47 protein-coding genes and 4 pseudogenes (2 of these 51 cut by a window edge) are annotated in these 57,529 nt (G+C 72.1%); 27 read left to right on the forward strand and 24 right to left on the reverse strand.

Features of this window, described 5'->3' with window-relative positions; all coding sequences use genetic code 11:
* The 6 genes and pseudogenes from ureA to ACIQM3_RS31945 form a co-directional block, all read left to right on the forward strand.
* A pseudogene (gene ureA, locus ACIQM3_RS31920) lies at positions 1-24 on the forward strand (urease subunit gamma) (its annotated part extends 327 nt beyond the left edge of the window); the annotation flags it as partial.
* 72 nt (positions 25-96) lie between these two features.
* Positions 97-420, forward strand: coding sequence for an urease subunit beta (locus ACIQM3_RS31925; protein ID WP_401630638.1), 324 nt, complete (start codon positions 97-99; stop codon positions 418-420).
* Positions 417-2,477, forward strand: coding sequence for an urease subunit alpha (ureC, locus tag ACIQM3_RS31930; RefSeq protein WP_401630499.1), 2,061 nt, complete (start codon positions 417-419; stop codon positions 2,475-2,477). Before ACIQM3_RS31925 ends, ureC begins: the two co-directional genes overlap by 4 nt.
* A gap of 100 nt (positions 2,478-2,577) precedes the next feature.
* A complete protein-coding gene (locus ACIQM3_RS31935; protein WP_401630501.1) occupies positions 2,578-3,252 on the forward strand; it encodes an urease accessory protein UreF in 675 nt (224 codons plus the stop codon).
* Positions 3,253-3,277: 25 nt separating this feature from the next.
* A complete protein-coding gene (gene ureG / locus ACIQM3_RS31940) occupies positions 3,278-3,973 on the forward strand; it encodes an urease accessory protein UreG (RefSeq protein WP_401630503.1) in 696 nt (231 codons plus the stop codon).
* 101 nt (positions 3,974-4,074) lie between these two features.
* Positions 4,075-4,875 carry an urease accessory protein UreD gene (locus tag ACIQM3_RS31945; protein WP_401630505.1) on the forward strand — a complete coding sequence of 267 codons (801 nt, stop codon included), beginning with the start codon at positions 4,075-4,077 and terminating at the stop codon, positions 4,873-4,875.
* Here the strand turns inward: ACIQM3_RS31945 and ACIQM3_RS31950 are convergent.
* Together ACIQM3_RS31950 and ACIQM3_RS31955 are read right to left on the reverse strand one after the other, a co-directional pair.
* The gene (locus ACIQM3_RS31950; protein WP_401630507.1) at positions 4,791-5,591 is read right to left on the reverse strand and encodes an NUDIX domain-containing protein; all 801 of its coding nucleotides are present in this window, start codon (positions 5,589-5,591) and stop codon (positions 4,791-4,793) included. The genes ACIQM3_RS31945 and ACIQM3_RS31950 overlap by 85 nt on opposite strands.
* A 187-nt stretch (positions 5,592-5,778) precedes the next feature.
* Positions 5,779-7,851 carry an ABC transporter ATP-binding protein gene (locus ACIQM3_RS31955; protein WP_401630509.1) on the reverse strand — a complete coding sequence of 691 codons (2,073 nt, stop codon included), beginning with the start codon at positions 7,849-7,851 and terminating at the stop codon, positions 5,779-5,781.
* 340 nt (positions 7,852-8,191) lie between these two features.
* On the opposite strand from ACIQM3_RS31955, the gene ACIQM3_RS31960 reads away from it, so the two are divergent.
* Entirely contained in the window at positions 8,192-8,776 is a 585-nt protein-coding gene (locus ACIQM3_RS31960) for a TerD family protein (RefSeq protein ID WP_401630511.1), read from the forward strand.
* A 217-nt stretch (positions 8,777-8,993) separates the two neighbouring features.
* Here the strand turns inward: ACIQM3_RS31960 and ACIQM3_RS31965 are convergent.
* The 4 genes and pseudogenes from ACIQM3_RS31965 to ACIQM3_RS31980 form a co-directional block, all read right to left on the reverse strand.
* Positions 8,994-9,344: pseudogene (locus tag ACIQM3_RS31965) on the reverse strand (MerR family transcriptional regulator); the annotation flags it as partial.
* Positions 9,345-9,425: 81 nt separating this feature from the next.
* Entirely contained in the window at positions 9,426-11,369 is a 1,944-nt protein-coding gene (locus ACIQM3_RS31970) for an ABC transporter permease (protein WP_401630513.1), read from the reverse strand.
* 76 nt (positions 11,370-11,445) lie between these two features.
* Positions 11,446-12,243, reverse strand: coding sequence for a molybdate ABC transporter substrate-binding protein (gene modA / locus ACIQM3_RS31975; protein ID WP_401630515.1), 798 nt, complete (start codon positions 12,241-12,243; stop codon positions 11,446-11,448).
* Between the two features lie 140 nt (positions 12,244-12,383).
* Positions 12,384-12,654, reverse strand: a pseudogene (locus ACIQM3_RS31980) (molybdopterin-dependent oxidoreductase); the annotation flags it as partial.
* On the opposite strand from ACIQM3_RS31980, the gene ACIQM3_RS31985 reads away from it, so the two are divergent.
* A complete protein-coding gene (locus ACIQM3_RS31985; RefSeq protein ID WP_401630644.1) occupies positions 12,590-12,769 on the forward strand; it encodes a hypothetical protein in 180 nt (59 codons plus the stop codon). The pseudogene ACIQM3_RS31980 and the gene ACIQM3_RS31985 sit on opposite strands and share 65 nt — an antisense overlap.
* A 9-nt stretch (positions 12,770-12,778) precedes the next feature.
* Here ACIQM3_RS31985 and ACIQM3_RS31990 read toward each other — a convergent pair whose 3' ends face one another.
* The 7 genes from ACIQM3_RS31990 to ACIQM3_RS32020 are packed head-to-tail and all read right to left on the reverse strand — an operon-like array spanning position 12,779 to position 19,590.
* Positions 12,779-13,531 (reverse strand): SDR family NAD(P)-dependent oxidoreductase, encoded by a 753-nt coding sequence (locus tag ACIQM3_RS31990; protein ID WP_401630517.1) that lies wholly within the window; start codon positions 13,529-13,531, stop codon positions 12,779-12,781.
* On the reverse strand, positions 13,528-14,499 hold the full coding sequence (locus ACIQM3_RS31995; RefSeq protein WP_401630519.1) for a fumarylacetoacetate hydrolase family protein: 972 nt from the start codon (positions 14,497-14,499) through the stop codon (positions 13,528-13,530). Before ACIQM3_RS31995 ends, ACIQM3_RS31990 begins: the two co-directional genes overlap by 4 nt.
* 27 nt (positions 14,500-14,526) lie before the next feature.
* The gene (locus ACIQM3_RS32000; protein WP_401630521.1) at positions 14,527-15,465 is read right to left on the reverse strand and encodes a VOC family protein; all 939 of its coding nucleotides are present in this window, start codon (positions 15,463-15,465) and stop codon (positions 14,527-14,529) included.
* Positions 15,466-15,477: 12 nt separating this feature from the next.
* Positions 15,478-16,482: an amidohydrolase family protein gene (locus ACIQM3_RS32005; protein ID WP_401630523.1), complete on the reverse strand. Its 1,005-nt coding sequence runs from the start codon at positions 16,480-16,482 to the stop codon at positions 15,478-15,480.
* On the reverse strand, positions 16,479-17,609 hold the full coding sequence (locus ACIQM3_RS32010; protein ID WP_401630525.1) for an FAD-dependent oxidoreductase: 1,131 nt from the start codon (positions 17,607-17,609) through the stop codon (positions 16,479-16,481). The genes ACIQM3_RS32005 and ACIQM3_RS32010 overlap by 4 nt, the downstream gene beginning before the upstream one ends.
* 23 nt (positions 17,610-17,632) lie before the next feature.
* Positions 17,633-18,595 carry a cyclase family protein gene (locus ACIQM3_RS32015; protein WP_401630527.1) on the reverse strand — a complete coding sequence of 321 codons (963 nt, stop codon included), beginning with the start codon at positions 18,593-18,595 and terminating at the stop codon, positions 17,633-17,635.
* Positions 18,592-19,590: a fumarylacetoacetate hydrolase family protein gene (locus tag ACIQM3_RS32020; protein ID WP_401630529.1), complete on the reverse strand. Its 999-nt coding sequence runs from the start codon at positions 19,588-19,590 to the stop codon at positions 18,592-18,594. The genes ACIQM3_RS32015 and ACIQM3_RS32020 overlap by 4 nt, the downstream gene beginning before the upstream one ends.
* 127 nt (positions 19,591-19,717) lie before the next feature.
* Between ACIQM3_RS32020 and ACIQM3_RS32025 the strand changes: the two genes are divergently transcribed.
* The gene (locus ACIQM3_RS32025; RefSeq protein WP_401630531.1) at positions 19,718-20,635 is read left to right on the forward strand and encodes a LysR family transcriptional regulator; all 918 of its coding nucleotides are present in this window, start codon (positions 19,718-19,720) and stop codon (positions 20,633-20,635) included.
* A gap of 131 nt (positions 20,636-20,766) precedes the next feature.
* Here ACIQM3_RS32025 and ACIQM3_RS32030 read toward each other — a convergent pair whose 3' ends face one another.
* Entirely contained in the window at positions 20,767-21,528 is a 762-nt protein-coding gene (locus ACIQM3_RS32030; protein ID WP_401630533.1) for an alpha/beta hydrolase family esterase, read from the reverse strand.
* A gap of 301 nt (positions 21,529-21,829) precedes the next feature.
* Between ACIQM3_RS32030 and ACIQM3_RS32035 the strand changes: the two genes are divergently transcribed.
* Positions 21,830-21,976: an SCO1431 family membrane protein gene (locus tag ACIQM3_RS32035; protein WP_401630535.1), complete on the forward strand. Its 147-nt coding sequence runs from the start codon at positions 21,830-21,832 to the stop codon at positions 21,974-21,976.
* Positions 21,977-22,057: 81 nt separating this feature from the next.
* Here ACIQM3_RS32035 and ACIQM3_RS32040 read toward each other — a convergent pair whose 3' ends face one another.
* Positions 22,058-23,332: a glycoside hydrolase family 18 protein gene (locus tag ACIQM3_RS32040; protein ID WP_401630537.1), complete on the reverse strand. Its 1,275-nt coding sequence runs from the start codon at positions 23,330-23,332 to the stop codon at positions 22,058-22,060.
* Positions 23,333-23,683: 351 nt separating this feature from the next.
* Between ACIQM3_RS32040 and ACIQM3_RS32045 the strand changes: the two genes are divergently transcribed.
* Positions 23,684-24,856, forward strand: a complete 1,173-nt coding sequence (locus ACIQM3_RS32045) for an acyl-CoA dehydrogenase family protein (RefSeq protein ID WP_401630539.1) — start codon at positions 23,684-23,686, stop codon at positions 24,854-24,856.
* A gap of 399 nt (positions 24,857-25,255) precedes the next feature.
* Here ACIQM3_RS32045 and ACIQM3_RS32050 read toward each other — a convergent pair whose 3' ends face one another.
* Positions 25,256-25,666 carry a hypothetical protein gene (locus ACIQM3_RS32050; RefSeq protein ID WP_401630541.1) on the reverse strand — a complete coding sequence of 137 codons (411 nt, stop codon included), beginning with the start codon at positions 25,664-25,666 and terminating at the stop codon, positions 25,256-25,258.
* 202 nt (positions 25,667-25,868) lie between these two features.
* Here ACIQM3_RS32050 and ACIQM3_RS32055 point away from each other — a divergent pair, with 202 nt between their 5' ends.
* The 4 genes from ACIQM3_RS32055 to fxsA all read left to right on the forward strand — a co-directional run bounded on the left by ACIQM3_RS32055 (position 25,869) and on the right by fxsA (position 29,988).
* Positions 25,869-26,309 (forward strand): Lrp/AsnC family transcriptional regulator, encoded by a 441-nt coding sequence (locus ACIQM3_RS32055; RefSeq protein ID WP_033304241.1) that lies wholly within the window; start codon positions 25,869-25,871, stop codon positions 26,307-26,309.
* A gap of 67 nt (positions 26,310-26,376) precedes the next feature.
* Positions 26,377-28,017: an amidohydrolase gene (locus tag ACIQM3_RS32060; protein ID WP_401630544.1), complete on the forward strand. Its 1,641-nt coding sequence runs from the start codon at positions 26,377-26,379 to the stop codon at positions 28,015-28,017.
* 534 nt (positions 28,018-28,551) lie between these two features.
* Positions 28,552-29,319, forward strand: a complete 768-nt coding sequence (locus ACIQM3_RS32065) for a polyprenol monophosphomannose synthase (RefSeq protein ID WP_393767347.1) — start codon at positions 28,552-28,554, stop codon at positions 29,317-29,319.
* A gap of 69 nt (positions 29,320-29,388) precedes the next feature.
* Complete coding sequence (gene fxsA, locus ACIQM3_RS32070; RefSeq protein ID WP_401630546.1) at positions 29,389-29,988, forward strand: FxsA family membrane protein; 600 nt, start codon at positions 29,389-29,391, stop codon at positions 29,986-29,988.
* 113 nt (positions 29,989-30,101) lie between these two features.
* Here fxsA and ACIQM3_RS32075 read toward each other — a convergent pair whose 3' ends face one another.
* From ACIQM3_RS32075 to ACIQM3_RS32090, 4 genes are all read right to left on the reverse strand, one after another.
* Positions 30,102-30,476 carry an RNA polymerase-binding protein RbpA gene (locus tag ACIQM3_RS32075; protein ID WP_078598328.1) on the reverse strand — a complete coding sequence of 125 codons (375 nt, stop codon included), beginning with the start codon at positions 30,474-30,476 and terminating at the stop codon, positions 30,102-30,104.
* Positions 30,477-30,740: 264 nt separating this feature from the next.
* Positions 30,741-32,105, reverse strand: a complete 1,365-nt coding sequence (locus tag ACIQM3_RS32080; protein ID WP_401630549.1) for an MFS transporter — start codon at positions 32,103-32,105, stop codon at positions 30,741-30,743.
* A 46-nt stretch (positions 32,106-32,151) separates the two neighbouring features.
* Positions 32,152-32,916, reverse strand: a complete 765-nt coding sequence (locus tag ACIQM3_RS32085) for a glycerophosphodiester phosphodiesterase (protein WP_401630640.1) — start codon at positions 32,914-32,916, stop codon at positions 32,152-32,154.
* 5 nt (positions 32,917-32,921) lie between these two features.
* A complete protein-coding gene (locus tag ACIQM3_RS32090; RefSeq protein WP_401630551.1) occupies positions 32,922-33,590 on the reverse strand; it encodes a YitT family protein in 669 nt (222 codons plus the stop codon).
* A 101-nt stretch (positions 33,591-33,691) separates the two neighbouring features.
* Between ACIQM3_RS32090 and ACIQM3_RS32095 the strand changes: the two genes are divergently transcribed.
* Positions 33,692-35,191 carry a PLP-dependent aminotransferase family protein gene (locus tag ACIQM3_RS32095; RefSeq protein ID WP_401630553.1) on the forward strand — a complete coding sequence of 500 codons (1,500 nt, stop codon included), beginning with the start codon at positions 33,692-33,694 and terminating at the stop codon, positions 35,189-35,191.
* A 15-nt stretch (positions 35,192-35,206) separates the two neighbouring features.
* Here ACIQM3_RS32095 and ACIQM3_RS32100 read toward each other — a convergent pair whose 3' ends face one another.
* Positions 35,207-36,808, reverse strand: a complete 1,602-nt coding sequence (locus ACIQM3_RS32100; RefSeq protein ID WP_401630555.1) for a hypothetical protein — start codon at positions 36,806-36,808, stop codon at positions 35,207-35,209.
* Between the two features lie 37 nt (positions 36,809-36,845).
* On the reverse strand, positions 36,846-37,040 hold the full coding sequence (locus ACIQM3_RS32105) for a hypothetical protein (RefSeq protein WP_014044751.1): 195 nt from the start codon (positions 37,038-37,040) through the stop codon (positions 36,846-36,848).
* A 326-nt stretch (positions 37,041-37,366) separates the two neighbouring features.
* Here ACIQM3_RS32105 and ACIQM3_RS32110 point away from each other — a divergent pair, with 326 nt between their 5' ends.
* From ACIQM3_RS32110 to ACIQM3_RS32135, 6 genes and pseudogenes are all read left to right on the forward strand, one after another.
* Positions 37,367-37,759, forward strand: coding sequence for an ankyrin repeat domain-containing protein (locus tag ACIQM3_RS32110; protein ID WP_393767051.1), 393 nt, complete (start codon positions 37,367-37,369; stop codon positions 37,757-37,759).
* Positions 37,760-37,989: 230 nt separating this feature from the next.
* A complete protein-coding gene (locus ACIQM3_RS32115; RefSeq protein ID WP_401630558.1) occupies positions 37,990-39,408 on the forward strand; it encodes a HEAT repeat domain-containing protein in 1,419 nt (472 codons plus the stop codon).
* Between the two features lie 133 nt (positions 39,409-39,541).
* On the forward strand, positions 39,542-40,672 hold the full coding sequence (locus ACIQM3_RS32120) for a glycosyltransferase family 4 protein (RefSeq protein ID WP_401630560.1): 1,131 nt from the start codon (positions 39,542-39,544) through the stop codon (positions 40,670-40,672).
* Positions 40,669-41,829, forward strand: coding sequence for a glycosyltransferase (locus ACIQM3_RS32125; RefSeq protein ID WP_401630562.1), 1,161 nt, complete (start codon positions 40,669-40,671; stop codon positions 41,827-41,829). Before ACIQM3_RS32120 ends, ACIQM3_RS32125 begins: the two co-directional genes overlap by 4 nt.
* Entirely contained in the window at positions 41,826-42,890 is a 1,065-nt protein-coding gene (locus tag ACIQM3_RS32130; RefSeq protein WP_401630564.1) for an SGNH/GDSL hydrolase family protein, read from the forward strand. The genes ACIQM3_RS32125 and ACIQM3_RS32130 overlap by 4 nt, the downstream gene beginning before the upstream one ends.
* Positions 42,891-42,966: 76 nt before the next feature.
* Positions 42,967-43,104 (forward strand): annotated as a pseudogene (locus tag ACIQM3_RS32135) (winged helix-turn-helix transcriptional regulator); the annotation flags it as partial.
* A 20-nt stretch (positions 43,105-43,124) separates the two neighbouring features.
* Here the strand turns inward: ACIQM3_RS32135 and ACIQM3_RS32140 are convergent.
* Positions 43,125-44,597: an MFS transporter gene (locus ACIQM3_RS32140; RefSeq protein ID WP_401630566.1), complete on the reverse strand. Its 1,473-nt coding sequence runs from the start codon at positions 44,595-44,597 to the stop codon at positions 43,125-43,127.
* Between the two features lie 244 nt (positions 44,598-44,841).
* Here ACIQM3_RS32140 and ACIQM3_RS32145 point away from each other — a divergent pair, with 244 nt between their 5' ends.
* The 4 genes from ACIQM3_RS32145 (at position 44,842) to ACIQM3_RS32160 (ending at position 55,831) form a co-directional block, all read left to right on the forward strand.
* Positions 44,842-48,453, forward strand: coding sequence for a hydantoinase B/oxoprolinase family protein (locus ACIQM3_RS32145; RefSeq protein WP_401630568.1), 3,612 nt, complete (start codon positions 44,842-44,844; stop codon positions 48,451-48,453).
* Between the two features lie 57 nt (positions 48,454-48,510).
* Positions 48,511-50,037, forward strand: coding sequence for a hypothetical protein (locus tag ACIQM3_RS32150; protein ID WP_401630570.1), 1,527 nt, complete (start codon positions 48,511-48,513; stop codon positions 50,035-50,037).
* A 67-nt stretch (positions 50,038-50,104) separates the two neighbouring features.
* Positions 50,105-51,007, forward strand: a complete 903-nt coding sequence (locus ACIQM3_RS32155) for a hypothetical protein (RefSeq protein WP_401630572.1) — start codon at positions 50,105-50,107, stop codon at positions 51,005-51,007.
* Between the two features lie 84 nt (positions 51,008-51,091).
* Positions 51,092-55,831, forward strand: a complete 4,740-nt coding sequence (locus ACIQM3_RS32160; RefSeq protein ID WP_401630574.1) for a hypothetical protein — start codon at positions 51,092-51,094, stop codon at positions 55,829-55,831.
* Positions 55,832-55,852: 21 nt separating this feature from the next.
* Here the strand turns inward: ACIQM3_RS32160 and ACIQM3_RS32165 are convergent, their stop codons facing one another.
* The gene (locus ACIQM3_RS32165; RefSeq protein ID WP_401630576.1) at positions 55,853-56,338 is read right to left on the reverse strand and encodes a hypothetical protein; all 486 of its coding nucleotides are present in this window, start codon (positions 56,336-56,338) and stop codon (positions 55,853-55,855) included.
* A 505-nt stretch (positions 56,339-56,843) separates the two neighbouring features.
* Here ACIQM3_RS32165 and ACIQM3_RS32170 point away from each other — a divergent pair.
* On the forward strand, positions 56,844-57,529 hold the beginning of the coding sequence (locus ACIQM3_RS32170; RefSeq protein WP_401630578.1) for a nitrate- and nitrite sensing domain-containing protein. It continues 2,116 nt past the right edge of the window; the window shows 686 of its 2,802 coding nt (coding positions 1-686); it begins with the start codon at positions 56,844-56,846; the stop codon falls past the right edge of the window.

The following is a 57,529-nucleotide window of genomic DNA, read 5'->3' on the forward strand; positions in this document are numbered from 1 at the left end:
CTGGTGACCATCCCCGACCCGCTCGGCAAGGCGGAGCCTGACGCGGAGGTTTACCCGGGCAAGTACGAACTCCTCGCGGACGACGGTCAGCACGCGGTGACGTTCAACGCGGACGATCACGAAGACTCCCTGAGGGAGGGGCCGCTGTGGGCGAAGAACACCGCGAAGCGCCCCATCCAGGTCGGCTCCCACTTCCACTTGGGCGACGTCAACGCGTGCCTCAAGTTCTTCAAGGACGAGGAGTGCTCCATCCCGGCCGACGATGACGTGAAGGGGAAGCGGCTCCACATTGCGGCCGGTACGTCGGAGCGGATCGAGCCCGAGCACGTATGCAGGGTGTGGGTGGTGCCCATCAAGGGTGCCCAGTTGGTCAAGGGCCTTCGAGTCAAGGATTCGAGTGAGTGGACGGTGGCCCCATGAGTGGCAGCTCCGGTCAGGCACGCGGTGTTGTGCAGTCGACGCCGCGCGAGCTCAGCTTCACCGCGCGCCCTCCGGTGCCGCTGTGGCGGCAGGACTACGCGACGCTGTACGGCCCGACGAAGGGCGACCGGGTCAGGCTCGCCGACACGAATCTCATCGTCGAGATCGAGGAGGACTGGTGCGGGGGGCCGGGCCGTAGCGGCAACGAGATGCTCTTCGGCGGCGGCAAGGTCATCCGGGAGTCGATGGGCCAGTCTCATTTCCCCAGGAGCGACAGAGCACACAATCCAGTGGACACAGTGATCACCGGTGCGCTGATCATCGACTACTGGGGTGTGGTGAAGGCCGACGTCGGCCTTCGAGACGGCGAGATCCAGGCGATCGGGCAGGCGTACAACCCAGAAACGATGACACCGAAGCCCTACACGGCCGAGGAGAACCGGGGCGGGCGCGCCTCACACTTCGTGGTGGGGCCGGAGACCGAGGTGATCTCCGGGAACGGGCGGATCCTGACCGCGGGGGGCATCGACACCCATGTGCACTTCATCGGCCCCGGCCAGATCCACGAGGCACTCGCGTCAGGAGTGACCACGCTCATCGGTGGCGGTACCGGCCCCGCAGAAGGCAGCCGGGCCACCACTGTGACGCCTGGCGAGTGGCACCTTCAGCGGACGTTCGAGGCCCTGGACGCCTACCCGGTCAACATCGGCCTGTTCGGCAAGGGCGGCACGATCTCCTACGATTCACTGAAGGACCAGATCCTTGCCGGTGCCATTGGCCTCAAGGTCCACGAGGACTGGGGGGCCACCCCCGCGGCCATCGACAAGGCGCTGGAAATCTGTGACACCTACCACGCCCAAGTGGCCCTGCACGCCGACTCGATGAACGAGTCCGGGTTCGTCGAGGACACCTTCAACGCCACCAAGAATCCCAAGACCGGCAAGCCCCGGGGCATTCACGTCTTCCACGTCGAAGGCGCCGGCGGCGGCCACGCACCGGACATCATGAAACTGGTGGGCAAGGGCTACGAAAGCGTCCTGCCCGCGTCGACCAACCCGACCCGGCCCCTGACGAAGAACACCGTCGCCGAGCACATGTACATGATGGTCATCTGCCATCACCTCAACCTCGAGGTCCCTGCGGACAAGTCATACGCCGACTCGCGTATCCGGCCCTCCACCATGGCGGCCGAGGACTGGCTGCACGACACCGGTGCCATCTCGATGATGTCCTCCGACTCGCAGGCCATGGGGCGCATCGGCGAGATGATCATGCGGACCTGGCAGACCGCGCACGTCATGAAGAAGCGCCGCGACCACCTGCCGGAAGACACCGACAGGCACGACAATTACCGCATCAGGCGCTACATCGCCAAGTACACGATCAACCCGGCCATCGCCCATGGCATCGACCATCATGTCGGCTCCGTCGAGGTCCACTCGCCTGACGAGCTCAAGACCGCGGCCCCCCATGAGCGCAAGATCGCGGACCTGGTGCTGTGGGAGCCGAAGTTCTTCGGCGTCAAGCCGCACGTGATCATCAAGGGCGGGCAGATCGCCTACGCGCAGCTCGGTGACGCCAACGCGTCGATCCCGACACCGCAGCCCTACCTGCCCCGCCCGGTGTGGGGGGCATGCGGCCGGGCCCCGGGAGGCAACTCCTTCAACTTCGTGGTGCCCGAGGCCGTCGGTATCAAGGCGAAGTACAACCTGACGAAGGGGGTGAAAAAGACTAAATCCACTCGTGGAGTGACCAAGCAGCGCATGGAACTCAACGGTGAGTCGCCGGAGATCGAGATCGGCCCCGAGACCTTCCAGGTCACCATCGGCGAGGGCGATGGCAAGGGCACGGGCACAGAGCCCGGCACCGGGAAACCGGGTGCGAACAGGGGCACGACCACTGACGCCCGCACCGTGCTGAAGAAGGCCCTTGCGGACGGTGCCGACGACGATGACGAGCCCGACGACAAGCTGATGTTCGACAAGGATCATCCGCAGAGGGATCCGGAGCTCTACGAGACCGAATTGCCCATGGCGCAGCGGTACTTCCTCTTCTGAGCGCGACGTCGGTCCGGCGGCGCCCCGCCGCCGGACCGCCTGCTCGGGAAGTATCCCTTTTTTTGAGCTCCGTACCTGTGAAAGGCAGGCGACCGTTCCCATGAGCCATGCCGCTCTGCTCGTCCTGGCCGACGGCCGTTTCCCCGCCGGTGGGCACGCCCATTCCGGCGGTGTGGAGGCCGCGGTCGCCTCGCACGGTGTCCACGACGCCGCAAGCCTGGAGGCGTTCTGCCGGGGCCGTCTGCACACCGCCGGGCTGACCGCGGCCGGCCTCGCCGCCGCTGCCGCCACCGGTTACGACCTGATGGCGCTGGACGAGGCCGCAGACGCACGCACCCCCGTACCGGCACTGCGGCAGGTCGCCCGCAAGCTCGGCCGGCAGATGCTGCGGGCCGCCCGGGCCGCCTGGCCCTGCCCCGAGCTCGACCAGATCGCCCACCGCCTGCCGCAGGGCGCCCACCAGCCTGTCGTGCTCGGCGTCGCCGCGCGCGCCGCCGGCCTGACCCCGTCGGATGCCGCGCAGTGCGCCGCGTACGAGAGCATCGGCGGCCCTGCGACGGCGGCGGTGCGGCTGCTGAGCCTCAACCCGTTCGACGCGACCGCCCTGCTTGCCCGGCTCTCCGGCGAACTCGACGACGTCGCCCACGCCGCCGCCGAAGCGGCAGCACGGCTCGCCACCGACGGTGTCGTAGTCCTGCCTTCCGCATCCTCGCCGCTCCTTGACATCACCGGCGAACAGCACGCCGCCTGGTCCATGCGGCTCTTCGCCTCCTGACCCCCCACACCGTTCGGAGAACGCCATGCACCTCGACCACGACACGATGCTGCCGCACCACCACACCCCCAGCGCCGACGCACTGCGCCCCGACGGCAGCCGCCGCGCCCTGCGCATCGGCCTCGGCGGGCCCGTCGGATCCGGCAAGACCGCCACCGTCGCCGCACTGTGCCGCGCCCTGCGCGACCGGCTGTCCATCGCGGTCGTCACCAACGACATCTACACCCGCGAGGACGCCGAGTTCCTGCTCCGCGAAGCCGTGCTGCCACCGGAGCGCATCACCGCCGTCGAAACCGGCGCCTGCCCGCACACCGCGATCCGCGACGACATCTCCGCCAACCTCGAAGCCGTCGAACAGCTGGAGGAGACACTGCTCCCACTGGACCTCGTCCTCATCGAGTCCGGCGGCGACAACCTCACCGCCACCTTTTCCAAGGGCCTTGTCGACCACCAGGTGTTCGTCATCGACGTCTCCAGCGGTGACGACATCCCCCGCAAGGGCGGCCCCGGCATCACCACCGCCGACCTCCTCGTCATCAACAAGACCGACCTCGCCCCCTATGTCGGCGCCGACCTGGACACCATGGCCGCCGACGCCAGCCGGCAGCGCGGCAGCCTCCCCGTCCTCTTCACCAGCCTCGCCTCGGACGACGGCGTCCAGCCTGTCGCCGACTGGGTCAACGGATGCCTGTCCGCCTGGCGCACCGAGGCCGCCGTATGACAGCCACCGCACCACATCCCAGCCCGCCGCCCACAACGGCGTCCCCCGCGCCGACCGCCGCGGGAAGCGAGACGGACAGCGGTCGGAGAGACGAAAGGCATGTGGCCGGACGAATGCACCCGACGGACCCCGCACATTCCGGGGTCCGGGCCACCGCCGTCATCAGGGCCGCCCGCGACGGCTCCACCACGACCGTCCCGCTCATGCGTAACAGCGGCCCCTTCCACCTGCACCAGACCCAACCCCACGACGGGTGGGCCCGGGTCAGCGTGATCAGCTCCATGTGCGCACCGCTCGGCGGAGACCGGCTCGCCCTCGACATCACCGCCGAGGAACACGCCAGGCTGGAGGTGACCACGCCGACCGCCACCATCGCGCTGCCCGGCGCCACAGCCAGACCCGCCACCTATGACGTCCGCCTCACCGTCGCCGACCACGCCATGCTGTCCTGGTTGCCCCAACCCCTGATCAGCGCCTCGAACAGCACCCTTCACCAGACCTGCACGGTCGACCTCGCACCCACCGCCGCCGTCCTGCTGCGAGAGGAGCAACTCCTGGGTCGTACGGCCGAACCCCCGGGCCACCTCACCACCCGCCTCACCGTGTACCGGGGCGGCCGCCCCGTCCTCGACCAGCACACCGCCTACGGCGGGACGGCGCCGGCCTGGGACGGCCCCGCCGTGCTGGGCGGGCACCGCGCCGCCGGCCAGCTCCTCGTCGTGGACCCCCACCTCTCCACCGATCACCCGACTCTCCTCCTCGGCGACGACCCCGAGAAGGGCCACGCCGTTCTCACTCCACTCGCCCAGCACCCCGCCTACCTGGCCACCGCCACCGCCACCACCCTCCACCAGGTGAGCAGGCTCCTCGACACCGCGCTCGAACACATCCGGAGCATGTAGTCGCGACCAGCCTGAGGCGCGGGCCCGGTCGGACATCCGACGAATCGCGTAAGGGGCCCACGAGCAGTTCTTCCCACTCGGCGGCTCGGTGCAGGGGGTCGGTCGAGTGACGAAGGCGCCCGGTTGGGGATCGGGGCCGGGCCCTGGTGCCAGGGGTAGTGGTACTCGGGGCGGGCCGTCCGCAGTACGTCGAGGCGGTCGAGGACACCGGGGGCGATCGGACGGCCGTTCTCCAGGAGCACTGTGCCGGCAGCGTTGATCCGGGCGCGCAGCGCGACCAGAGCGCGGCGGGCGTCGGCCGGGGAGAGCAGGTCGGGCAGCCGGGCGGGCTCGACGAACTCGATGCCGGTGATCTCGCTCGGAGGCAGGCGGATTTCGGCGATCCGGTAGTCGTCCCAGGTGCCGCCGTCGAAGACGTGGAGGATCTCGCCGGGAAATCTCATGGACGCGGGAGCGTTGACGGCGTCGGCGGGAACCCAGTCGACGGCCAGGCCCCGGTCGATGTGGGCAGCGACCCCGAGCTCCTCCATGAGCTCGCGCGTGGCGGCGTGGGCGGGGGACTCGCCCTGGGCGACGGCGCCTCCCGGCAGAAGGCAGGTGTCGCGGTAGTCGACGTGCTGGATCAGAACTTTCCCGTACGTGTTGGTGATCAGTACGGACGTGCCGACCCACGGGGCGGCTGTGGCACGGAGGGCACCGTAAGCCTCGTCACTCATCACCGTGCTGGGCGGCTCGCCCGAAACTGGCATTGTCGTCATGACTCTCCGATCGAGGAAGGGGTGGGCCTGGTCTGGAGGCGTTCAGCTGTCCCTCCCGGTCCCGGAGTCGAAGTAGGTGGCCGTGCCGGTAGCCGTGCTGTCGCGTCACAACGACGCGGGACCGACTTCACCTCGAGTTCCGGATTCATGTCATCGGCGGTTCGCCGGTCGCCGTACCGGACTCCGGGCTGCCCTTCGCCGGCTCCGGTGCCGGGGTGTGACCGGGCTGCGGGGGGATGGCCGGGATCTTCGTCGCGTACTGGGCGGCCTGGGCGGTGAACATGCTGCGGTAGATGCCGTCGGGCCGGGTCATGAGCTGTTCGTGGGTGCCTTCTTCGGCCACCCGGCCCTGGTCGAGGACGTAGATGCGGTCCGCGTTGGCCGTCGCCGCGAGCCGGTGGGTCACGAGTACGACGGCGTGGCCTTCGTCCGCGAGGGACCACAGGCCTTCGAACGCGGCGATCTCCGCGTGCGGATCGAGGGCCGAGGTGGGTTCGTCGACAAGGAGGAAGGGGGCCCCTCGGTACAGGCTTCGCGCCGTGCCGAGCTTCTGCCACTGTCCGCCCGAGAGCTGGACACCGCGCTCGTAGCCCTTGTAGACGATGGAGTCCCAGCCGTGGCGCAGGTTCTCGATCAGCCTGAGGACGCCGGCGGAGAGTGCGGCGGACTTCACCCGGTCCATGTCACGGACGCGGTCGCCGGCGCCGATCGCCACATTCGCGGCCGCGGTCATCTCCCAGCGGGGGAAGTCCTGCGCGAGCAGCCCCACCAGGGCGAAGATCCCGGCCCGGTCGGCGTCCCGCAGCCCGACCCGGTCGCCGCCCTCGGCGTCCTGCCACCACACATCACCGTCCGGGGGCACCAGCAGTCCGGCCAGCACCTTGGTCAGGGTGGTCTTCCCGGAGCCGTTCGCGCCCACCAGCGCGGTCACCTCGCCGCGACGGACCCGCAAGCTGACGTCCCGCAACGCGGGGGAGTCGGCCCCTGGGTAGGTGTACGACACGTTGTCGACGCGGACCTGATGGACGCGGGACGGCAGCGGGGTGCCGGTGGTGGGGATGGCGTTCTCGTCGGCCAGGGCGATGGCGTCCTCGGTGTCCGTGAGGAACAGCAGCTCCTCGTAAAGCCGGTTGACCTGCTGGACCAGCGAGGTCAGCCGTGCCGTCGACGCGCGGATCGCGAGGACCGCGGTGCCGCCGACGGCGAGTGGCAGCGAGCCGTCGGCCAGCAGCCACCACAGGATCCCGTAGCAGGCCAGCGACGCGAGACCCGCGAACGCGCCGGCGACCAGATCCGTGGATGCCTGCGCACGGGCCAGACGGCGCTGCTCCGCCTCGGTCTGGTGGGACATCTCCTCATAGCTGTTGAGCAGTTTGGTCCCGGCGGCGTGCACGCGGATCTCGCCCTGCGCGTGCGGCCGGGTGAGGAATCCCAGGAGTGAGGCGATGGCCCGCCGGTGATCGATCCAGTGCAGCTTCGACACGTACTCGCGGCGTGCGGAGCTGACCGCGCCCCACCCCTTGGGCAGGGCGATCACGAGGAGCATCGGCAGCAGCATCCAGTGCAACGACGCCAGTACGACGGCGGCCGCCACCATCGAGATGAGGACGTTGCCGACCCCTACGGACAGCATCAGCATGCTGCGGGCCGAGTCCGTGCCGAACCGGCCGGCCTCCAGCACACGCTGGACCTCCGGGCGTTCGGTCGCCTCCAGTTCGACGCGGGTGACAGCCGTGTAGTAGCGCGCCGAGACGGCCCGCTCCACCTGCGGTTCCAATCGTCCCGACATCGCCGTCGACCACGCCGCCAGCAGGGCCGCGAGCACCGCCGTCGCCGCCAGTGCCGTCAGGGCCGGAAGGGCTTCGCGCAGCTTGTCCGCCGTCGGACCCTCCGCGAAGAGGTTCGTGAGCACGCTGTTGACCGCGACCAGCCCCCAGGCCGCGGTCACCCCCTGCCCGAGCTGCGCGGCCACCACTCCCGCCATCGCCCGCCGGTCCGTCCGCCAGCCGGTACGAAGTACCAGGGCGACCATGCGCGGCAGCGCGGCCGCCATGTGCCGGAAGGAGAGCCGGGTCAGCGGCCCCACGTGGCGTACGAAGGACTGGTCGTAGCGCAGGCGTCCCCCGTACAGCTCGCGCTCCGCGTTCGAGATCTTCTCCTTCGCGGGTGTGCCTTTCGCGCCCTGCGAGGTATCGCGGCGTGGGCCGGTGCGTGTCAACGTCGCTCCTTCCTGGTGGCCGTGTCGGGATCGTCAGGTTCAACGAGCGGACCCAGTTTTCGAACACGTGTCTTTCGGCCGAGTTTCGAATCCCGATGCCACGCGGTTGTCGAAAGATGTCGGATGCATGGGCCCTTGCGCCGCAAGAGGCGCTCCACGAGTGGGTGTTGGCCGAAACGCCGTCGGTCGGAATGCACGGGACGGAATGGCCGGGGTCGCGCTCCTGGACCGGGACAGCGCCCCAGGACAGTGTGAGGACATGAGGCCCGGCGTATTGCGCTGCCGGGGCGACAGGCACACTCTGCGTGTTGTATTTCCTTCAGCAGAGGACGGCCCGCACATGATCACGCTCACCAAGGAAGACGGACCGGCAGACCTGGACGGAGTCACCCATCTGTCCATCGGCGTGTCCTGGGACCCCACGGCCGGCACCACCGGAGGGGTCATGGGCATGCTGCGCCGCAAGACCGGCACCGACCTGGACCTGATCGCCATCGCCGTGCAGGGCGCCGACCCGGTGCGTCTGGCGGGTCTGGACTCGCTGGACCCGATGGGCAACGGCTCCCTGGTGCACAGCGGCGACAACCAGACAGGGCGCGGTGACGGCGACGACGAGACCGTCACGGTCGAATTCGCGCGCATCCCCGCCAACATCACGTCGATCGTGTTCGTCGCCGCCGCTTTCAAGAAGGGGAGTTCCTTCCAGAAAGCCCGCAACATCAGCTTCAAGGTCTACGACGCGACAGGCGGCAGCGCCCAGCAGGTGGCCGACATCTGGCCCAGCCTGCTGACCCAGGAGAACGGCTGCGCGGTCGCGAAGGCCGTGCGGGTCGGCGGCGCCTGGAAGCTCGAAGTGATCAATTCGGCGGGGAAGATCAAGCAGGGTGACGAGCACGCGCTGATGCGCTTCGCGATCAGCAAGTAAGGCTTCTCGTCCGGACCGTTTCCCGACGGGGCCCAGGTGACCTCGCGGCGGAAAGCCTTGTGCCGGCCGGAGCTCCCGCGCAGGGAATCCGGCCGGGCCGGCGTGTCAGGTCAGAACGGGGAGAGAGTCCAGCCCCCGGACAAGACGGGTGTGCCGCCGTACCAACCGCTCCGCCGGCACGGCGAGCCGGATGCCGGGGAAGCGGGTCAGGATCGCGCGTCTCCTCGGGGGTCGACCCGCGTATGGCCACAGCCGTCAGCACCGCGCGCCTCTGCCGCAGTGTGCGGATCTGCACGGCCAGTGCTTCGGCGTGCGCCGCGGCGACCTCGGGAAGCGAGATCTCCCGGTCCATGACCCTGCGGATCGTGGGAAGGTCCAGTCCCAGGTCGCGCAGGGTCCGCACGAGGTCCAGGTGTGCGACGGCGTCGACGGCGTAAAGGCGGTAACCGGCGGGGCTGCGGTCGGTCGGCGTCACGATTCCGCGATCGGAGTAGAACCGGATGGTCTTGACCGTGAGGCCGGTCCGCCGGGCCAGCTCGCCGATCGAGTGGAGCGTGTCGTCGTCCATGTCCCCACCTCCGTGTCTCCCCCTGGTGGAGACTCAAGCCCAGGATGTTTCGGCACCAAGACTTCCTGCCACCCGGCCTGCTCAGAGGGCGACGACGGTCGCTTCCGTGGCTTTGACGCTGGTCCAGACGGAGCTCCCCTCGGCGAGGCCGAGTTCGGCCAGGGCCTGAGGAGTGATCTCGGCGACGAGGTCCGGCACCTGGTCCGAGGTGATCAGGACCCGCAGCCGGCTGCCGCTGGTGGTGATCTCCCGCACGGTGCCTGACCAGACGTTGCGGGGGCTGCCGGTCGGCTTGTCCCTGTGCACGGAGACGGCTTCCGGAGCGATGATCGCGAGGGAGTCCGTGCCCGGCGGGAGCGTGTCCGCGGCCACGAGGAGGCCGCCGTCGGTGAGTCGGATGCCGGTGTCGGTGGCGGTGCCGGGCCAGGCGTTGCGGCCGAGCATCCGGGCGACCCAGGGGGAGCGCGGGTTGCGGGTGACCTCGGCGGGCGGGGCGTCCTGGAGGGTCCGTCCGTCGTCGAGGACGAGGACCCGGTCGGCGAGCGCCACGGCTTCGACGGGGTCGTGGGTGACGATGAGGCACACGCCCCCGAAGCCGTCGAGATGTCGGCGGAGGGTGTGCCGGACGTGGGCGCGGGTGGTCTGGTCGAGGGCCGCGAGCGGTTCGTCGAGGAGGAGGAGCCGCGGCCGGGCGGCCAACGCCCGGGCGAGCGCGACACGCTGGGCCTGGCCCCCGGAGATCTGACCCGGTCTGCGGTGCGCGAGGTGCCCTACGCCCAGACGGTCCAGCCACGTCTGCGCACTGCGGCGGGCCTCGGCGCGCGGGACGCCACGGGCGCGGAGCCCGTACGCGGTATTGGCCGAGGCGCTCATGTGGGGGAAGAGCGCCCCGTCCTGGGGGACCCACGCGACGCCCCTGCGGTGCGGGGGGAGCGCGGTGACGTCGGTGTCGCCGAGCCGGAGTTCGGCGTGGGCGCGCGGGGTGAGGCCGAGGAGCGCGCGTAGCAGGGTGGTCTTGCCGGCGCCGTTGGGGCCGACGACCGCGATGGTGGTCCCGGCATCCGCGTCCAGGGTCAGGTCGTTGAAGCCCGTGACGGTGGCGTGGAGCGGCCAGCCCGCCCCCGTGTCACCGGTGTCGGGCGGGACGTCCGAAGCGGCATGCGTGTCCATCTTCGGGGCCGGCCCGGGATCGTCGGCCAGGGCGCGCGGCCGGGCGGTGTTCGGGGTACCGGTCCATCGTCCGCGCAGTGCGATGAGTACGACCATGGCGATGACCAGCAGGAGGAGTGAGACCGAGGTCGCGGCTTCCGGGCTGTCCTGGAGCAGCAGGTAGACCTGGAGTGGAAGCGTCTGCGTCGTGCCGGGGAGGTTTCCGGCGAAGGTGATGGTCGCGCCGAACTCGCCGAGGGCCCGCGCCCAGGTCAGCGCCGCGCCCGCGGCGAGGCCGGGGGCGACCATGGGCAGGGTGACGGTGAAGAACACCCGTACCGGTGAGGCGCCCAGGGAGGCCGCGGTCTCCTCGTAGCGTGGGCGCAGGCCGCCCAGCGCTCCTTCGAGGCTGATGATCAGGAACGGCATGGCGACGAAGGTCGCGGCCAGGACGGCGCCGGAGGTGTGGAACGGCAGCGTGAGTCCGAACGTGTCCTCCAGCCACGAGCCGAGGAGCCCGCGCCGGCCGAAGGCCAGAAGGAGGGCGACGCCGCCGACAGTCGGTGGCAGGACCATCGGCAGGAGCACGAGAGAGCGGACGAACGCCTTGCCGGGGAAGTCGACACGGGCCAGAAGCCAGGCCAGCGGCACACCGAGGACGAGGGAGAGCCCCAGGGCCCAGGCGGAGACGATCAGGGAGAGCTTCAGCGCCTGGGTCGTCTCGGGGCTGGTCAGGTGAGAGCCCAGGTCGGACCAGGACGTACGGGTGATGATCCCCAGCAGCGGCAGGAGCAGGAAGGCGATGGCCAGCAGTGCGGGGATCGCCAGGGCGATCGGGGCGCGGGGGCCGGTGGCGCGGCGGCGAAGGCGTCTCATGAAGATCCCCGATGCTGAGGTGCCGTGCGGGCGTCGCGTCCCGGAGGACGGGCCGCCCGCACGGGGCGGATGCCTGCTACGGCTTCTGGAAGCCGGCGGCGGCGAGGATCTTCTGGGCCTCGGGGGTGGACAGCCATGCCACGAACGCGGTCGCGGCCTCGCCGTTCCCGGAGGTCTTCAGGGTCGCCGCCGGGTAGGAGGCTACGGCGTTCTGCGCGTCCGGGATGTCGATCGCGTCGACCTTGCCGGTCGCCGTGGCGGCGTCCGTCCTGTAGACGAGGCCGGCGTCCGCCTCGCCGAGTTCGACCTTGCTGAGGACGGCGCGGACGTTGGGCTCCTGGGAGACGGGCTTCACGTCGATCTTCTGCGAGTCCAGGATCTGCCGGCTGTAGCGCCCGACCGGCACCTCGGGCGCCGCGAGGACGACCTTCAGGCCGGGGTCGGCGAGGTCCTGCAGGGTCTCGACCTTCTCCGGATTGCCCTTGCCCGTGGCGATCACCAGACGGTTCTTCGCGATGACGGTCGGCGACCCGGTGTCGGACTTCAGCCCGTCCATCGTCCTTGTGTCCGCCGTCACCAGCGCGTCGGCGGGTGCGCCCTGCTTGACCTGCGCGGCAAGCTCCTGCGAGCCGGCGAACGAGAAGGTCACCTCCGTCCCGGGGTGCTCCTTCTCGTAGGCCGCACCTGCCGTCTTGAAGACGTCGGTGAGTGAGGAGGCGGCCAGAACCGTCAGGTCGGCATCCGGTGCCCCGGATGCCGAGGCCTTGTCACCCGAGTCCTTCTTGCCGTCGCTGCCGCATGCGGCCAGCGGAACGAGCAGAGCCGCCGTGAGGACCGCGGCCGCCGTGCGCCGCCGGGTGAAGGTGAGAGACATGAGGGTGAGGCTCCTTGGGGACGCGGCCGGCCTGTGCCGCCCGGGCGCGTGATGGAGAGCCGCGCCGAGCGGGACGATCCCCTGTATGGGGCTGCATGTGCGACAGATTAATGGAGCCCTGCTTGTATTTACAAAGCTTGCTACGAATCTCCATGGCAAATGCGTTCGCATCTGGAGGATGGTCCGAATCCGGGGATGGCCGGTGGTGGCAGGCGACGGTCTACGCCGGCTCCGGCCAGGCGCCGGCCCACACCCGGGTGACGGCGCTGACGTAGCGCGCCCCGCACCGGCCCACGAGGACCACGAGCATGCTCCTGGCCGTGTCCAGATCCGGCCGTTTATACGTGTGACCAGGAGGAGGCCGAAGTCGGCGTCGATCTCCGCCCAGGCCGGCACGGTGCGGTGCCCGTCGACGACGGCTTCCGCCCTCAGCTCGGCTCCACTTGCCGTGCGCACGGTACGCGTGGTGGCCAACCCCGCGGCCCTCAGCCCACTCGCCGCGGAGCTGCGCGAACTCAGCTCCTGAACAGCCCGGTTACGGCGCCCCCTCGCGCAGGGCGTCGGAGACGGACTTGACGCCGCCGTGGGCGGTGAGTCCGCCGTCCACGGGGATGTCCGCACCGGTGATGAAGGACGACTCGTCCGACAGCAGGAAGACGACGAGCGGGGCGACCTCGTCGGCCGTCCCGGTGCGGCCCAGCGGCGTCTCGCGGACGTTGGCCTCCCGGAACGCGGGCGCCGCGGAGGCGGTCATCTCGGTCTCGATGTAGCCGGGGTGAACGGTGTTGACACGGATGCCCCGCGCGCCGAGCTCCAGTGCCGCGGTCCTCGACAGGCCCCGCAGCGCCCACTTGCTGGTGGTGTACGCCACCGGGTAGTGGGCGGTGAGGGCCGCCGACGAGCCGACGTTGACGACGGAGGCCCCGCGGGGCATGAGCGGGGCGAGGTGCTGGATGCCGAGGAGGGGCCCGGTGACGTTGACCGCGTGGACCCGCGCCATGTCCTCGGAGCGTACGTCCCCGATCCGGGCCCGCCAGGTGATGCCGGCGTTGTTGACGAGGCCGTGCACCTCGCCGTACGAGTCCCGCAGTTCGGCGGCGAGTTCGGCCCACTCGTCCTCACTGGTGACGTCGAGCCGCCGGCAGCCGTCGCGGGGTTCCACGTCGGTGGCGACGACACGGGCGCCCTCCCGGGCGAGGGCCGCCGCCTCGGCGGCGCCCTGGCCACGGGCGGCCCCCGTGACGACCACGACCTTGTCCTGGAGCCGCGGGGCGCCCGGGCATGTCACGGCCGCCGCCTGTCCCGGCGCCGGCCGGCCGGCAGCGGCACGGGCTCGGCGCCCGGGACGACGGTGCTGGTCAGCGAGCCGATGCCCTCGACCGTGAGCGTGACGGTGTCGCCGGGCTTCAGCGGCGGCGGGGTCTGCTTGCCGCGTACGCCCCAGAGTTCGGCGAGGCATCCGCCGTTGCCGCACGTGCCCGAACCGAGCACGTCCCCGGGGACGACCCGGGTGCCGCGTGAGGCGTAGGCGGTCATCTCCTCGAAGGTCCAGCTCATGTGGGAGAGCAGGTCCTCGCCGACCGTCACGCCGTTGACCTCGGCGGTCAGCGCGAGACGCAGGAAGCCCTCGGCGTCCCGGTGGGGCTCCAGCTCGTCGGAGGTGACGAGGTACGGGCCGAGAGTGGTCGCGGTGTCCTTGCCCTTGCAGGGCCCGAGACCGACCTTCATCTCCGCGGACTGCAGATCGCGGGCGGACCAGTCGTTGAAGACCGTGTAGCCGACGATGTGGTCGCGGGCCTGCCGTGGGGTGAGGTCGTGTCCCTCCCGGCCGATGACGGCGGCGACCTCGAGCTCGAAGTCGAGCACGGCGGAACCGGGTGGCACGGGGACGCCGTCCTGGGGGCCGTAGATCGCGTGCGGGTTGGTGAAGTAGAAGGTCGGCGCCGCGTACCACTGCTCGGGCACGCCGGCGACGCCGTCGACGGAGCGGCGCACGCCCTCGACGTGTTCCTCGAAGGTGACGAAGTCGCGTACCGACGTGGGCTGGAGCGGTGCCAGCAGCCGGACCTGGGAGACAGGAGGGCCGGCCGGCCCGTCGAGTGCCGCCCCGCCCGCGGCGAGCAGGCCGGGCAGCCCGCCGGTCTTTGCGAGCAGCGCGGTGAGTGAGGTGACGCCGGGCAGCGGGAAGAGCGTGCCGTCCTCGTCCACGACGGCCACCCGGTCACGGTGCTGCTGCTGATAAGCGGCGAAGCGCATGGTGCGGCTCCTGGAGTCGGGCCGGGCTCAGACCGGCGGGGCGACGAACACGCCGCGGTCGGGGTCGTTGAAGGACTCCTTGGCGACGAGTTCGTTCATCGCGTTGGCCGTGCCCCACTGGTCGGTGACCTCGGGCTGGGAGAAGTCGTAGACGTGCGGGTGCCAGGTGTCCTCGTCGAGGTTCTCCAGCTCGGTGGTGTACTCGACGGTGTTGCCGTGCGGGTCGAGGAAGTACGTGAAGGTGTTGTCGCCCGCCATGTGCCGGCCGGGCCCCCAGATCTTGCGGAAGCCGGCCCGCATGACCCGGCCGGAGCCGCGCATGTACTCGTCGATGCCACGCATCTCGAACGAGACGTGGTGCAGGGCGGTGTGCGGGCCCTGGGCGATGGCCATGGAGTGGTGCTGGTTGCTGATCCGCATGAAGTGCATGACCTCGCCCATGTGCGGCGAGGAGAGCGTGTCGGAGAGGGCGAAGCCGAGATGGCGCTCGTACCACTCCCGGGTGCGGTTCAGGTCGGGCGAGTTGAGGACGACGTGGGAGAGCTTGACCGGGATGGCCTCCTTCTCCTCGATCTTCCGGTGCTGCCGGACCTCGACGTCGGCCGAGACCTCGATGGTGCGGCCGTCGACGTCGAAGAAGCGGAAACCGTACCCGCCGCCCGGGGTGTCCACGGCACCGGGCCGCGAGATCAGCTGTACGCCGCCGGCCAGGAGCCGCTCGGCCAGGGTGTCCACGTCGGCCGGGCTCGCGGCGCCGTAGGAGACGAGGTCGAGCCGCTTCTCCTCGGCCCTGCGCAGCCGTACGACGTACTGCTCGGGGGAGCCCTCGGCGGCCAGGAAGGAGATCCCGGAGTCCTCGGTGACCTTGGTGAGGCCCCAGACGCCGGCGTAGAAGTCGAGCTGCTTGTCGTAGTCGGGCACCGCCAGGTCGACATGACGCAGGTGGGTGAGCAGGCGTGCGCTCATGGTGGTTCCTCCTCAGGTGAGAGCGGGGCCGAGCAGGGTGGCGGCGTTGTCACCGCGTACGGCGTCGAAGTCGGCCCGGGGCAGCCCCGCGGCGCGCAGGGTGCCCACCGGGTCCTCGGTGCCCATGTCGAAGGGGAAGTCGGAGCCGAGGAGTACACGGTCGGCCCCGGCCACCCGGATCAGCTCCCGCAGGACGTGCGGGTCGTGGACGAGCGAGTCGAAGTACAGCCGCCTGAGGTAGCTGCTCGGCAGGTGGGCGCAGCCGGCACCGGCGTCCGAGCGCGTGGACCAGGCGTGGTCGGAGCGGCCGATGTGGGTGGGCAGGTACCCGCCGCCGTGCGCGGCGATCAGTCTCAGGCCCGGGTGCCTGTCGAGCACTCCCGAGAAGATGAGGTGGGAGAGCGCGACGGCGTTCTCGGTGGGCTGGCCGACCGTGTTGGACAGGTACCACCGGTCCAGACGCTCGTCGAGCGTGCACCCGAAGGGATGCAGGAAGACGATCGCGCCCGTCTCGTCGGCCCGGGACCAGAACGGTTCGTAGGCGGGGTCGGACAGTTCCCGCCCCGGGGCGTGGCTGGAGATCTCCACCCCCATCAGCCCCTGGTCCAGGGCGTGGTCGAGGGCGCGTACCGCCTGGCCCGGATGCTGGAGAGGCACGAGTCCGAGCCCGCGCAGCCGGTCCGGGGCGGCCGAACAGTGCGCGGCCGTCCCCTCGTTGGCGGCGCGGTACACCTTCTCGGCCGTCTCCTCGTCGGCCCAGTAGTGGTAGTGCGAGGGAGAGGGGCTGACCAGCTGGACGTCAACACCCTGGGCGTCCATCGCGGCCAGCCGTACGTCGGTGTCGGTCAGCCGCGGGATCCGCTCGCCCACCATCGGGCCGCTGACGGCGAGAGCCGCGGGGCCGTTCCGCCGGGCGTCGAGCTCCTTGGCCGCCGCCAGGCCGGGCAGGCCTGCCACGAGCGCCTCGATCCCGGGGAGCAGGACGTGGGCGTGCACGTCCACGGTGGGGGAGGTCACGGCAGCTCCCGGAGCATCGTCATGGTGCGGCCCATCAGGCCGGGCACATCGGCGTCGCGTACGCCGTCGAGCTGCCACTGCCCGATCTGCACGGAGGCTTCCACGACGGGGCGTACGCGGGTGATCCGCCGCTCGTAGTACGCCTGGAACAGGGCGTCGTCCCAGGTGTCCGACTCGGTCAGGAGCTGTGCCAGCACCCAGGCGTCCTCCAGGGACAGGGCGGCGCCCTGGGCGAGGGTGGGCGGGCAGCAGTGGGCGGCGTCGCCGACGAGGACGACCCGGCCCCGGTGCCACGAGCCCTCGACCAGCATGCGGTCGAACCAGGTGTAGTTGACCTGTGCCGGGTCGGTGATGTGCTCGGTGATGTCCGGCCAGTTGCCGCCGTAGGCGGAGGCCAGGCGTCGCATCTCGTCGGCGTACGACTCCGGGGGGATCGACGCGCGGTCGCGGCGGGCCTCGACGACGTACGCGTAGAGCGTGGTGTCACCGGTGGGGCAGTAGCCGGCGATGTAGGCAGGGCCGCCGTAGGCGAGGTCGGTGCGGGACACTCCGGCCGGGCGTGGGGCGGCCACGCGCCAGATGGCCATGCCGGTCGGTTCCGGCTGGGCTTCGATGCCGATGGCCGCGCGGGTGGCGGAGCCCAGGCCGTCCGCCGCGATCACCAGGTCGTAGCGGCCCTCGGTGCCGTCCGTGAACCGGACCGTGACACCGTCGGCGTCCTGGTCGAAGCCCTCGGCCCGGGTGCCCAGCCGCACGAGGGCCCCGCTCGCGGCGACGGCCTCGATCAGGATCTGCTGGAGCCTGGGGCGCTGCATGCCGACCGTGGCGGGAAGGTCGTCACCGCCGGTGCGGAGGTCGTCCTGGACGTGCAGGACCGTACCGTCGGGGGCGGTGATGCCGACGGAGCCGAAACCGGAGCCGGACTCCTCCACCTGCTCCCAGACACCCAGTTCGCGCAGTACGCGCAAGGCGTTGCCCTGGAGGGTGATACCGGAACCGGCGGTGGCGTTCCAGTCGTCCCGGGCCTCGATCAGGTCCACCGCGAAGCCGGCGCGGCGCAGCAGGATCGTCACGGCGTTGCCGGCCGCGCCGCCGCCGACAACGAGGATCGTGCGGGTATCGGTCATGGGGAACTCCTTCGTTCCGCTGGTCACTTGACGGCGATCGGATTCACGGGCGAGCCGACCGCGCCGGTGATGGGAAGGGGCGCGGCGACCAGCAGGAACTCGTACGCACCGTCGGCGGCGCAGTCCTCGGCGAGCGCGTCCAGGTCCCACATCTCGCCGATCAGCAGGCCGATGTGCGGGATGGCGACCTGGTGCAGCGGCTGGAACGCGTGGTCGAACTCGTTGGGCCGCACCTCGAAGCCCCAGGTGTCGGTGGCGATCGCCGCGATCTCGCTGTTCCGCAGCCACCCCGCGGTGGTGAAGGAGAGGCCGGGGGCGGGCCCGCCCGCGTAGTCGCCCCAGCCGTCGCGGCGCACCCGGGTGAGCTGACCGGTGCGCACCACCACGAGGTCACCGCGTCCCACGGCCACACCGTGGGCCTCGGCGGTCGCCGTCAGGTGCTCCTCGGTGATCGCGAAGCCGTCCGGCAGCCCGTCGTCCTCGCCGAACACCCGTCCCACGTCCAGGAGAACGCCGCGTCCCGCGACGTGGGGGGCCATGTGCTCGATGCCGGTGACCAGGTCGCCGTCGGATGTGACGACCTGCTCGGCGGGCCGGCCGTTCCACGCCTTGCCGTGGTCGAAGATGTGCCCGAGCCCGTCCCACTGCGTGGAGCACTGCAGCGGCATGGCGATCACGTCGTCGGCGCCGCCGATCCCGTGGGGCAGCCCCTGGTTCCCGAGGGCCGCGTCCGTCCCGGTGTCCAGCATGGTGTGCACCGGATTGGTGCGCCGCCGCCACCCCTTCTGCGGGCCGTCGATGTCGAAGCGCTGGGAGAGGGAGAAGCTGACGCCGCGCCGGACGAGTGAGGCACCCTCCCGGCGCTTGGCCTCGTCGAGGAAGTTGAGGGTGCCGAGCACGTCGTCCCGGCCCCAGCGGCCCCAGTTGGAACACTCCTTCGCCGCCTCGGCGATCGAGCCCTCGGGGTCGGTGCGGTCCATGCTCATGACTCCTCCGCGACACAACGGGTGCGCTGGTTGCCGAGGCCGGTGACGGAGCTCTCCATGACGTCCCCGTCACGCAGGAGACGGCCCCAGTGCATCCCGTTGCCGGCGGGGGACCCGGTCAGCACCAGATCGCCGGGGAGGAGACGGGCGAACCGGGACACGTAGGAGATCAGGCGTGCCACACCGAAGATCATGTCCTCGGTGGACTCGTCCTGCATGGTCTCGCCGTTGAGCTTCAGTGTGAGCCGCAGGCCATCGGTGTCCGGGACCGACCCGGCCGGCACGATCCAGGGGCCGAGCGGGGTGAACCCGGGGGCGTTCTTGCTGCGCAGCCAGTCGGTGCCGATCTGCGGCATGTCCCGGCGGAACACCGTCGCCCGGTCGGTCAGGTCGTTGGCGATGGTGTAGCCGGCGACGTGCGACAGGGCGTCCTCGACGGACACCTGGTGGGCGGGGCGGCCGATCACCACGGCCAGCTCCAGCTCCCAGTCCGGCTTCCCGGCCCAGGAGGGCAGCACGACGTCGTCGTACGGGCCGGTGATCGCGCTCGGCAGGCCGATGAACACGTACGGGAGGTCCTCCGCCGCCCGCCGGTCCATGATCTCCGCCGCCTCCGCGCGGCGCTCCTCCTCGGAGCGGTCGTCGTCCGGCGCCCGGTGCGCGACATGAAGGTCGATCACGTGCTGCCGGTAGTTCGCCCCCGACTGGAACACCTGCCGCGGCTCGACGGGCGCGTGCACCCGGAAGCCCTCCAGCGGCCTGCTGCCGGAGCCGCTTCCGCCGGACAGGGTTCGCAGCCGCGGCAGCGCGGTCTCCCAGTCGTCCAGCAGATCCCGGACCGTCAACTGCTCCTCGCCGAAGGCGTCCCGCAGGTCGGTCACCTGTCCGTCGGGGGTGACGAGAGCCGGAAACGCCGAGCCGCCGGGGGCCGACAGGGTGCCGAGGGCGAAGGGTCCGGCGAAGAGCGCGGACGCTGATCCAGGTTTCACGAACATGTCCTCCTGATTGCGGTGGAACCAATCTGGACCCGCCACGCGCGATCAGGGAAATCGATTCTGTGGATAATCGGTATCCACCACACTTATTCATGCCTGGTCGGCGCCGTGCCGTAGGAGGAGTCCCGTGAATCTGGCCAGCCTCGACCTGAATCTGGTCGTCGCTCTGCGTGCCCTCCTGGAGGAACGCAACGTCACCAGGGCCGGTCAGCGCGTCGGGCTCAGCCAGCCCGCCATGAGCGCGGCGCTCGCACGGCTGCGCCGGCACTTCGACGACGATCTGCTCGCGCGGGTCGGCGGCCACTACGAGCTCACCGCGCTCGGCCAGGTCCTCCTCGACCGCACGTCCACCGCCTACGCCGTGCTGGAGCGTCTCTTCGCCAGCCAGGCCGACTTCGACCCGGCCGAGGAGAGCCGCGAGTTCAAGCTGGTCGCGTCCGACTACGCGGTCGCCGTCTTCGGCACCGAGCTGGCCCACGTCGTGCACGAGGAGGCGCCCGGCATCCGGCTCCGCTTCACCCACACCCCCTCCACGGTGGTGGACGACACCGCCACCCTGCTGAGCGCCACCGACGGCCTGCTCATGCCGCACGGCGTCATCAGTGACTTCCCCGCGACCGACCTCTACGACGACCGCTGGGTCTTCCTCGTGGCGGACGACCACCCGAGCGTCGACGACCGGCTCACCCACCAGGACCTCGCGCGGCTTCCCTGGGTCACCTACCAGCGCACCTACGACGCCCCGGCCGTGCGGCAGTTGGGCATGCTCGGCATCGAGCCGCGCGTGGAGGTCTCCGTCGACAGCTTCCAGCTGATCCCGCTCCTGGTGGCCGGCACGCGGCGCATCGCCCTGATCCAGGCCCGGCTCGCCCGGCTCCTCTCCCCGGTCGCCGCGGTGCGGATCGTGGAGCCCCCGTACGAAGCGGTGCCGCTGCGGGAAGCGCTGTGGTGGCACCCGGTGCACACGCACGACGCCGCCCACATCTGGCTCCGGGAGACCGCCGCCCGGGTCGGCAGACGTCTGGGAGGCCCGCCCGAGGCGTGACACCTCGGGCGGTTCCGCGGGGGTGTGCCGGCGGGCGGGCTCGGTTCATGGCATTCACCGTGCGGATCGCCGGCATCCGGACGATGGGTCCCCGGGGGAGGGCGCCGGACCACCGTGCGCGGTACGCAGGCTCAGCTGCCCAGGCCGAAGAACTCCGCCGCGTAGTACGGACCGCAGAGCGAGTCGTGGCCCTGTCCCGCCGTGCCGCAGTTGTCGATGCCCGTTCCGGGGTCCACGGGCGCCTCATGTCCCATCGCGTCGATCAGGTAGGTCTCGACCTGCCCGCTGCCGTACACCTGCTTCGTGACGCCGAGGGCGGGGCGTGAGGTGGACGAGGGGGTCTGCGGGACGCCGAAGACGGCGGTCCAGCCGTCGCGCTGCTTCTCCAGCGACTTCTTGTTGATCAGCAGGTCGGAGCCGCCGTGCCAGATCTGCACACGCGGCCGTTCGCCGGCGTAGCCGGGGTGGGCGCCGCGGATCCTGTCGCCCCACCCCTCCGGGGAGACGAGGTCGTACCTGCCGGGGCACGGGGCGAAGGAACCGGTCCGGAAGTTCTCGTCCTTCTGCTCGGGCAGGACGAGGGTGAAGCCATAGGCGTCGGCGTACTTGCGCCAGCCCGTGTCGACGTCGAGGTTCTGCGCGGAGCCGCCACAGCCGTGGAAGAGGACCACGACAGGGGCGCCGGACCGCGCCTTCTCCGGGACGTACGCGAACATCTTCAGGTTGCCGGGGTTGCTGCCGAAAGCCGGGACCTCGTGGAAGCCGGTCTCCGCCCGTGCCGGGACGGCGGTGAGCATCGCCGCGGCCACCACCGCGAGGACCACCACCAGCAGAGCCTGGATCCTTCGCACCGTGAAGCGGGATTCCGCGCCCGCCGCGCCTGAGGATTTCATGCCCCGAAGCGTGCGGCCCGTCCCCGGTGGTGGCATCGGCAGGATGACCGGCGGCGGTGAGGGGAAGGCTTCCACGTACCCGCCGGGTCCTGTGCGGCGGTATGGCGTAGCGCACATCGGGCTCGCCCGCGGCGGTGGTCTCCGCCCGCCGATCCCCTGCGGGAGCGTGGATGCGGGCCTTCCTCCGGCCTTCCGCCCCGCCGGCCGCTGTGACCCGGATCTCTACCGCGCCGCCCGCCTCCGCTGGCACTGTGGTCGGGTCACGGGGGACGCCCACTGCCGAACGACCGAGCGAGATGCCATGACCGCGACCACAGCCGAGAACCGGACCCACAGCCGCGCCCGCACCGGCGGCCCCAAGGACGGGCCGAAGGTCCTGGAACACATCCTGGGCTGGACGCTCGTCGTCGTCCTCGCCATGTTCGTCACCCAGGCCGGACTGATGTGACCCGTGAACGACGGGTGGGGTGGGGCGCCCGCCCGGCACCCCACCCCTGACCCGCCCTGCGGGTCGTGTACCCCGTCGGGGCTAGTTGATGGCCCGGATCAGCTCACCGTCCGTCGTGTCGCCGCTGAGCTCCCAGAAGAACGTGCCTCCCAGACCCTGCTCGTTCTTGTAGTCCATCTTCGTGGCGATGGTGGCCGGGGTGTCGTAGCTCCACCAGTTGGTCCCGCAGAGGGCGTACGCCGTCCCGGCGACGGTGTCGGTGGCCGGGCAGCTGTTCTTCAGGACCTTGTAGTCCTCGATGCCGGCCTCGTACGTCCCCGGGGCAGCCCCGGTCGCCGTGCCGCCCGGCTCCTTCTGGGTGACGCCGGTCCAGCCGCGGCCGTAGAAGCCGATGCCCAGCAGGAGCTTCTCCGCGGGGATGCCCAGGCCCTTGAGCTTGGAGATCGCCGCGTCGCTGTCGAAGCCCTCCGTCGGGATGCCCGGGTAGGAGATCAGCGGGGAGTGCGGAGCCGTCGGCCCCTGCGCCGCGAACGCGCCGAAGAAGTCGTACGTCATCGGGTTGTACCAGTCCAGGTACTTCGCCGCCCCCGCATAGTCCACCGCGTCGATCTTGCCGCCGTCGGACCCGTCCGCGGTGATCGCCGAGGTGACCAGATTGCCGGTGCCGAACTTCGAGCGCAGCGCCGACAGGAGGTTGCCGTACGCGTCCCGGCCGCTGGTGTCGCAGGTCAGTCCGCAGGCGTTCGGGTACTCCCAGTCGATGTCGATGCCGTCGAAGACATCGGCCCAGCGCGGGTCCTCGACCAGGTTGTAGCAGGACTCGGCGAAGGCGGCGGGGTTCTGCGCGGCCTCACCGAAGCCGCCGGACCAGCTCCAGCCGCCGAAGGACCAGATGACCTTCAGGTCCGGGTGCAGCTTCTTCAGCTTGCGCAACTGGTTGAAGTTGCCCCGGAGTTCCTGGTCCCAGGTGTCCGCGACGCCGTCCACCGACTGGTCCGCCGTGTAGGCCTTCTCGTAGTCGGCGTAGCTGTCGCCGATGGTGCACTTGCCGCCCTGGACGTTGCCGAAGGCGTAGTTGATGTGTGTCAGCTTGTCGGCCGAGCCCGACGTCTCGATGTTCTTGACGTGGTAATTGCGGTCGTAGACACCCCAGTTGGTGAAGTATCCGACCACCTTGTCGCCGGCCGCGGCGGGCGCGGCTTCGGCGGCTGCCGGTGCGGAGATCTCGGCAGCGGCAGGGGCGGCACCCGCGGAGGACGTCCCGGCGACGCCGAGCAGGGCGGCTCCGAGCGCGGCGGTACAGAGGGTGGCGGTGAGCGCCCGGAGGCGGGCGCGAGGACGGTGAAGTCCGGTCATTGTGGCTCCTCGTGGGGGAGGGCTTGGGCGTGGGGGGTGCCTGCCCTTGCTCCATCGGGAATTGGCATGGACGCGATGAGGCATTGGGGGAGACCGTAGAAGGACTAGACCAGTTGGGTCAATGGTTCGGACCAATTTCCCTGATCACGGCTCCGGCTACCCGGTGACGCGTGCGCTCCGATCGGGCATACTCAACGCGCCACAGCCGCTGGCCAGCACCTCCCGTGATCCGGGAAGGCAGGATCGGCTGCGGAGCCGTAGATTTCCGGGCATCGCCCGGGACCACCCGGCGGTGCGGCGCACACCCCGCGCGCGACCGCCGTCACGCCCGACAGGGAGGAGAGCGCCGTCATGTCCGACCGTGCCCCGCAGCCGGTGGAACGCCGTCTGCCCACCGAGGAGTCCCGGCAGCTCGTCGAGCTCGTACGCGACATCGTGTCGAAGGAAATCGCTCCCCGGGCGGCCGAGGAGGAGGAAGCGGGCTTCTTCCCGCGCCCGGTCTTCACCCTGCTCTCCGAAGCCGGCCTGCTCGGACTGCCGTACGACTCCGCGTACGGTGGCGGCGATCAGCCGTACGAGGTCTACCTCCAGGTGCTCGAAGAGCTCGCGGCCGCCCGGCTCACCGTCGGCCTCGGCGTCAGCGTCCACTCGCTGGCCTGTCACGCGCTCGCCGGATACGGCACCGAGGCGCAACGGTCCGCGCACCTCCCGGCGATGCTCTCGGGCGGCCTGCTCGGCGCCTACTGCCTCTCCGAGCCGTCCTCGGGGTCCGACGCCGCCTCGCTCCGCACCAAGGCCGTCCGGGACGGTGACGACTGGGTCATCACCGGCACCAAGGCCTGGATCACGCACGGAGGCATCGCCGACTTCTACACGGTGCTGGCCCGCACCGGGGAGGACGGCCCGCGCGGCATCACCGCCTTCCTCGTGCCCGGCGACGCCGAGGGCCTCGGCGCGGCCCTGCCCGAGAAGAAGATGGGCATGAAGGGCTCGCCCACCGCCCAGCTGCACTTCGACGGCGTACGGATCTCCGGCGACCGCCGCATCGGTGACGAGGGGCAGGGCTTCGCCATCGCCCTGTCCGCGCTCGACTCGGGGCGGCTGGGGATCGCCGCCTGCGCCATCGGCGTCGCCCAGGCGGCCCTGGACGAGGCGGTCGGATACGCCACCGACCGGCGCCAGTTCGGCCGGCCCATCGCGGACTTCCAGGGGCTGCGCTTCATGCTCGCCGACATGGCCACCCGGATCGAGGCGGGGCGGGCGCTCTACCTGGAGGCGGCACGGCTCCGCGACGCCGGCCTCCCGTTCTCGCGGCAGGCGGCCATGGCGAAACTGTTCTGCACCGACGCGGCCATGCAGGTGACCACCGACGCGGTCCAGGTCCTCGGGGGCTACGGCTACACCCTCGACTTCCCGGTCGAACGGCTGATGCGCGAGGCCAAGGTGCTCCAGATCGTCGAAGGCACCAATCAGATCCAGCGCATGGTCATCGCCCGTCACCTCGCGGGTCCCGAGACGCACTGAACCGGACGGGCCGGTCCGACCAGACCGGTGTCGTCATGATCCGGTTCCACTCCTGGTCGTGGCGGCCCGGCAGGGTCCGGCCCGAGCTCTCCCAATGGCGTAGCAGAGCCCGGTAGATGGGCGGGTCGGTGGAGTGCGGCGCGGACGGCCCCGTGGCCTCCCCGGCCGGCGGTCCGGGCCGGGGAACCGATTCTCCGGACGTCGGTGCGGCGAGACGGCGGCGCAGGGGGCCGGCCGTTGAATGCAGCGTGGTCATACAGGGCCAACGCGCCACGGGGACGCGGGTCACTGTCCGGCCGATTCGCGCGCCCGTTCCTCGGGTGCCGCGGCCACCGGCCGCACCACGCCGGCCCCGCCGTCGTGATGCGCGCAGAGGCGCGCCCCGGGGGCGCGGAGACGTCAGGCGGCGTGACGCCGCGCCTGCGGCACGTACCGCAGGGGACGTGAACCCGGGCCGCCGGCATGCGAGAAGGGCTGCATCCGCCAGTCGAGCCCCTGAGGGAGCGTCAACAGCAGCGCGGTCTCCTGCTCCTGGGCCTCGAGCGACTCGTCGGCCGGGCGCGCCTCGGAGGCGTAACGGTTCGTACCGGGGCAGACGGTGAGGACGAACGGGTTCCACGGCGTGGGGCACAGCGCGTGCTCGGGAAGTACGTCCTCGTCCGCCAGCAGGGCGATCGGCTGGGCGCAGTCCGGGCAGATCACCCGGTACATCTCGAACGTGTCGTACGCGTCGGGGACGGCGTCCTCGTCCGGAGCGGCGTAATCGTCGGACTCCGGTTCGGTACGTCCGGTGAGCTTCAGGCTCTGCATGGTTCTTTCCCCCCTCGGGTGGGCCGACAAGGCGCCACGGCCTCGGCCACAGCAAGCACTTCCCGTCGGAAGTCGGCCGTAACCGTGACGCCCTCGGCTACCGACCCGTAAACATGTGGCATTCGTCACATGCCCCTCGAACGAGCCCTTCCGGGGGCCCCACGGCTGTGCCTGGAGGGCCCGGGGCCATAGGTTGATCCGCATGGAGGAGCTGGACCGTCAGATTGTGGAGTTGCTCGTCAAGGACGGGCGGATGAGCTACACCGACCTGGGCAAGGCCACCGGCCTGTCCACCTCGGCCGTTCATCAGCGTGTCCGTCGGCTGGAGCAGCGCGGGGTGATCCGGGGCTACGCCGCGGTCGTCGACCCCGAAGCCGTCGGCCTGCCCCTCACCGCGTTCATCTCGGTGAAACCCTTCGACCCGAGCGCACCCGACGACATCGCCGAACGGCTCGCCGGTGTGCCGGAGCTGGAGGCGTGCCACAGCGTCGCGGGCGACGAGAACTACATCCTCAAGGTGCGGGTCTCCAGCCCTCTGGAGCTGGAGCACCTGCTGACCCGCATCCGCACCCTCGCCGGCGTCTCCACCCGCACGACCGTCGTCCTCTCCACGCCCTACGAGGCGCGTCCGCCGCGCATCTGAGGGTTCCGCCCGGCCTTGCGGAGGGGGCGGGGGAGGCGCGGGTCCCGGCAGGCGCGAGACTGGTCCCATGACCGAGAGCACCGCCCCCCAGAGCGAACACCGCACCGTGCTGCTGCGCGGTGGAGACGTCCACAGCCCAGCCGACCCGTTCGCCACCGCGATGGTCGTCGAACGCGGCCATGTCGCGTGGGTGGGCTCGGAGGGGGCGGCCGACGCCTTCGCGAGCGGCGTCGACGAGGTGATCGACCTGGAAGGGGCGCTGGTCACCCCGGCCTTCACGGACTCCCACGTCCACACCACGTCGACCGGACTCGCCCTCACGGGGCTGGACCTCTCCGGTGCGCGCTCGCTCACCGAAGCCCTCGCACTCGTGCGTGCGTTCGCGAACGGCCACGCGGGAGCCGGGGTCATCCTCGGCCACGGCTGGGACGCCGCCCGCTGGCCGGAGCAGCGGCCCCCGTCGCGCGGCGAGCTCGACGAAGCGGCCGGCGGCAGGGCCGTCTATCTGCCCCGGGTGGACGTCCACTCCGCCGTCGTGACCACGGCGCTCCTGGACCTGGTGCCGGGCGTCACCGCGCTGACCGGCTACCACCCCGACGCCCCGCTGACCGGCGACGCCCACCACGCGGTGCGCGCGGCCGCCCACGGCGCCGTCACACCGGGGCAGCGGGCGCTGGCCCAGCGCGCCGCTCTGGCACACGCCGCCTCCCTCGGGATCGGCACCGTGCACGAGTGCGCGGGCCCAGAAATCTCGGACGAGGAGGACTTCACCGGGCTCCTGAAGCTCGCCTCCGAGCAGCCCGGCCCCCGGGTCTTCGGATACTGGGCCGAGCCCGTCGAGGACGAGAAGGGCGCCCGCCGTGTCCGCGAGCTCGGTGCCGTCGGCGCGGCCGGTGACCTCTTCGTCGACGGCTCCCTGGGCTCGCACACCGCCCTTCTGCGCGAGCCGTACGCCGACGCCCCGCACACGGGCACCGGCCGGCTCGACGCAGCGCGGATCGCCGCACATGTGACGGCGTGCACCGAGGCGGGGCTCCAGGCCGGCTTCCACGCCATCGGCGACGCGGCCGTCTCCGCCGTGGTCGCCGGCGTCCGGGCCGCCGCCGAGACCCTCGGGCTCGCCCGGATCAGGGCCGCCAGGCACCGGGTGGAGCACGCCGAGATGCTCACCCCGGAGACCGTCGCCGCGTTCGCGGAGCTGGGCCTCACCGCCTCCGTCCAGCCCGCCTTCGACGCCGCCTGGGGCGGCCCCGACGGTATGTACGCCCGGCGCCTGGGTGCGGAGCGCGCCGCGACCCTCAACCCGTACGCGGCCCTGCTGCGCGCGGGCGTGCCCCTCGCCTTCGGCTCGGACAGCCCGGTCACCCCCCTGGACCCCTGGGGCACGGTGCGGGCCGCCGCCCATCACCGCACGCCCGGCCACCGTGTCTCCGTACGCGCCGGCTTCACCGCCCACACGCGGGGCGGCTGGCGGGCCGTCGGGCGGGACGACGGCGGTGTGCTCGTCCCGGGAGCCCCGGCCGACTACGCCGTCTGGCGTACCGGTGACCTGCTGGTCCAGGCCCCGGACGACCGGGTGGCGCGGTGGTCCACCGATCCCCGTTCCGGCACCCCCGGCCTGCCCGATCTCACTCCGGGCGCGGAGCTTCCGGTCTGTCTGCGGACGGTGGTCTTCGGACAAACTGTCTACGTACGGCCGAACGAGTGACGTCAGGACATTTCGTACCGCCGATCGAAGGCGCCAGGACTCTGCCACGACCTGCGCGTCCTCGGTGCTGACCAGGCGTTTTCGGGAGAAACAGCAGGTAGAGCGACTGTTGACAGCATGTGCCCAGGGGCCGGTAGGTTCGGCCGGGTCCACCACTGGACGTCCGACCGGTCAAACCTCCACGCAGTCGTCGAACGCCGCTGGGTCATGGGGTGGTGTGCCGCACCGGTGCGCCACCACTGACAGCCAGGTTCAGCGCCCGCGCCTCGGGGGCGAGGGAAGGTTTCGTCCGGACGGCAGGTGCGACCCGGGTGGGGCCCGGAGGTTCAGTAGACAACGGCTCTCGGTCGACCCGCAGCCAGCGGGTCCCAGGTCGGCCCGAAGGACGCCGGGCCCCGATCCGCAGTGCTGCCCTTCTGTCCCCAGTTCCACGCTTCTGTCCGCGCGCCACGCGCCACCCCGCGACCGCGTCGGAGTCCGGCCGCGTCGTGCTGGATATGGTGTGCACCTGCGTACGGACTTTAAGGGGCAGTAGTGAACGACGGCGGTCAGAGGCAGTTCGGCCCGCTCGGCACAGTCTTGGTGATCATTCCGACCTACAACGAGGCCGAGAACGTCAAGCTGATCGTCGCCCGGGTGCGCGCCGCCGTGCCGGAAGCGGACATCCTCGTCGCCGACGACAACAGCCCCGACGGCACCGGCAAGGTCGCCGACGAGCTCGCGGCCGGCGACAGCCAGGTGCACGTCCTGCACCGCAAGGGCAAGGAGGGGCTCGGCGCCGCCTATCTGGCCGGCTTCCGCTGGGGCTCCGAGCACGGCTACGGCGTCCTGGTCGAGATGGACGCGGACGGCTCGCACCAGCCCGAGGAACTGCCCCGGCTCCTCACCGCGCTGAAGGGTGCCGATCTGGTCCTCGGCTCGCGCTGGGTCCCCGGCGGCCGCGTGGTCAACTGGCCCAGGCACCGCGAGATGATCTCGCGCGGCGGCAGCCTCTACTCGCGGATGCTGCTGGGCCTCTCGGTGCGGGACGTCACCGGCGGTTACCGCGCCTTCCGCACCGGGACCCTGGACGGTCTCGGCCTGGACCAGGTCGCCTCGCAGGGCTACTGCTTCCAGGTCGACCTGGCCCGGCGGGCCGTCGAGGCCGGCTATCACGTCGTGGAGGTGCCGATCACCTTCATGGAGCGGGAGATCGGGGACTCCAAGATGAGCCGCGACATCCTCGTCGAGGCCCTGTGGCGGGTCACCGGCTGGGGTATCACCGGCCGGGCCAACAAGGTGCTGGGCCGCAAGACCTCCTGACCGCTCCCGCCGGGACCTCATGATCACCCCCTTACGCCGCTTGCACGCCGGTACAGGCACACTGGGGGCATGACGACCGGCACACCGCCTCCGAACCGTCCACGGCGCTCACGCGCCCGTACCCTCCTGCCGCTGGGCGTCGCAGCCTGGCTGGTGCTGGAGATATGGCTGCTGACCGTGGTCGCCGGTGCGACGAACGGCTTCACCGTGCTGCTGATCCTGGTCGCCGGCGCCGTGCTCGGTGGAGCGGTGATCAAGCGGGCGGGCCGACGGGCCTTCCGCAACCTCACCGAGACCCTCCAGCAGGTGCCGGGGCAGCCCGGCGCTCCCGCGACCGCGGCCCCCGCCCCGGCCGGCAGCAAGGGCAACGGCTTCCTGATGCTCGGCGGCCTGCTCCTGATGATCCCCGGCGTGATCTCCGACGCGGCGGGACTCCTGCTCCTGCTGCCCCCGGTCCGCTCCGTGCTCGGACGCTACGCGGAACGCTCCCTGGAGAGCCGGATGCGCGCGGCGACGCCGGGCGGCCTCTCCGACGCCTTCCAGCAGGCCCGTATCCACCGCCCGGACGGCAAGGTGGTCCCGGGCGAGGTCATCCGCGAGGACGGCGCGCCCACCCGGCCCCGCCCCGACGACGGCCAGGGCACGGACCGTCCGCCGCTGATCCCCTGAGGCGACAGCCGCTCGGCACCCTGGACGGCGCCGCCGGACGACGAAGAGCCGCGGGCCGCGACACATGTTCTGTGTCGCGGCCCGCGGCTCTTGATCTTTGCGGTGATACGCGGTCAGGCAGACTTCCTGCTGTCCCGCGGGTGCACGGCGATATTCATGGCACCGGAGCGCAGAACCGCCAGCCTCTCGGCCAGCACCTCCTCGAGCTCCTCGCGTGTACGCCGCTCCATGAGCATGTCCCAATGCGTACGCGCAGGCTTGCCCTTCTTCTCCTCGGGGCCATCCCCGTCCACCAGGAGTGCCGTGGCGCCACACGCCTTGCACTCCCACTCCGCCGGAATTTCCGCCTCTACCGAGAACGGCATCTCAAATCGATGTCCGTTCGGGCATGCGTACTCCACCGCCTGGCGCGGGGCCAGATCGATGCCGCGGTCCGTCTCGTAGCTGGTAACCACGAGTCGCGTACCGCGGAGAGCTCGCTCACTCATGAATCGTGCCTCCCGGGCTTGTCGCCCACAGGACAGGTGTCGCTGTCGTCGTCATCCGGTCAACGTCCGGTCGGCGGTAAAGATTCCCGTTGCCGGTCATGCGTCGCCCGTCGTGCCGCTGCTTGGTCTGGGTCTCCTACCCATCGGTGCCCGGTTTGTCACCTCTGGTCGAAGTTGTCACCCAAGGGTCAGGCTTCTTCCACTCGCAGTAACGGTCCGCCGAGCACACCAAAGGCGTACACTACCGGCCTTTCACTTCAACGTCTAAATCCGGTCCGGTACGGCATTGCCCGCGGCGGCCACCGCGGCCCGTACGGGAACCCTCGCCAGCAGCACCGAACCGACCGCGAAGAAGAGCACCAGGGACAGGATCGCATCCCGGTAACTGCCGGTGAGCTGGTAGCCGAGACCGAAGACCAGGGGTCCCAGCCAGCTGAGCCCCCGGTCGCTCATCTCGTAGGCGGAGAAGTACTCCGCCTCCTTGCCACGCGGAACCAGGTGCGAGAACAGGGACCGCGAGAGGGCCTGGCTGCCGCCCATCACGAGCCCGATCGCGGCCGCCAGAACGTAGAAGAACACCGGCGCGTCGGCGGGCAGCACGTACGCCGCGGCGAGGATCAGCGTCCAGACGGCCAGCGAGGCGAGAATCGTGCGCTTCGCCCCGTACATCCGGGCGAGCCGCCCCATGCCCAGCGCCCCCGCCACCGCGAGGACCTGCACGAGCAGCACCGCCGTGATCAGGGTCGTCTGATCGAGGCCGAGCTCCTCGGAGCCGTACAGCGACGCCTGGGAGATCACCGTCTGGATGCCGTCGTTGTAGACCAGATAGGCGAGCAGGAACGACAGCGTCAGCGGGTGGCGGCGCATGTCGCGCAGTGTCGCCCGCAACTGACGCCAGCCGGAGCCCACCGCGCCGTCGCCGCCGGGCGCCACCCGGCGGTCGCGCAGCCGCCGCAGCGGTACGAGGGCGAAGGCACCCCACCACACGCCGGCCGAGGCGATGCAGATCCGGACCGCGTCGGTCTCGGAGAGCCCGAAGGAGTCGTGGCCCGTGTAGAGGACCAGGTTAAGGAGGAGGACGAACGCACCCGAGGTGTACCCGAAGGCCCAGCCGCGCGAGGAGACCGCGTCGCGTTCCTCCGGGGTGGCGATCTGGGGGAGGTACGCGTTGTAGAGGGCCATCGACACGGAGATGGACGCGTTCGCGACGATCAGCAGGAAGGCGCCCAGCAGATAGCGGTGGCCGTCCAGGAAGAACATGCAGGCCGTCGCCGTCGCGCCCGTGTACGCGGCCGCCGCGAGCAGGGGCTTCTTGCGGCCCGTGCGGTCCGCCGCCGCGCCCACGAGGGGCATGACGATCACGGCCACCACGATGGACGCCGACACCGCGTACGCGAAGAGCGACCCCGCCCGCACGGGTATGCCGAGCGGGTGTACGAACCCGTCCGCGTCGGCCGCCGCCTTGGCGATCGACGTCAGATAGGGGCCGAGGAAGACCGTGAGGACGCTGGTGGAATACACGGAGCATGCGAAGTCGTAGAAATACCAACCGCGTTGCTCCCGCCTGCGGCCTGCGGCGTCGGCCGGCGGTCCGGCCGGATCCTCCGCCCCTGCGATGTCGGTGCTCACGCCGCGCCCCCTCGTTCGTCCCGTGCGGACGCGGCGGGTCCCGGCGTCAGGCCCAGGCCCCCCGCTCGCTCAGCACCGTGCGCAGCGTCTCGATGTGATCGGTCATGATGCCATCCACACCCAGGTCCAGGAGTGCCGCCATCCGTTCCGGTTCGTTGACCGTCCAGACATGGACCTGCAGGCCGCGCGCGTGTGCCGTGCGGACGAAGCCCCGGTCGACGACACGGACACCGTTCTGGCTCTCCGGGACCTGCGCGCAGACCGCGCCCGCCCGGAGCGCGGCCGGGATGCCGTACGAGCGCAGCCTCAGACCGAGCACGCCGCGCACCCCGTACGAGGTGGCCAGGCGGGGGCCCGCGAGGCGGTGGGCCCTGGCCACGCGCGCCTCGGAGAACGACCCCACGCACACCCGGTCCCACGCACCGGTCCTGCGGATCAGGTCGACGAGCGGGACGAGGGCGGGCTCCGCCTTGACGTCCACGTTCCACCGGGCGTCCGGGAACTCCTCCAGCAGCTCCTCGAAGAGCGGCAGCGGCTCGCTGCCCGCCACCCTGGCCCGGCGCACCTCGCTCCAGGGCAGCCCGGCAATCCGCCCCCGGGAGTCCGTCACCCGGTCCAGGGTCGGGTCGTGGAAGGCGACCAGGCGGCCGTCCGCCGTGGCGTGCACGTCCGTCTCGAAGTAGCGGTAGCCGACGCCGGCCGCGCGCCGAAACGCGGCTGCGGTGTTCTCCATGCCGTCCGCCGCTCCGCCGCGGTGGGCGAAGGGGATCGTCGAAGGGTGGTCCAGATAGGGGTGGCGCCCCGAAGTCACTGCGGTCACCGCGGAAGTATCGCCTCTCGCGGTGTCCGCCCGGCAACGGCCACGGTGCGGGAGCCCGGCGCCGGGAGGTCGAAGAGGCGCAGGAAGAACTGGGCGAGCGGGCCTATGGCCAGGGCGTAGAGGACCGTGCCGACACCCAGCGAACCGCCGAGCAGGAAGCCGGTCACGACCACCGCCACCTCGAGCGCCGTACGCACCAGCCTGATCGAACGGCCCGTGAGCCGGTTCAGCCCCGTCATCAGACCGTCGCGCGGCCCAGGCCCGAAGCGCGCGGAGATGTACAGGCCCGTGGCGACCCCGTTGAGCACGATGCCCGCGGCCGTCACCGGGATCTGCGCCCCGAGGCCGTGCACATCCGGTACGAGGGCGAGCGTGCCGTCCATCGCGATGCCGACGGCGAAGACGTTGGAGACGGTACCGAGCCCCGGGCGCTGCCGGATCGGGATCCACAGGAGCAGTACGACCGCTCCGACGATGATCGAGACGACCCCGATGGAGATACCCGTCCGCTCGGCAAGGCCTTGGTGCAGCACGCCCCACGGTTCGAGTCCGAGCCCGGCGCGGACCAGGAGCGCGGAACTCGCCCCGTACAGGGCCAGGCCCACGTAGAGGTGGGTCAGCCGCCGGGCGAGCCGGGTGCCGCTCCGGGAGGTGAGGTCGGACAAGTGATGCCCCCTGTGTGGTGGTAGTGGACTGATGCATGTCACTCTGTGGCAGGGGATTGGCTGCCAACTATGGCCAATCCGAGGAAGGTGGACTGATTTTCATGGCGCAGTGGACTTCGACCGTCGGTGCGGCGCAGCTCGCCCGCCAGCTCCAGGGCCAGCAGGCGCGCCCCCTGCCGCCGGGTTCGCGTAAGCCGCCGGCCTACCGTGCCCTGGCCGACGGTGTGCGTCTGCTCGTCCTGGAGGGCCGCGTCCCGGTCGCCGCGCGGCTTCCCGCCGAACGGGAGCTCGCGCTGGCCCTGTCCCTCAGCCGGACCACCGTCGCCGCGGCGTACGAGGCGCTCCGGGCCGAGGGGTTCCTGGAGTCGCGCCGCGGCGCCGGCAGCTGGACCGCGGTCCCCGCGGGCAACCCGCTGCCCGCCCGGGGCCTCGAACCGCTGCCCCCGGAGTCGCTCGGCTCGATGATCGACCTGGGCTGCGCCTCGCTGCCCGCCCCGGAGCCGTGGCTGACCCGTGCCGTCCAGGGGGCCCTGAAGGAGCTGCCGCCGTACGCCCATACGCACGGCGACTACCCGGCCGGTCTTCCCGCGCTGCGGCAGATGATCGCGGACCGCTACACCGGGCACGGCATCCCCACGATGCCCGAGCAGATCATGGTCACCACCGGGGCGATGGGCGCCATCGACGCCATCTGCCATCTCTTCGCCGGGCGCGGCGAGCGCATCGCCGTGGAGTCCCCGAGCTACGCCAACATCCTCCAGCTCATGCGCGAGGCGGGCGCGAGGCTGGTGCCCGTGGCGATGGAGGAGGGCCTCGGCGGCTGGGACATGAACCGCTGGCGGCAGGTCCTGCGGGACGCCGCCCCGAGGCTGGCCTATGTCGTCGCCGACTTCCACAACCCCACCGGGGCCCTCGCCGACGAGCAGCAGCGCCGTGCCCTGGTCGAGGCCGCGCGGTCGGCGGGCACGGTCCTGGTGGTCGACGAGACCATGCACGAACTGCGTCTGGACGCGGATGTGGAGATGCCCCGCAGGGTCTGCGCGTTCGATCCGGCGGGCAGCACCGTCCTGACCGTCGGTTCCGCGAGCAAGGCGTTCTGGGCCGGCATGCGGATCGGCTGGGTACGGGCGGCTCCGGACGTCATCCGCAGCCTGGTCGCGGCACGCGCGTACGCCGACATGGGGACGCCCGTGCTGGAACAGCTCGCCATCAACTGGCTGCTGCGGACGGGCGGCTGGGAGCAGGCCGTGGAGATCCGGCGCGAGCAGGCCCGGGAGAACAGGGACGACCTGGTGCGCGCCCTGCGCCGGGAGCTCCCGGCGTGGGAGTTCGAGGTGCCGGCCGGCGGCCTCACCCTGTGGGTGCGCAGTGGCGGCCTCTCCGGGTCCCGGCTGGCCGTGGCGGGCGAACGGGTCGGCGTCCGCGTCCCGTCGGGGCCGCGGTTCGGGGTCGACGGTGCCTTCGAGGGCTATGTGCGGCTGCCCTTCACGGTGGGCGGCCCGGTGGCGGACGAGGCGGCGCTGCGGCTGGCCGCCGCCGCCGAGCTGGTCGGCTCCGGTGCGAGCTCGGGAGCCGAGGCGCCCCGGACCTTCGTGGCCTGAGGCGCCCCGGCTGGGTCACCCTTCCGCGACGGCGGGCGTCCCGACCAACTGCTCCGTGTGGACGGCCACGGGTTCGGCCGCGTCCTCCGGCACGGCCTTCTCGGCTGCCGGCGCCCCACCCGGGAGCAGGTCGAGCACCGCCTTCCGGTGGGCCTCGCTCGTGGCGTCGTCGTACGGGTCCGGGGTGGCCGGCACCTGGAGCCGGAGGACCGGTCCGGTGCCCAGCCGGGTGTAGCCGCGGCCCGGCGGGACGTCGGGGGTGGGCGTGGTGTGCGGCTGGACGCCCAGGACCGCCTCGACCTGTTCCCGGTCCGCGGGGCCGAGGACGGCACGTGCCCTGGTGTGGGTCCGCACGGTCTCGGTGAGGGCGTCCAGGCTGTCGAACTGGTCCGCGACAACGACCGTCACCCCTGCGGCGCGGCCGTGCCGCAGCGGCACCTGGAGGAGCTCCTGCGGATCCTGCCTGCCGTCGGCGGCCGCCAGGTGCCCCAACGCGCTGGGGCGGTCCAGCAGGATCCAGAGGGGGCGCTTGATGTCCTCGGGTTCGGGGTGCCCGGCCTGGCGGGCCCGGTTGGCGGCGATGAGCCTGCGCTCGGTCTCGTGCGCCGCCCATTCGAGCGTCGCGAGGGCCCCGGCCAGCCCGCACTCCACGGCCAGCACGCCGTCCCGGCCGGTCAGGAAGCCGTACTCACCGGTGCCGCCGCCCTCCACGACGAGGATGTCGCCGTGCTGGAGAGCCTGTAGGGCGAGCGAACGCATCAGGGTCGTGGTGCCGCTGCCCGGGTGCCCGGCGATCAACAGATGGGGTTCCGTCGAACGGGCCCCGGTCCGCCAGATCACGGGGGAGGCGTCCCGCGTCACGTCGCCGTCCTGGACCGGAACGGTGCGCCGGACCGAGTCCGCGTCGGTGAAGCCGAGGACGGTCTCACCGGGCGCGGTGACGAAGCGCTGGGCGGCGATGGTGGTGGGGAGTGCCGCGAGCACGGTCATGAGGAGGTGGTTGCTCTCCTCGTCCCAGGCGAAGTGGTACTCGCGGCCCCGGCCGGACTTGGCGTGGAGCACCTGCTCCACACGGGCCCGGGACCCGGGATCTCCGTCGGTGAAGTAAGCCGGGTAGTTCACCTGGAGCCGGGTGAGACGCCCGTTGCCGTCGAACTCGTACGAAGTGCCGAAGGCCTTCTCCCAGTCGCCGCCGTGGGAGAACAGCGGACCGGGGTCGTCGGCCACGGAGAAGTGCGGGACCAGCGCCTCGTACAGCGCCGTGAGCCGGGCGGCCTCCGCCTCGGCGGGGCCGGTCCTCGCGGGGGTGCGGTCGCGCCCCCGCCACGCGGCAGCGCCCATCACCGAGATGAGGGCCAGCAGGGGCCCGTAGGGGATGAGCGCCACCGCCAGTACGCAGGCCGCGACGAGGAACAGCACGTGTCCGCGCCGGTCCCTGGGTGTCGCGGCCCACTTCTGCCGCCCTGCTCCCGCCAGCAGCCGCAGACCACGGGTCACCGTGATCAGCGGATGGAGGACGTCGGTGGCGTTGTCGGCGGCCGTGCGCGCGATCTCGCGACTGCGGGTGATCGAAGCGCTGCCGCTCTTGAGGATGCGGGGGAGTGGTCGCCGGGCCACGTCGGTCTCCTGGAGAGGTGGGAGCGGTTTCGGAGCGTCAGAACTTGATTCCGCCCAGCATGCTGGCGAGGCTCGCCCCGCCGGCCGTGATGCTGGGGGCGATGGCTGTGCCGGCCAGGTAGAAGCCGAACAGCGCGCAGATGAGGGCGTGGGAGGCCTTGAGCCCGTCCTTCTTGAAGAACAGGAAGACGATGATGCCGAGCAGTACCACGCCCGAGATGGAGAGGATCATGAGCGGTTCTCCTGGTTGAGGGGGACAGTCACCATGAGTACTTCCAGGATCACAAGATGTACCTATACGATAAAAGGTGCAACTGAGTGAATATCCTTCGTTTTCACCCGAGCGGTGGGCGAAAGGGCGCATGCCCAGGTGCTCCTCGGGCCGCGCAGGCCCTGTCCCCGCCGGAAAGTGACGTCGGCGGGGTGATCTCCCGCCGGTCCTGGGCAGGCTGAGGACTGCCCTGGAGCAGTACTCTGTCGATTCACTCGTACGGCCCCCCGTCGTACTCCCCACCAGGTCAGTAACCGCGACAACGGCAATGGAAGGCGGCCCCTCCGATGAGCGAGACCCCCGACCCCGAGGTGATCGAGCTGGCGACCAAGGTCTTCGACCTGGCCCGCCGGGGCGAGAGCGACGCGCTCGCCGCCTATGTCGACGCGGGTGTCCCCGCGAACCTCACCAACGACCGGGGCGACTCCCTGCTCATGCTCGCCGCCTACCACGGACACGCCCCCGCCGTCGTCGCGCTCGCGGGCCGTGGCGCCGACCCGGACCGGGCCAACGACCGGGGGCAGACCCCGTTGGCCGGCGCCGTCTTCAAGGGGGAGCGCGAAGTGATCGACGCGCTGCTCTCGGCGGGGGCCGATCCGGCCGCCGGGACACCCTCCGCCGTGGACACCGCGCGCATGTTCGGCAAGGACGACCTGCTGGAACTCTTCGGTGCGCGCTGACAGGCCGGCCGGCCGGTGCGTCGTAAATGTGGTCGCGTCGGCGAAATGGCTGGGTCATCATGACGTCGCGGGTCCGTTCCGGACCACCGACGAGAGGCAGAGGAAGATGAGCACCAGGCAGAAGACGGCGGTCGGCCGATCATGTTGCTGCGCGGCCTAGGGGATGTCACCCCGGCACATGGAACAGCACAGTCCCGGTTGCGTCGACAGCTTGATGTGAGGCTTTCCCCATGTTCGATCCGTTCATAGCGCCGAGCGGCACACTGCTCGGCCTGCTGCAGAGGGGCCGCGGCGACGGCACGCTCCACGCGCTCGCCGCCCCGCGCCCCGAGGCCCTGGCGGCTCTCAACCACTGCGTCCTGAGCGATCCGCGTCATGACTGGCAGGTCGAGAACCGCTCCCTCTACTACGCGCGCCTCTACCTCGATCTCGACGGTGGCACCGAGGAGATCGAGCGGCACCTGTGGGATCCCGAGGACCACCTCGACACCGACGACTCACGCACGGGTCTCGCCCTCGCCGTGCTCGGCCACCTCGCCTCCTACGGGCGCGACGACGCCCTCGCGCTCCTGCGCCGGTACGCCGCGACCGGGTCCAACTGGGCCTGGGCACTCGACGAGCTGGCCCTGCGCGACGACGACGCCGGGCTGCGTTCCCTCGCCGAGGCGGTGCTCGGACGCTTCCCCGCCACCGCGGAGGGCGCCGCCGAGCTGGCCGCCTCCGTGCGCGACGCCTTCGAGCCCCGGCCCTGGCGGCTCTGGGCCGACGACCCGCGCGAAGCGGTCGGCGCCCGGGTCAGGGCGGCGGCGGAACAGGGCTCCTTCGACCGATGGCAGCGGCAGATGCGGCCGGGCGGACCGCGCCCCGGCTGGAGTGTCCAGGCCGTGTTCGACTGGGCCCAGGCCGGACTGGAACGCGGCAGCGCGCTCCATGTCCCCGCGGCCCGCTGCCTTTCCGCCGTCGCCGGGACCGAGGACCGGCCCCTGATCGTCGAGGCCGCGGCCGGCGGCTCCGAGGGCGCGCGCTGTGCCGCCCTGCACTATCTGGCGGAGGTCCAGGACCCCGCTGTGCTCGACCTGATCGAGCGGGCCGTCGCCGGCCCCTCCCCGACCGTCGCGGAGGCGGCCGTCGCCGCCTTCGAGCGCATGTGCGGAGAAGCGGCGGTCGACCGGGCCCGGGGCTGGGCCCACCGGCCCGACGCCCTCGGAGTCTCGGCGGCCGGAGTCCTGGCCTGCCGCGGCGCCGTACAGGACGCCCCGCTCGTCCTCGCCGCGCTGCGCGAGGCCGTCCGTGGCGAGGGGCCCGACGCCCCGTGCCTCTGGACCCTCGTCGACGGCGCGGGCCGCTTGGGCATCGCCTGTGCCGCACCCGTGCTGCGGCATGTGTACCGAGAGACGTCCTCCTCGCACCTGCGGGGCCGCGCCGCCCGGGCCCTGGCCGCCACCGACCCGTCCTTCGCCAGCGGGTTCGCCGTCGAGTGCCTCTGGGACTGCGAGGAGACCACCCGGGAGCTGGCCGCACACCACGCGGAGACCGGGGACATCCGGGTCGCCGAACGGCTGAGGCGGCTCGCCGCCGACCCGGCCGAGGAGGCCGAGGTCCAGACCGCCGTACGCAGCAGGATCGGGCCCGACGCACCCGCTGTCTGAGCCGGCGCCCCGCTGACACACGGAGCCCGGATGCCGCGCGCCGGGGGCGCGCGGCGCAAACGCTCATAGGACGTTCCCCGGGCGGACAGATCCAAGTCGGCAAGGGCACGCCCGGCGCGGTGAAAACACCCGTATGCGTGTCGTCATCGTCACCGAATCCTTCCCGCCCGACGTCAACGGTGTGGCCCACTGCACCCTGCAGACCGCCCGGCACCTCGCCGCCCGCGGCCACCAGCTGCTGGTCATCGCCCCTGCCGGGGCGACGGCCCCCGCCCACTCCGCGCCCTCCGGCGATCCCTGCCCCGTGGTGCGCGTCCCCTCGCTGCCTCTGCCCGGATATCCGCAGGTCCGCGTGGCCCTCCCCGGCCGGCGGCTGGCCGCCGCGCTCACCGGCCACCGCGCCGAACTCGTCCACCTGGCCGGACCGTTCGTCCTCGGTGTGCGGGGCATGGCGGTCGCCGCCCGGCTGGGGCTGCCCGCCGTGGCCGTCTACCAGACCGACCTGGCCGGCTACGCCCGTACCTACCTGGGTACCGGGGAGAGCACCGCCTGGCGCCGGATGCGCGCCGTGCACAGCGCCGCCGACCTCACCCTCGCCCCCTCCTCCGCCGCGCTCCGCGACCTCACCGACCACGGTGTGCCCCGGGTGAAACTCTGGCCGCGCGGAGTCGACACCGTGCGCTTCCGCCCCGGTCTGCGCGACGAGGCCCTGCGCCGCGCCCTCGCCCCCGGTGGCGAGAAGATCATCGGATACGCGGGGCGGCTCGCCCCGGAGAAGCACGTCGAACTCCTCGCCGGCGCCTGCTCGCTGCCGGGAGTGCGCGTCGTGGTCGTCGGTGACGGACCGAGCGAGGCGTCGCTGCGCTCGGCGCTGCCCGGCGCGGTCTTTCTCGGGCGGCGTACGGGGGAGGAGCTCGCCCGTTTCTTCGCCTCCCTGGACGTCTTCGTGCACACCGGGCCGTACGAGACCTTCTGCCAGACCGTCCAGGAGGCCATGGCGTCCGGGGTCCCGGTCGTCGCCCCGGCGGCCGGCGGGCCGCTCGACCTCGTCGCCCACGGGAGCACCGGGCTGCTGGTACCGCCCCACGACGCGGGGGCGGTACGCGAGGCGGTCGCCGCACTCGTCGCGGACCCGGCACGCGCCGACGCCTTCGGCAGGACCGCCCGGGCCGCGGTGGAGGGCCGCACCTGGGAAGCCGTCGGGGACCAGCTCCTGGGCCACTACGACGAGGTTCTGCGCGGCCGGACGGCGGTGGCCGCGTGAACGGGCCCGGCGGACTCAGGATCGTCCGGCTGGCCAACTTCGTCACGCCCGCCTCGGGCGGACTGCGCACCGCGCTGGACGAGCTCGGGCGCGGCTATCTCGCGGCAGGGCACGACCCCGTGCTGATCGTCCCCGGCGCCACCGCGAGCGACGTACACACCCCGCAGGGCAGGGTCGTCACCCTTCCGGGGCCGGAGCTGCCGGGCAGCGGCGGATACCGGCTGCTGGCCGGCCGGGCAAGGGTGCGCGGCCTCCTGGAGGAGCTGCGCCCCGACCGTCTGGAGGTGTCCGACCGGACCACACTGCGATGGACAGGGGAATGGGCACGGCGCGCCCGTGTACCGGCCGTCATGGTGTCCCACGAGACGGCCGACGGGGTGCTCCGCGCCTGGGGAGCGCCCCCGGCCGTGGCGGGAAGGACGGCCGACCGGCTCAACGCGCGCAGCGCACACGCCTACGCGCGGATCGTGTGCACCACCGAATGGGCGGAGCGCGAGTTCGTACGGATCGGCGCACGCAACGTGGTGCGCGCCCCGCTCGGAGTGGACCTGCGGCGCTTCCGGCCCGGACTCCGCAGTACGGCGCTCCGCGCCCGCCACCTGCGCGGCGCCGACGTCCTGCTGCTGCTCGGCTCACGGCTCTCCGTGGAGAAACGGCCGGGCCGGGCCCTGGACGCCCTGGCGGCACTGCGCCACCACGGTGTGCGGGCGGCCCTGGTGGTGGCGGGGGACGGCCCACTCCGTGCGGAACTGGAGCGCAGGGCCCGGGCCGAGCGGCTGCCGGCAGAGTTCCTGGGCCACGTACGCGACCGCGCGCACCTGGCCCGCCTCCAGGCGAGCGCCGACCTCTGCCTCGCACCGGGGCCGGCGGAGACCTTCGGACTGTCGGCCCTGGAGGCGCTCGCCTGCGGCACCCCGGTGGTGGCGAGCGGCAGTTCCGCGCTCCCGGAGGTGATCGGCTCCGCCGGACTCGCCGCCGCGGACACGGGCCCGGCGTTCGCCGCGGCGCTCCGGGAACTGCTGGCCAGGCCGGAACCGGAGCGGCGGGCAGCGGCCCGGGCGCGGGCCGGACTCTTCGGCTGGGACCGCTCGACGGCGGCGTTCCTGGCCGCCCACGACATCCCGCAGCGGAGCGGCGCCGTGGAGGCGCGGCCATGAGCGAGGCGGTGACACCCGGGGCGGCGGCCACCGTGGGCGCTTGTGCCACACCCCCGGTGCCTCCCACGCCCGCCGGTGCCCGGCTGCCCGCCTCGCGCACCGGTGCCGCTGCCCGGGCCACGCACGCCCCGGCCACCGTCCGGTTCGCCGCACTCGGGGACTCGCTGACCGAGGGCATCGGCGACCCCGTACAGGGTGGCTGGCGGGGCTGGGCGGCGCTCCTCGCCGAGGGCCTGGCGGGAACGGGGCGGGACGTGGAGTTCCGTAACCTCGCCGTCGCCGGTGCGCTGTCCGCGGACGTCCACGAACGCCAGGCAGTGGCAGCTGCGGACTTCCGGCCCGATATCGCCTCCGTCGTCGTCGGGGTCAACGACACCCTGCGCCGGTCCTTCGACATCCGCCGTCTCACCGGGCGGCTCGACGAGGTCTGTGGCCTGCTCGCCGGAGGCGGCGCCGTACTCCTGACGGCGTGTCTGCCCGATCCCGGGACGGCGCTGGGGCTCCCCGGCCCACTGCGCCGTCCCCTGGCGCGGAGGCAGCAGTCGGTCAACGCCGTGGTGCACGCCCTGTCCGCCCGCTACGACGCCGTCCATCTGCACGCCTCGGACCGGGCCTGGACCGACGACCGTTCGCTGTGGAGCGTGGACCGGCTGCACCCCGGTGAACGCGGCCACCGGAGACTGGCCGCCGGATTCCACCGGCTGCTCGCCGAGAGGGGGCTCGCCCTGGGCGACCGGCCCGGCCAGGAACCGCAGCAGCCACCGCCGACCCGTGTGGCCGGTGCGCTCTGGCTGGCCACCGAGGGCACCGGCTGGCTGGCCCGGCGCAGCACGGATCTGCTGCCCCAGCTGCTGGGGCTCGCGACGGCCGAGGTCGGTCACTGGGCTCGCGGCACGAGCGAACGTCTCGACGCACGGGCCGAGCAGGCCGTGCGCGAGGCACTGGGCGACGTCGCAGGTCACGGGTCTGATGTGGAGGGCGAGCCGGGTTGCGCTCCCACCACGCACGCGTCTCGGCGGGGCCTCGCCCGGGCGAGGCCCCACGACGGCATCAGACGGTGAGGACGACCTTGCCCCGGCGACCGCCGTCACCAGGTGACCGCCGGGGCGGAGCACTTCGGGCGACCGCTCGGGGGTGCCGCCCCGCGTCGAGTACGAACTCACCCCGCTCGGGGCGGCGCTGATCGAGCCGATCCACCTGCTGACCGAGTGGGCGAGGGCCAACGGTGACGCGGTGCCCGATGGGCTCGACGCCGGCCCCGAGCCGGTCGCCCCGAGTCGCCCGGGGCGAGGCGCCTACTCACCGACCGCGACGCGACGGGAGCGGACGATGCCCCATGCCACCAGCACCGTGGCCAGGACCGCGAGCGCGACTCCGGCCCAGGTGACCGCATCGCGGAACTCCTCGGTCCGTTGGGCGTTCCAGCTCGAAGTGGTGATGTCACCGGTGAAGAGCGCCGTGAGGACGGTCCCGCTGACAGCGATGCCGATTCCGGTGGTGACCTCGCCCGCGGTGTCCACCAGCGCCGCTCCCACGGTGGTGCGGTCGGCCGGGAGGCCACGCATCACGTTGGTCCCGGCGACGACACCCACGACACGCATACCTGCGGCGACGAGCACGAGCGCGAGGGCGACCCACACGTACCCGAAGCGGCCCAGCAGCCCGTAGAAGGCGAGCCCGCACACGACCGCTCCGGCGCCGAGCCCGGCGGCCTTGTCGAGACCGACGCGCCCGACCAGCGGACCGATGAACGCCCCGCCGGCGATGAGGACGACGACCTGCGGCAGCATTCCCACAGCCGCCCGCGCGGGCGTCCAGCCCCAGTCGAGCTGGAACTGCAGAGTCACGAGGTAGCCGAGGCCGGCGGTCGCGAGGCCCGAGGCGGCCTTGAACGCCAGGCCGCTCGACACCGGTGGGCGGGCCACGAGGCCGAGGTCGAGCAGGGGAAAGCGGGCAGAACGCTCGCGAAGGACGAACAGCACCGCGGTCACGACGGCCGCAGCCGTGGTCGCCCACGGCAGAGGCGATGCTGTCCCCGCGTCCACGAACAGCGTCGGCGCGACCAGCGCGAGCACGATCGTGGCCGTGCCGAGGAACGCACCCGCGCCGTCGACCGGTGCGCGGTGCAGCTCGTCCGCCCTGTCGGCCGGGACGCCGCGTCGGATGCAGACGAACGCGACCACCGCGATCGGCACGTTCACCAGCAGCAGTGCCTGCCACGGGGCGAACGCGAGCGCGAAGCCGCCGGCCGTGGGCCCCATCGCGAGTCCGACCAGGCCCACCGTCGAGACGAGCGTCGTCGCACGGACGCGGAGCCCGTCCTCGTCGAACAGGCGGAACGCCAGGCCGAGGGAGCCCGGAGTCGTCATCGCGGCCGCGACACCCATGACCGCGCGTACCGCGATGAGCTCCTCCGCCGTGGTGACGAACGCGGTTGCCAGACCTGCCGCACCCAGCAGCACCAGCCCGGCCAGCATGACCCTGCGGCGGCCGACCCGGTCGGCCAGCGCGCCGAGGGCGAGCATCAGCCCGCCGAACACCACGGCGTACACGCCCGTGACCCACTGCAGCAGAGCGGTCGACGCCGACAGCTCGCGGCCGATCGTCGGCAGAGCGACGTTGAGGATCGAGTTGTCGAGCATCTCGAACAGGAACACCGCTGACAGCCCGGCGAGGGCTACCCCGGCCTCACGGAGGGAACGCGGCGGACGAGAGGCTCCGGCTGGGGTGCCGGCCTTCTCGACAGCTCCATGACGACGGACATCCACTGCGCACTCCTTCGAGGTGAAGAAGTGGCGGATCGTCCGATACCGCGTATGCGCGTGTGCCCTCCGCTCACCGGCGTCGACGGCCGGCGGGTGAACACACGTTTCTACTTCCAGTGCTCCGACGTTAGCACCCGGCACTACGCGCGCGCCCCGTCGCTCCGCCCCGTGAGCCCCGCCCCACACCCGGACCGGCCGGCCGTACGCCGTTTCTGCGGTGGTTCGTCCCGCGCGCCAGAATGGAGGGATGACCGGACGCTGGGAGTTCTGGATCGACCGCGGCGGCACCTTCACGGACGTGGTCGGACGTGACCCCGGCGGCCGGCTGGTCTCCCGCAAACTGCTGTCGCACGACCCCGGCCGCTACCGTGACGCGGCCGTGGCGGGGATCAGGCTGCTGCTCGGTCTCGGCCCCCACGACCCGGTCCCCGCCGACCGGGTCGCCGGCGTCAAGATGGGCACGACGGTCGCCACCAACGCCCTCCTGGAGCGGCGGGGCGAGCCGACCGTCCTGGTCGTCACCGAAGGCTTCCGGGACGCCCTGCGGATCGCGTACCAGAACCGGCCCCGCCTCTTCGACCGCCGCATCCTGCTCCCCGAATCCGTGTACGCCCGGGTCGTCGAGGTCCCGGAACGCGTCGACGCCCGCGGGGACACCGTGAAGGCCCTCGACCGCGACGCCGTGGCCGGGCGGCTCAGGGAGGCCGCGGAGGACGGGTTCCGCAGCGCCGCCGTCGTGCTCATGCACGGCTACCGCCACCCGGACCACGAGAGAGCCGTCGCGGAGGAAGCCAGGGCGGCGGGCTTCACCCAGGTCAGCTGCTCGCACGAGGTCAGCCCGCTGATCAAGCTCGTGCCCCGCGGCGACACCACCGTCGTCGACGCCTACCTCTCGCCGATCCTGCGCCGCTACGTCGAGGAGGTGGCCGCCGAACTCCCCGGCATCCGGCTCATGTTCATGCAGTCCAACGGCGGGCTGCGCGAGGCCGCGCACTTCCGGGGCAAGGACGCGGTGCTCTCCGGCCCGGCCGGGGGCGTCGTCGGCATGGTGCGTACGTCAGGCCAGGCGGGCCACGACCGGGTCATCGGCTTCGACATGGGCGGCACCTCCACCGATGTCTCCCATTACGCGGGCGAATTCGAACGCGAGCTCGGGACACAGGTGGCAGGGGTGCGGATGAGCGCGCCGATGATGAGCATCCACACCGTCGCCGCCGGCGGCGGATCCGTCCTGCACTTCGACGGACGGCGCTACCGGGTCGGCCCCGACTCGGCGGGGGCCGACCCCGGACCCGCCGCCTACCGCAAGGGCGGGCCGCTCACCGTCACCGACGCCAACGTGATGCTCGGCCGCATCCGCCCGGAGCACTTCCCCGCCGTCTTCGGGCCCGAGGGGGACCAGCCGCTCGACGCCCGTCTCGTGGAGGAGCGCTTCGACGCCCTGGCCGAGGAGGTGTCGGCCGCCACGGGAGGCCGGCGTACGGCCGCCGAAGTGGCCGCGGGCTTCCTGGAGATCGCCGTGCTCAACATGGCGAACGCCGTCAAGAAGATCTCCGTCCAACGGGGCCACGACATCACCCGCTACGCCCTCACCGGCTTCGGCGGCGCCGGAGGGCAGCACGTCTGCGCCGTCGCGGACGCCCTGGGCATCGACACCGTCCTCGTACCGCCGCTCGCCGGCGTCCTCTCCGCGTACGGGATCGGTCTCGCCGACGCCACCGCGATGCGCGAACAGTCCGTCGAGGCCCCACTGGACGGCGCGACCGGCACCCGGGTGCGCGGCCTCTGCGAGTCCCTGGCGGAGCGCACCCGGGCCGAACTCAGGGGCGACGGCATCCCCGACAGCGCCATGGGCACCCGCGCGCGGATCCTCCTGCGCTACGCCGGCACGGACGCCGCCCTGCCCGTCGGCCACGGCACCGTCACGGCCATGGCCGAGGAGTTCACCGAGGCCCACCGGGCGCGCTACGGATTCACCATGGACAAGCCCCTGGTGGTCGAGGCCGTCTCCGTGGAGGCCACCGGAACGGCCGGACCGCACACTCCTCCCCGCGTGGGAGCGGGCACCGGGGAAGGGCCGCTCCGCGCCCTCGGAACCGTGACGATGTTCGCCGGCGACGGATGGCGGGACGCCGGACTGTACCGCCGCGCGACACTGCGCGCCGAGGACACCGTGACCGGCCCGGCCGTCGTCACCGAGGACGACGCCACCACCGTGGTCGACCCCGGCTGGCAGGCGACGGCGGGGCCGTCCGGACACCTCGTGCTGCGCCGGACCGAGCCGCGCCCCGAGCGGATCGCCGTCGGCACCCGGGTGGATCCCGTCATGCTCGAAGTGTTCAACAACCTCTTCATGTCGATCGCCGAACAGATGGGCGTACGACTGCAGAACACGGCGCACTCCGTCAACATCAAGGAGCGGCTGGACTTCTCGTGCGCACTGTTCGACGCGGACGGCAACCTGGTGGCCAACGCCCCGCACATCCCGGTCCACCTGGGGTCGATGGGGGAGTCCATCAAAGAGGTGCTGCGGCGCAACGAAGGCTCCCTCCGGCCCGGTGATGTGTACGCCGTCAACGATCCTTACCACGGCGGCACCCACCTGCCGGATGTGACCGTCGTGACGCCCGTGTTCGACGAGCCGGCCGACGGACAGGAGCGCCGGCTGCGCTTCCTGGTCGCCTCCCGCGGCCACCACGCGGAGATCGGAGGCATCACCCCGGGCTCCATGCCCGCCTTCAGCCGTACGGTCGACGAAGAGGGCGTCCTGTTCGACAACTGGCTGCTGGTGCGCGACGGAACCTTCCGTGAGGAGGAGACCCGAGAGCTGCTCACGACCGCGGCCCACCCCTCACGCGACCCGGACACCAACCTCGCCGACCTGCGCGCCCAGATCGCGGCCAACGAGAAGGGCATCACGGAACTGCGGCGAATGACACGCCAGTTCGGGCAGGACGTCGTGGAGGCGTACATGGGCCACGTCCAGGACAACGCCGAGGAGTCCGTGCGCCGGATCGTCGCCGGACTGAGCGACGGCTCCTGCCGCTACGAGACCGACAACGGCGCCGTCATCGCCGTGAGCGTGACCGTGGACCGCGACGCACGCCGGGCCGTCCTCGACTTCGAGGGCACGTCCCCGCAGCAGGCCGGCAACTTCAACGCCCCCAGGTCCGTGGTGATGGCCGCCGTCCTCTACGTGTTCCGTACGCTCGTCGAGGAGGACATCCCGCTCAACAGCGGCTGCCTGAAACCCCTGGACATCCGCGTCCCGGCAGGTTCGATGCTCGCCCCCGTCCACCCGGCGGCGACCGTGGCCGGCAACGTCGAGACCTCCCAGGCCGTCACCGGCGCCCTCTACGCGGCCCTGAGCGTCCAGGCCGAGGGCTCCGGCACCATGAACAACCTCACCTTCGGCAACGACCGGGTCCAGTACTACGAGACCGTCGCGAGCGGCTCCGGCGCCGGGGACGGATTCGACGGAGCCGACGCCGTACAGACCCATATGACCAACTCCCGGCTCACCGACCCCGAGATCCTCGAGTGGCGCTACCCGGTGCTGCTGGAGAGCTTCGGCGTACGGGAGGACAGCGGAGGTCCGGGCCGGTGGCACGGCGGCCGGGGAGTGGAACGCAGGATCCGGTTCCTCGAACCCGTCACGGTGGCACTCCTGTCGGGACATCGCCGGGTGCCGCCGTACGGCATGGCGGGGGGCGGCCCCGGAGCTCTCGGCGAACAGTACGTAGAGCGGGCCGGCGGGGCGGCGGTGACACCGCTCGAAGGGTGTGACACCGCCGAGCTGGACACCGGGGACGTCCTGGTGCTGCGCACCCCGGGAGGGGGAGGTTACGGGCGGCCGTGACCGGTCGCTTCTGCGCCGTTTCGACCGTTGTCGGTGCGAGGACCTAATCTGTGCAGCGTGACTTCGCCTGCCGACACCCACACCGCTGCGCCCCAGCTCAGCGCGGGACCGAGGCCCGCCCCGGGCCCCGCCGCCGATGAGGGGCTCTCGCGTCGGCTTCGCGCGCTCGCCTGCACCGCTCCGCTGCACGACCTCGACGTGCGCAAGGCCAATCTGGCCGGCGAGTACACGGTCTACGCGATGGCCGAGGTCGCCCTCGCCGCGATCGATCTCGTCACGCTCAACATGGACTTCGACACGGGCGCCGACCACGACCAGATAGTGGCCAGGCTCCTCCCGCGGATCGCGGCCCAGGCGCCGCGCCGGCCGGTCACCGAGCACGAGCGGGTCGCGCGCTGGGTCCTGGAGAACCTGATCAACGTCGGGAGCGTGGACCGCGGCTTCCGCGCTGTGTACGGCACCTTCGGACCCGACGGCGTCTACGTCCGCAGGGACTACGACTTCAAGCTCATCGAGGAGGTCCCCGGCCACGGCGGGGCGGTCTACCTCCGCACCACGGACGAGGCGGTCAACGTCCTGGTGGGCGCCCTGGACACGGACGTCACCAGCGCCCAGATCGCCGCCGAGGTGAAGCTGGAGGTCCTCATCAGCAGGGGCCGGCTCGCCGACGCCCAGCTCGCCGCCGAACAGGCCCGCTACCGCACCGTGCAGTACGCCGAGACGCTCCGCAGGACACTGGACGCGACCCGTCGCAACGTCCGCGCGGTGGACTGGCTCAACGCCGTGCCGGACATGATCGCCGAGGCGCTGGACCACGTCGCCGACCGCTACCGCCACGAGAACGCGATCCTCACCAACATCCGCAAGGCCAGGGACGAGGCCGAGGAACCCGAGCACAAGCGCCGCGCCGCCGAGCTGGTCGACATCGTCAAGGACTGCATCCGCCGCCACACCCAGCTCCAGTCCAGGCTCCTGGAGGCAGGGCCCCTCTTCCGCGCCGAGCAGGACCGCCAGGCATTCGCCACACCCACCGCGCAGGCCGGCCTCGACCTGTACGGACAGCTCGTCGTGCCCCTGCTGCCGCTCCCCGTCGAGCAGGCCACCCGGGCCACCGACGCGTTCTTCGCGCACGGCACCGGGCTGCGCACACCCACCTCGGTCCGGGTGGGCGACCTCGTCGACCTGCTGCTCATGCCCCCGGTGGAGCGGGAGCACCTGGGCGCGGAAATGCCCGAGCCCGACCTCATCGCCACCCCGGACGACAGCCGGTTCAGCGAGGAGCAGCTCGGACACGCCATGGAGCTGCTCGACCTGGAGCACGACGCCCCCCGCCGGCTCTCAGGGCTCCTGGCGGAGGCCCGGCTGCGCGACCCCGAGCTGCCGTACCTCGTCGCCCTGCTCGCCGTCCACGCGGCGAGCCCTCCCGTCGGCACCGCCTACCGCCAGGGCGAGCGACGGCTGCTGTTCGCCGTCGACGACGGCACCCAGCTCGAGGACCACGAATTCGGCGGAGCCGACCTGATAGTGGGCATGGCCCTGCTGGACGCGGCGGGCATGGCCGCGGACCGCAAGGACGCCTCCTGAGCGTCCCCGGCCCGACCACCCACCCCCTGCCGCCCGACAGCGGCACCCGTACCGAGGAGTCACCCAGTTGAGCGAGCAGCACGCCGAGCACACCGAGGCCTGGGGCGACCAGCACCTCACGCAGGCGGCCGACGCCGCACGGCCGGCCGCTGTCACCCCCGCCGACGCGGCCGACGCCGCCCGGCTGGTCTCCTTCGGGCTGCAGCCCAAGCTGATGCCCGCCCGCGACGCCGAGTACACCGAGCTGCTCCGCCGCTACCGCGAGGAGCCCGCCTTCGCCCGGCTGGCCGACGCCGTCGCCACCGGGCTCGGGCTCATCGTGCTGGAGGTCTCCACCCGCGCCGGGATGGCCGTGACCGCCGGTGAGGACTCGGTCTTCGCCGTACGCATGGGCGACTACGCCCGGCGCGCGTCCCCCGACTCAGCCGACCGCTTCCTGCACGGTCTCGCCCACCTCGCCGTCGCCGCCATGGCCTTCCCCCGCCCCGAGGACCTGGCCGACGACTCGTACATCGGCCGCATCACCGTCAACGGCGTCGACGCCTTCGTCCGCCAGGCCTGCCAGCGTCTGGAGGAGCGCGCCGAGGAGCAGGGCGACAACACCGACCCGGCCACCGACGCGCCCGGCCTGGAATCCGGGTGGCGGATCTACTCCCGCCGCAGCGCCACCGGAGCCACCAAGGACGCCCGCCGGCTGGCCGGCTCGACCACCGGCATCATCGGCAAGGCCGTCGCATTCCTCACGGACTCGGGCTTCCTCCAGCGCACCGGGGACGACGCGGGCGGCGCCTACCGCACCACCGCCCGCTACCAGCTCCAGGTGCGCGACATGGCGGGCAGCGCCGCCATGGCCGAACTGCTGGAACTCGGCGTCGTCCCGGTCACGGACGGCTCGGCCACCCTGCTGCCCCCGCCCGACGACGAAGGCCTGGAGCTGGCCGCCGACGCGGGACTTCCCTTCCACTCCTGAACCGACGCACCGAACCGAGCTGCCCCCGCTGCCGCTCCAGCCGCCCGCCCCCCCGCCCCGCCAGAACGACGAGAGTCCGCCGCCATGTACGAGTTGTCCCGGGTCCGCCTCTACTCCATCGGGCCCGCCGGTGCGCGCTACGCCGACACCGTGCTCGACCTGCGCGGCGTCGGCGAGCCCGTGCCCAGGCCCGCGCCGGCCCAGGCGGAGTTCTTCGAGGACGAGCCCGTCGGCCCCCCGCGCCGCCCGGCGCCCGCCGGTGTGCTCTTCCTGGAGAACGGCGGCGGCAAGTCCGTCCTGCTCAAGCTGATCTTCTCGGTGATGCTGCCGGGCCACCGCAACACCCTGGGCGGCGCCAGCTCAGGCGTTCTGCGCAAGTTCCTGCTCGCCGACGACTGCGGACACGTCGCCCTGGAGTGGCAGCACACCCTGACCGGCGAGTGCGTCGTCGTCGGCAAGGTCAGTGAATGGCGTGGCCGCCAGGTCTCCAACGACCCCCGTAAGTTCGCCGAGGCCTGGTACTCCTTCCGCCCCGGGCCCGGTCTCAGCCTCGACAGCCTGCCCGTGGCCGAGGCCAGCTCGGTGGGCCGCCCCGCCGAAGGCGTCTCGAACGCCCGCGGCAGACGCCGCACGATGAAGGGCTTCCGCGACGCGCTCACGGACGCCGGCAAGTTCTACCCGCACCTCGACGTGCACTGGGAAGAGATCCACGACCGGTGGAACGAACACCTCGGCGACCTCGGACTCGACCCCGAACTCTTCCGCTACCAGCGGGAGATGAACGCCGACGAGGGCGAGGCCGCCGGCCTCTTCGCGGTCAAGAAGGACTCCGACTTCACCGACCTGCTGCTCCGGGCCGTCACCGACACCCGTGACACCGACGGCTTGGCCGACCTCGTCAGCGGCTTCGGCAACAAGCTGGGCCGCCGCGCCGAGCTCACCGCGGAACGCGACTTCACCGCCGGTTCGGTCGAGCTGCTCGGCCGGATCGTGGACGCCACCGCGACCAGGTCCCGCAGCCGCGACATCCACGCCGGTGCCGAACGCAGGACCCGCACGCTCGCCCGCAGGCTCTCCGGGCGCGCCGCCGAGGAGCGCGGCCGCACCGCCGAGCTCGCCCAGCAGGTCGCGGACGCAGCCCACACCGTCACCGAGGCCGAAGCGGCCCGCGGCCGCCGGGACCTGATCGCGGCCGAACTGGCCTACCGGCACGCCTCCCTGGCCCTCACCGCCGCCGAGAAGAGCGCGGCGGCGCAGCGCCGCGAGCTGGTGGAGGCACGCACCCTGCACTCCGCCTGGCAGGCCGCCGAAGCCGTCCTGCGCCACCGCGCCGCCGCCGACCGCTCGGCACGCGTCGCCGTCGCCATCCGCGAGGCGGAGCGCGACGCGGCCCCCGCCCTGGCCGCACGCGCCACGGCCGCCGCCGACCTCGTACGGGCCCTCCACACCGCCGCGGAGGCGGGGGAGCGGGTGGCGGACGAGGAGGAGGAGCGCTCCGCGACCCTTCAGTCCACCGGGGAGACGGCGCACCGGGACGCCACCACCGCCGCGACCGAGGCCCAGCGCGCCCGCAGCGAGGCCGGACACCTGCGCCAGCGCCTCGCCGAGGTCGAACAGGAGACCGCGGAAGCCGTACGCGCGGGCTGGCTCGACGACACCGCGCCGGACGCCGACCCGGCCCGTGCCGCCCTCGCGGCGAACGACGCCGAGAAGACCGCGGTCGCCGCCTGGGACAACGCCCGCGAGGCGGCCAGGGCCACCGCCGACCAGGCCCGGGAAGCCGCGGCGGCCGAGAGCCGCACCGAGCTCGCCGCGGCCCGCGCCGCCGACGGCGCGCACGCCGCCGAGCAGTCCTACGAGGCCGAGCGCAGGGCCGCCGAGTCGATCGCCGCCGACCACCGCCTCGCCGACCTGCTGGGTCTCCCGGCCACCGGCGTCGGTGTCCCGCGTCCCCGCGGCGCCGCCGCGGGAACGGGCGGGAACGACGATGCCGGCGGAGGGGACGCGCAGTCCCTCACGGCCGAGGAGTTCGATGCCGCCGCGGACGAGCTGAGGGAACTCCTCGACCAGGGCGTCTCCGCCGCCGAACGACGGCTCTTCGACCTGCGTACCGCCGCCGCCGACGACTCCCGCATCCTCGGGGCCCTCGGGGACGGCGGGCTGCTGCCGCCCGGGCCCGACGTGCTCACCACCGTCGAGTACCTCGGTGAGCACGGCATCCCGGCGCTGCCCGGCTGGCGCTACCTCGCCCAGGCCGTGGACCCCGCCGACCACGCCGCGGTCCTGGCGGCGCGTCCCGAGCTCGTCGACGGTGTCGTCATCACCGACCCGGACGCGCACATCCGCGCCCGCGAAGTGCTGGCCGCCGCCGCCCTGCTGCCCCGTTCGGCCGTCGCCGTGGGCACCACCGCGGCGCTCCTCGCCCCCGTACCCGCGCCCGGCGGTGCGGGCGCCGGCACCGACGACGTGTTCCTGGTCCCGCCGAACCCCGCCATGCACGACGAGCACGCCGCGGACGAGGAGCGCCAGGCGCTCCGCGCCCGGGCCGCGGCGCGCGACGAGGACATCAGGTCGCTCGCGGCCCGGCTCGCCGCCGACCGCTCCCTCGCCGCCCGCATCGGCTCCTGGCGCGCCGACTGCCCGCCCGGGATGCTCGCCGAGCTCGGCGACGCCGCGCGCACCGCCCGCGCCGCCGCTGAGACCGCCGAGGCCGCACTCGCCGAGGCCCGCGCCGTGCGCGCCGAGGCGGACGAGGCCGCTGCCGACGCCGCGCGCGTCCGCGACGAGCGGCAGGAGGCGGCCCAGCGGGCCCGCCGCTCCGCCGACGCGCTCGCCGGCCTCGCCCACCGTCTCCGCGACCGCGCGGGCTGGCAGGCGCGACTGCGCGAACTGACCGACGAGGCAGCCGAATCGGAGGCGCGCGCCACGGCCTGCCTGGAGCGGGCACGCGCCGCCGACGAGGACCGCCGGGCAGCCCAGCGGGCCGCGGACGACGCCCACCGCACGGCCCGTGCCCTGCGTGCCGAGCGAGCGGAGATCGCGGGCGCCCCGGAAACGCTCCCGGAGCCCGATGCCTCCAGCGCGCGCATCTCCCTGCCCGCCCTGCGCGAGGCGTACCGGGCGGCCTCCAGGCTGTACGAGAAGGTGGGTGTCGGGGCCGACCTGCGCGCCGAGCAGGCGCGCGCCGAGAGCGACGAGAGCGCCGCCCTGGCCGAACTCGACCGTCTCACCAACAAGGTCCGCACCCGCGCCGCCCAGCTCCTCGAAGGCACCGACGGGGCCGACGGCCCCTCCCGGCAGGCGGCCGCGGCCCGCGCCGAGTCCCACGTCCAGCTCCTGGAGACCCGGGCTTCCACGGCCAGCGAGCAGCTCGGCCGGCTACGCGGCGAAGCCGAGAGGCTCGCCCCCGCCGACGAGGCACCGCACCACACGGAGCTCCCCGCCGACCTGGCCCCGGCCGACGCCGACCAGGCCCAGACCCTGCTCCGTACGGCGACGGCCGAACTCGCCTCCGCCACCGAGGCCCTGGACACCGCGCGTGCCGCCCACGCCGAACTGCTGCGCGCCCACCGCACAGCCGAGGACTCGGCGAGCGGCTTCGACGAGACCGCCGCACTCCTGCGTGACCTGCTCAGGGACCACGGCGCGGAGGACGAGACCGAGTCCCCCGACCCGTACCCGGGCACCCTGGAGGAGGCCAGGCAGTCCGCCGCCGAGGCGCGCCGCTCACTGCGCGGCTGCTCCACCGACCTCTCGGCCGCGGAGAGTTCCGTACGCGAGGCGAGCGACATCCTCGTACGGCACGCCAACTCCTCGCGCTACGAACAGGTCCGCACCCCGGCCCGGCAGCAGATCCGGGAACTCCCGGCAGCCGCCCTGCCCGACCACGCCGAGAAGTGGGCCGCCGCCTTCGCGCCCAGGCTGCGCGTGCTCACCGACGAGCTGGTCCAGCTGGAGCGCAACCGCGACTCCATCGTCGACCGGCTCCGAGGCCTCGTGGAATCGGCCCTCACGACGCTCCGCTCCGCCCAGCGGCTCTCCCAGCTGCCCGAGGGGCTGGGAGAGTGGTCCGGCCAGGAATTCCTCCGGATCCGTTTCGAGGAACCCGACCAGGCCACCCTCACCGAGAGGCTCGGCGAGGTCATCGACGAGGCCACACACGCGGCCCTCAAGAAGAACTCCGACCTGCGCAGGGACGGCATGTCCCTCCTGCTGCGGGGTGTACAGGCGGCCCTGGAGCCCAAGGGCATCGCGGTGGAGATCCTCAAGCCGGACGCGGTGCTCCGCGCCGAGCGCGTCCCGGTCGGACAGATGGGCGACGTCTTCTCCGGCGGCCAGCTGCTCACCGCCGCCATCGCGCTGTACTGCACGATGGCGGCCCTGCGCAGCAACGACAGGGGCCGCGACCGGCACCGGCACGCGGGCACACTCTTCCTCGACAACCCCATCGGGCGCGCCAACGCGACGTACCTGCTGGAGCTGCAGCGCGCGGTATCCGATGCGCTCGGAGTCCAACTCCTCTACACGACAGGGTTGTTCGATACGACGGCCCTCGCCGAATTCCCGCTCGTCATCCGCCTCCGCAACGACGCGGACCTGCGGGCGGGGCTGAAGTACATCAGCGTCGAGGAGCACCTCAGGCCGGGGCTGCCCCAGCAGGACCCCGCAGGTGAGACCGTCCACGGCGAGATCACCGCGACCCGCATGTTCAAGCGGAGCGGAGAGGCGACCGGCACCGTGGGCGCGTCGGGGGTCCCGGAGATGCGTACGGAGATGACGGACACGCGCACGGAGCCCGCACGGCGGGCCGCGGACAAGCGGTAGGAGAGGCCGGGGCGCAGGTGGTCAGGCCCGGGAGAGCCTGCCTTCGCCCCGGCGTCGTATCCGGGCTTCCCTGCGCGCCCTGGACCGTGCCGCCCGCCTGGCGGCGCGGCGCTCCCGACGCATGCGGCGCGCCGTGCTGCTGGGAACCGACACCACGCCGTTGCGCTGGTTCCACACCTGCCGGGTCACCCACACGTCCAGCACCGACCACGTCGCCACCACCGTGCCCGCCACACCGGTGAGCACCATCGGGAAGGCGAGCCAGGACCCGGCCAGCGTGCACAGGAAAGCCACCATGGCCAGAATGATGGTCAGCGACATGATGAGGACGGCGCGCACGGCCGCCGTCCGCACCGGATCCGGCATTCTCCGCCGCTCCGCGGGTTCGTCGACCCACAGCTGCCGGGGGATGTGGGCACCGGCGGGCGCCCCTCCCGCCGCTGCCGTGCCCGCCTGGGACGGGATCGCCGACGATGCCGCCGCGCTCAGGCGCTCATCCGTGTCCAAGGACCTTCAACTCCCCACCACTCTCCGACTCAAGGGTGGCTGCCCGGCTTGCGCCCCTTTTACGCGGGCGGAGCCGCTTGCCTGTCGCACGTACCCCCGTGAGGTACTTCTGCCCCGTACGTATGGACGAATGCCAGGTCGTGAAGATTCCCGCCGGGGGCGGCAACCAGCCCCGAAAGGTCACGGAAGGAAGAATTCCAGCCAACTGCCTTGTGTGGATGCACCGCCTTCGGTCGCCGATTCTCTGTCGCTTTCGCGAGTTTCTTCGCAGGGAATACCAGGACAACTGGTGAGCAACTCGGGGAAGAGCGGCCTGAAATCGTCCGGACACGTCTTCGAGTTACCGGTAGGTCAGTAGTAGGCTCGCGCCGTTTGTTGACGGAACTCCGACCGACGCCCGGTGGGCTGCGGCAGGAACACCCGAACAACCACGAAGACCGGGCGACCGGAACCACCGGGCCCGGCACAACCACCCCCGCGGTGCGGGGCCGAGCTGGGGGAGGCCATGCGCTTTCGCGGGAAGTCCATCCGCAGGAAGATCGTGGCGTTGCTCCTGGTGCCGCTCGCCTCCCTCACGGGGCTCTGGGTCTTCGCCACCTACGTCACCGGCCGCGAGGCCGGTGAGCTGATGGGCGCCAGCGCCATCGTGGAGCAGGTCGGCCACCCGCTGGAAGACACCATCCGGGCCGTGCAGGGCGAACGCCGTCAGACACTCGTGTTCCTCGCCGACCCCCGGGCCTCGGACGCCCTGCCCCTTCTGCGCCGCGAGCGCGCCCGGACCGACCAGGTCGTGGCCGAGGTCAGGCAGAGCGCGAAGAGCAAGGACGTACGGGACAAGCTGAGCCCGGAGTCGGAGGCCCAGCTCGACTCGATCCTCGGCGAGGTCGACGGCCTGGACGCGCTGCGCGGGTCCGTGGAAAAGCGCACCATCGACCGGACCAGGGCCCTCGACTTCTACAACGGCCTCGTCGACCCCTGCTACCGCTTCCTGAACAGTCTCCACACGATGGAGAACGTGTCCATGGACAAGCAGGTCAGGGCCCTGGTCGGCATCTCCAGGGCCCGCGAGATGCTCTCCCGTGAGGACGCCCTGATCGCGTCGGGCCTCATCGCGGGGCGGCTCGGTGCCCCCGAGCTCCGTGTCGTCTCCGACCTCGCCGCCAGCCGCACGCTCCTGTACGAGGTCAACCT

Origin of the sequence: Streptomyces sp. NPDC091271, from assembly GCF_044757505.1 — a bacterium.
Lineage (GTDB): Bacteria > Actinomycetota > Actinomycetes > Streptomycetales > Streptomycetaceae > Streptomyces.

What these genes read in the sequence shown, in the direction of transcription:
- ureC (WP_401630499.1), top strand. Translation starts at nt 417, where the DNA reads ATGAGTGGCAGCTCCGGTCAGGCACGCGGTGTTGTGCAGTCGACGCCG.
- ACIQM3_RS31935 (WP_401630501.1), top strand. Translation starts at nt 2,578, where the DNA reads ATGAGCCATGCCGCTCTGCTCGTCCTGGCCGACGGCCGTTTCCCCGCC.
- ureG (WP_401630503.1), top strand. Translation starts at nt 3,278, where the DNA reads ATGCACCTCGACCACGACACGATGCTGCCGCACCACCACACCCCCAGC.
- ACIQM3_RS31950 (WP_401630507.1), bottom strand. Translation starts at nt 5,591, where the DNA reads ATGAGTGACGAGGCTTACGGTGCCCTCCGTGCCACAGCCGCCCCGTGG.
- ACIQM3_RS31960 (WP_401630511.1), top strand. Translation starts at nt 8,192, where the DNA reads ATGATCACGCTCACCAAGGAAGACGGACCGGCAGACCTGGACGGAGTC.
- ACIQM3_RS31970 (WP_401630513.1), bottom strand. Translation starts at nt 11,369, where the DNA reads ATGAGACGCCTTCGCCGCCGCGCCACCGGCCCCCGCGCCCCGATCGCC.
- modA (WP_401630515.1), bottom strand. Translation starts at nt 12,243, where the DNA reads ATGTCTCTCACCTTCACCCGGCGGCGCACGGCGGCCGCGGTCCTCACG.
- ACIQM3_RS31995 (WP_401630519.1), bottom strand. Translation starts at nt 14,499, where the DNA reads ATGCGCTTCGCCGCTTATCAGCAGCAGCACCGTGACCGGGTGGCCGTC.
- ACIQM3_RS32000 (WP_401630521.1), bottom strand. Translation starts at nt 15,465, where the DNA reads ATGAGCGCACGCCTGCTCACCCACCTGCGTCATGTCGACCTGGCGGTG.
- ACIQM3_RS32010 (WP_401630525.1), bottom strand. Translation starts at nt 17,609, where the DNA reads ATGACCGATACCCGCACGATCCTCGTTGTCGGCGGCGGCGCGGCCGGC.
- ACIQM3_RS32015 (WP_401630527.1), bottom strand. Translation starts at nt 18,595, where the DNA reads ATGAGCATGGACCGCACCGACCCCGAGGGCTCGATCGCCGAGGCGGCG.
- ACIQM3_RS32020 (WP_401630529.1), bottom strand. Translation starts at nt 19,590, where the DNA reads ATGTTCGTGAAACCTGGATCAGCGTCCGCGCTCTTCGCCGGACCCTTC.
- ACIQM3_RS32030 (WP_401630533.1), bottom strand. Translation starts at nt 21,528, where the DNA reads ATGAAATCCTCAGGCGCGGCGGGCGCGGAATCCCGCTTCACGGTGCGA.
- ACIQM3_RS32035 (WP_401630535.1), top strand. Translation starts at nt 21,830, where the DNA reads ATGACCGCGACCACAGCCGAGAACCGGACCCACAGCCGCGCCCGCACC.
- ACIQM3_RS32040 (WP_401630537.1), bottom strand. Translation starts at nt 23,332, where the DNA reads ATGACCGGACTTCACCGTCCTCGCGCCCGCCTCCGGGCGCTCACCGCC.
- ACIQM3_RS32045 (WP_401630539.1), top strand. Translation starts at nt 23,684, where the DNA reads ATGTCCGACCGTGCCCCGCAGCCGGTGGAACGCCGTCTGCCCACCGAG.
- ACIQM3_RS32050 (WP_401630541.1), bottom strand. Translation starts at nt 25,666, where the DNA reads ATGCAGAGCCTGAAGCTCACCGGACGTACCGAACCGGAGTCCGACGAT.
- ACIQM3_RS32055 (WP_033304241.1), top strand. Translation starts at nt 25,869, where the DNA reads ATGGAGGAGCTGGACCGTCAGATTGTGGAGTTGCTCGTCAAGGACGGG.
- ACIQM3_RS32060 (WP_401630544.1), top strand. Translation starts at nt 26,377, where the DNA reads ATGACCGAGAGCACCGCCCCCCAGAGCGAACACCGCACCGTGCTGCTG.
- fxsA (WP_401630546.1), top strand. Translation starts at nt 29,389, where the DNA reads ATGACGACCGGCACACCGCCTCCGAACCGTCCACGGCGCTCACGCGCC.
- ACIQM3_RS32075 (WP_078598328.1), bottom strand. Translation starts at nt 30,476, where the DNA reads ATGAGTGAGCGAGCTCTCCGCGGTACGCGACTCGTGGTTACCAGCTAC.
- ACIQM3_RS32095 (WP_401630553.1), top strand. Translation starts at nt 33,692, where the DNA reads ATGGCGCAGTGGACTTCGACCGTCGGTGCGGCGCAGCTCGCCCGCCAG.
- ACIQM3_RS32105 (WP_014044751.1), bottom strand. Translation starts at nt 37,040, where the DNA reads ATGATCCTCTCCATCTCGGGCGTGGTACTGCTCGGCATCATCGTCTTC.
- ACIQM3_RS32110 (WP_393767051.1), top strand. Translation starts at nt 37,367, where the DNA reads ATGAGCGAGACCCCCGACCCCGAGGTGATCGAGCTGGCGACCAAGGTC.
- ACIQM3_RS32115 (WP_401630558.1), top strand. Translation starts at nt 37,990, where the DNA reads ATGTTCGATCCGTTCATAGCGCCGAGCGGCACACTGCTCGGCCTGCTG.
- ACIQM3_RS32120 (WP_401630560.1), top strand. Translation starts at nt 39,542, where the DNA reads ATGCGTGTCGTCATCGTCACCGAATCCTTCCCGCCCGACGTCAACGGT.
- ACIQM3_RS32130 (WP_401630564.1), top strand. Translation starts at nt 41,826, where the DNA reads ATGAGCGAGGCGGTGACACCCGGGGCGGCGGCCACCGTGGGCGCTTGT.
- ACIQM3_RS32145 (WP_401630568.1), top strand. Translation starts at nt 44,842, where the DNA reads ATGACCGGACGCTGGGAGTTCTGGATCGACCGCGGCGGCACCTTCACG.
- ACIQM3_RS32160 (WP_401630574.1), top strand. Translation starts at nt 51,092, where the DNA reads ATGTACGAGTTGTCCCGGGTCCGCCTCTACTCCATCGGGCCCGCCGGT.